Raw genomic sequence first — 55,838 nt, 5'->3', positions numbered from 1 at the left:
CCCGCGGCCAGACGTTCACGTATTCGAAATTGTAGTGTTTGCCTTCGAAGACGCTCGGACCCGGTTGCGTCCAGGCCTGCAGGATCAGGTCATGCGCCTCCTGGAACCGCTCGTGGCTGAAGGCCGGGTTGACGCCCCAGGAGTGGTATTCGGCACCGATGCCGCGCACCATGCCGGCGATCAGGCGGCCGCCGGTAATGTTGTCGACCATCGCGAATTCTTCCGCCACGGTCAGTGGGTTGTTCAAGAGCGGCAGCGCCCGGCCGAGAATGGCGATCTTGACGTTCTTGGTGCGGCGGGCGAGCGCGCCGGCCATGACGCCGGGGATCGGCATCAGGCCATAGGCGTTCGAATGGTGCTCGTTGACGCAGATGCCGTCGAAACCGAGCTGATCGGCATATTCGAGTTCGTCCAGATAACGGTTGTAGAGCTGGTGGCCCTTTTTCGGGTCGTAATAGGTGTTCGGCAGGGTGACCCAGGCGGAATTGTGCTTCTCGTCATAGGACAGATCGAGATCCGCATAGGGCATCAGGTGCATGAAGTAGAATTTCATCGCGTAACCTCCCCGATGAAGCCATTGACCAGTTCGACGAAACGGTCGGCCTTTTCGATCTGCGGCAGATGCCCGCAGTTCTCGATGATCTCGAGCCGCGAATTGGGAATGAGGTCGCGCCAGGCCGGTGCGTAACCGACCGGCATTGCCTTGTCGTCGTCGCCCCAGACGATCAGCGTCGGCACCGACACGCGATGCAGCCACTTGTGGAGGTCCGGGTTGAGAAAACGCGGCTCCCAGGCGAGCTTGGCCGTGGTCAGCTTGTTCCTGAGAAGGATTTCCATCCCTTTCTTCAACGGCGGTGGGGCCGCCAGCATTGCTTCGGCAAACGCCTGGTCGTGGAAGAGGTTGCGGGCGGTCTCCTCCGGGTTCCACATGAAGACGTCGCCCTTGCGCACGCCCTTCACCCGGATGCCGGCCGGCGCCACGACGGTCAGGGTGCCGAGTTTCGTCGCATTGCGGATGGCGATCTCGGCCGCCAGCCATCCGCCGATCGACGTGCCGACGAGGTTGACCTTCTCAAGGCCGAGATGGTCGAGGACGTCCAGATAAAAGAAGGCGAGGTCGGAAATGTTGTCCAGCCATTCGGGACTGTCGGAGGCGCCGAAACCCGGATGTTCCGGCACGATCACCTCATGGGTTTCGGAGAGCTTGTCCATGAAGGGCAGCCAGCGCGAGGCGCCGCTCGCGCCATGCAGGAAGAGCAGCGGCGAACCGGTACCTTTCCGCATGAGCCGGATCTTCGTGCCGGTGACGGTTTCAAAGCTTTCGGTAAAGCTCATCGGTGTTTCACCCTCCCCGGGACCTGACAACCGTTAAAGCAGGCGCTCCTCGGCACCCGCGAATGGCGGCAATCTGTATAACCTTTCGGAGAGCGTCAATATGACTCTGTCAAATTTTGATTGATAATAGCAAATTTCTAACTTGCATCTTTGGAAATTGCATACAAGGTTGGCGGGGTGGGTTGAGCCGCGGGACGGTTGCTCGAAGATCCCCTCATCCGCCTGCCGGCACCTTCTTCCCGCTGGGGAAGAGATATGCCGCACCGCCGCCGCACCCCCTCTCCCTTCGGGAAGAGGGTGGCCGAGCGAAGCGGAGGCAGGGTGAGGGGGCGCTCCGGGCAAGAGCGAGGAGACTTAGGGAGGACAAAAATGCAGGCCGAAAAACTGTTTGATCTCAAAGGCCAGGTGGCGATTGTGACGGGCGCCGCGAGCGGCCTGGGGCTCGCCATCACCAAGACGCTTGCCGCCAACGGTGCCCATGTGGCGCTCATCGATCTCGACGCCGAGGCGCTTGCCGCCGCCTATCGATGGCTGAACGGCCAGGGCTTTTCTACCGAGAGCCATCAGGTCGACGTCTCCGACAGCGCAAGCCTGCGCAACACGATCGACGGCATTGCGCAAAAGCACGGACACCTCGATATCCTCGTTGCCAATGCCGGCATCAGCGGCGGGCCGAATTCCCGCACCGAGGCGGGTGCGATCGAAAATGTCAGCGACGAGCTGTGGAACCGGGTGGTGGACGTGAACCTCACCGCGACCTTCGTCGCTATCCAGTCCGCTTCAAAGCATATGAAGAAGCAGAGGCAAGGCCGCATCGTCGCGATCGCCTCGATCGCCGGCATGCGGGGCGATCCGATGACCGGTTACGCCTATGCGTCCAGCAAAGGCGCCGTTGTCAACCTCGTCAAGCAGGCCTCCTGGGAGCTGGCGCCCTATAACGTGCTCGTCAACGGCATTGCGCCGGGCCCGTTCCGCACCAATATCGCCGGCGGCCGCATCCGCGAGCCGGAGGTGGAAAAGGCCTTCGCCGATACCGTGCCGCTCGGTCGCATCGCCGAGACCGACGAGATCATGGGCCTCGCCCTGCTTTTGGCATCGAAGGCGTCGAGTTTCATGACCGGCGCGGTAATCCCGATCGACGGCGGTACGGTGGCTATTTGAGCCGACGTGAACGTCGGAATTGACAATATCAGGCTCCCTGCTTTATCCCCTTGAAGTGGACGAGGAAGCCGGGTTCGAGAAAAGCCCGAAATTGACGAATGCCAAACGCACTCGTCTAATGAAATCGGAGGAGACGACCATGAACATCGCGACCAATCCAGCCCGTTCGTCCGACGGCTACCAATCCGCGCGTCTCCTGATCGACGGCGTCTGGCTGGAGAATGGCGACCGCAAGACGCAGCCGCTGATCAACCCGGCCACCGAAAAGGCCATCGGCATGGTACCACATGCGACTGCCCAGGATCTCGACCGGGCGCTCGAAGCCGCAAGCCGAGCCTTTCCGCTATGGCGTGCGACCAGCCCGCGCGAACGCGGCCGCATCCTGAAGCGCGCAGCCCAGTTGATGCACGACCGGCAGGAGGAGATCGCCACACTCGCGACGCTCGAAATGGGCAAGCCGATCGCCGAAGCGCGGCTGGAAACCCATTTCGCCACGGAAGAAATGGAGTGGTTCGCCGAGGAAGGCCGCCGCACCTATGGCCGCGTCATTCCCGGCCGCATCGGCGAAACCCGCTTTCAGGTCGTCAAGGAACCGGTCGGCCCGACCGCTGGTTTTTCGGCGTGGAATTTCCCGGTCGGCAATGCCGCCCGCAAGATGGGCTCGGCGCTCGCTGCCGGCTGCACGATGATCTACAAGCCCGGCGAAGAGGCCCCGGCGTCTGCCGCCGCCGTCGCCCAGTGCCTTATCGATGCGGGCGTTCCAGCCGGCGTCATCGCGGTCGTCTACGGCGTGCCCGACTTCATCTCGCGCCACCTGCTCGCCTCGCCGATCATCCGCAAGATCTCGTTTACCGGCTCGGTTCCGGTCGGCCAGCACCTCATTCGGCTTGCCTCGGAAAGCCTGAAGCGCACCACGATGGAACTTGGCGGCCATGCGCCGGTGCTTGTTTTCGATGATGCCGACCAGACCGCGGCGCTCGACATGTCGGTACAGCGCAAATATCGCAACGGCGGCCAGGTCTGCGTTTCGCCGACCCGTTTCTACGTGCAGGACAAGTCCTATGACGCCTTCTGCGCCGGTTTTGCCGAGCGTGCCGCGAAGATCACGGTCGGCGACGGCCTCGATCCGGCGACCGGCATGGGACCGCTGGTCCACGGCCGCCGCCGCGACGCAATCGAGGCGCTGGTGCAGGACGCCACTTCCAAAGGCGCAAAGCTACTCGCTGGCGGCCATCGCATCAACAACGAAGGCTTTTTCTATGCCCCGACCGTTCTCGCCGACGTGCCGGGCGATGCGCGGATCATGAGCGAGGAGCCATTCGGCCCGGTCGCCGTGCTCAACCGCTTCTCGGATTTCGACGATGCGATCACCAAGGCGAACGAACTGCCCTACGGCCTTGCGGCCTATGCCTTCTCCAATTCGCACAAGACCATCGCAAAACTTTCCGACGCGCTGGAAGCGGGCATGGTCGGCATCAATTCCTTCAATATCTCCATGCCGGAAACGCCGTTCGGCGGGGTGAAAGCGAGCGGTCACGGTTCTGAAGTCGGGATCGAGGGCGTCGATGCCTACATGGTCACCAAGACGGTTAGCATTACCTGAGGACGAGTTCCCGGCGGTTTTCAAGAATTTCCAAAAGGATTGCAGCATGAAACACGAAAAACCGACCGGCACCTTCGCCGCCGAAGCTGTCCTGACCCACATGAAGGCCGCCGGCATCGATGTCCTGTTCGCCAACGGCGGCACCGACTTTCCGTCGATCATCGAGGCGTTTGCCCGCCAGCCGGAAACCGGCCTGAAAATGCCGGAAGCCCTGGTCATCCCGCATGAGGGTGTCGCAGTCGGCATGGCGCATGGCTATTACCTGATGACGTCAAAACCGGCCGGCGTCATCGTCCACGTCAATGTCGGGCTTGCCAACTCGGTCATGGGCCTGATCAACGCCCGGTCGGAAAACGTGCCTGTGATGATGTTCTCCGGCCGCACGCCGATCACCGAACATGGCCGCTTCGGCTCGCGTTCCTCGCCGATCCACTGGGGCCAGGAAATGTTCGACCAGGGCGGCATGGTCCGCGAAGTGGTCAAATGGGACTATGAACTGCGGTATCCGGAACAGGCGGGCATCGTCATCGACCGCGCCATGAGCATCGCCATGAGCGAGCCGCGTGGCCCCGTCTATCTGAGCCTGCCGCGCGAGGCGCTGGCCGAAGGTGCGGAAGTCGAGATCAGCCACCGCTCGACGGTCACCCCGACCACCTACGGTCCGGCCGACCCGGAATTGGTCGCCCAGGCTGCCGACCTGCTCGCCAAGGCAAAAAAACCGCTGATCATCACCCAGAGCCCGGAGCTCGCTCCCGATTTCGAGCCGCTCGCCGGCTTCGTCGAGAAGTTCGCGCTGCCGACAATCGAGATGTGGGCAACCCGCCTGGCACTGCCGAGCGACCATCCGATGATGATTGGCCGCGACTCCACCCAGGTCCTGAAGGAAGCCGACGTCGTGGTCGTGATCAATGCCGCGGTGCCGTGGATTTCCGACCATACGGACATAGCCGAAGGCGCCAAGGTCATCGCCGTCGGCCCCGACCCGCAGCATAGCCGCGTACCGATCCGCAGTTTCCCGATCGACATCGCGCTTGCGGGCGGCGTCAACAAGACAATCGCAGCGCTTGCCGCTGCGATGGCCGAGCGCGTGCCTGCATCGGAAACCTTCTCCGAGCGCCGCGAAAAGTGGGCGAAGATCAAGGCGGCCCAGGCCGAGGCGGCCGACAAGCGCGCCGCCATGGGCAACGGTTCGCCGATGACACCGGCCTATGTCAGCCGCTGCATCTCCGATATCCTGGACGACAGGACGACCGTCGTGAACGAACTCGGCATCGACCCGTCGGTGATGAGCTTCAAATATCCGAAATCCTACTTCTCGACCCCGCTGTCCGGCGGTCTCGGCTTCGGCCTCACGGCAGCGCTCGGCGCCCAGCTTGGAGACCGCAGCCGGCAGGTGATCGCCACGATCGGCGACGGGTCCTACATGTTCGCCAATCCCGTCGCCTGCCACCAGACGGCGACTGCGCTGAAACTGCCGCTGCTGACGGTCGTCTTCAACAACGGCATCTGGAACGCCGTGCGCCGCTCGACGCTCTACATGTATCCGGACGGAAGTGCTGCGACCGCCAACACCATGCCGATCACCGCGCTCGATCCGGCCCCGGATTACGCGGCCGTCGCCCGCGCCCACGGCGCCCATGCCGAACGCGTCGAGACCGGCGCCGACCTTCCGGCGGCGCTGCAGCGGGCACTGGCCGCGACCAGGAGTGGCCAGCAGGCCATGATCGAAGTCATGGTTTCATACTAGGAGGCGTCGGTCATGGGGGGAGCCGGGAACGACGCAAGGACGACAGAAACGCTGGAGGAACTCCGCCGGCGTTATCCGATGGTCGGCGATCTCGAAAAACGGGCGAAATGGCGCATTCCGCGGTTCGCCTACGAATTCCTCCAGGGCGGCGCAGGCGACGAGACCGGCCTCAACCGCAACCGGACCGCCCTGCAGGCGGTCGAGGTCGTGCCACGCTACGGCCTGGACGTGTCCACCGTCGACACCTCGGTCGAGCTCTTCGGCCATCGTTATGCCGCCCCGATCGGCATCTCGCCGATCGGCTTCGACGGCATGATGTGGCCGGGCGCCACCGAACAGTTCGCGAAGGCCGCCCAAGCCCACAACATCCCTTACCTGGTCGGCACGCTGGCCTGCGCGACCATCGAAAAGGTCGTGGAATGGGCGCCAGATGTCACCTGGTTCCAGCTCTATCCGATGGCACCGAACAACCACCAATACAGCTTGGAAATGGCTGATCGCGCCCGCATCGCCGGCGCCAAGGTTCTGGTCGCGACGCTCGACGTGCCGGTGCGCGCCAAGCGCCCGCGCGATCTTCGCAACGGCCTCACCATGCCCTTCAAGCTGACGCCGAAGACGATGCTCGCGGCGGCGATGGCTCCCTTCTGGCTGGATGCGATCCGCCGCAAGGGCATGCCGACCTTCGCCAACATGGCCGGTTTCGCCGGCGCGCCGGACCGCGTCACCACCTCCGCCTTCGTGCAGAAACATATCGGCGGCGGCTTTCCCTGGGAGCAGATCGCCCGGTTGCGCGACGGATGGCCGGGGCCGATGATGGTCAAAGGCGTCATGCATCCGGCTGACGCCGAAAAGGCGCTGGAACTCGGCTTGAACGGCGTGGTCGTTTCCAACCACGGCGGCCGTCAGTTCGATGCGGCGCCCGCGACGATCGACGTTCTGCCGGAAATCGCCCGCACCGTGGGCACCCGTGGTACGGTCCTGTTCGACAGCGGCGTCGTCTCCGGCGTCGACATGGCGCGCGCAATTGCCTGCGGCGCCCATTCGTCGTTTGCCGGCCGCGCGTTCATGCTCGGGCTTGCCGCACTCGGAGACCATGGCGCCGCCCATATGGCGCAGGCCTTCATCGAGGAATACCGCATCACGCTCGGCCAGAGCGGGCTTTTGAATACCGACCAGGCCCGTCGCGCGCCCGTGCGCCATCCCGGTGCCTGGACCGCACAGGACTTCCAACCGCACCTCTAATCGACCATGTCTCCGGGGAGGAGAAAGCCATGAAAGTTGCCGACGCCATCGTGGAAATTCTGAAACGCGAGGGGATCGAGGTCATCTGCGGTTACCCCGTGAACCACGTTCTCGAACACGCGGCCATGGGCGATATCCGCCCGATCATCGTGCGCCAGGAGCGCCACGGCCTGCATATGGCCGACGCCATGTCGCGCCTCTCGTCCGGCAAGACGATCGGCGTCTTTGCCATGCAGCTCGGACCGGGCACGGAAAACGCCTATGGCGGCATCGCCCAGGCCTATTCCGAATCCGTGCCGCTGCTGGTACTGCCGATGGGCTACGAGCGCCGCGTCGCGCATGTCGACCCGAACTACAACGCGACCCGCTCGATGCGCGACATCACCAAGTCGGCCGAGCCGATCACCTCGGCCGCCGAGATCCCGAACATTTTTCGACGCGCTTTCTCCAAATTGCGCAATGGCCGCGGCGGTCCGGTTCTGGTCGAGATCCCGAACGACATGTGGCAGGACGAGGTGCCGGAACCGCTGAACTACCGGCCGGTTCTTTCCACCCGCTACGGGCCGGACCCGATCGCGGTGCGCGACGCCGTCGACCTGCTGCTCGCCGCCAAGCGGCCGATCCTTTATGCCGGCCAGGGCATTCACTACGCGCAGGCCTGGCCGCAGCTGAAACAGCTGGCCGAACTGCTAGCGATCCCGGTTTCCACCAGCCTCGAAGGCAAGAGCGCGTTTCCGGAAACCCATCCGCTGTCGGTCGGCGCCGGCGGGGCGGCGATCTCCAAGACGCTGCGCCACTTCCTCGACAGTTCCGACCTGATCTTCGGCATCGGCTGCTCGTTCACCGAGACCGCCTTCGGCGTGCAGATGCCGCTCGACAAGACGGTCATCCACGCGACGCTCGATCCCGACCACGTCAACAAGGACATCGAAGCCAAGGTGGCGCTGGTCGGCGACGCGGCGCTGACGCTCGACGCGGTGCTTGCCGAACTGGAAGCCCGCAAGGTTTCTCCGCGCGACCATGCGGAAATCGCCGCCGAGATCGCCAAGGTGCAGGAGGAATGGCTTTCCGAATGGATGCCGAAGCTCACCTCCGACAGCAAGCCGCTGTCGCCCTATCGCGTGCTCTGGGACCTGCAGCACACGGTCGATATCGAAAACACCATCATCACCCATGACGCCGGCAGCCCGCGCGACCAGCTTTCGCCGTTCTGGAAGTCGGTAAAGCCGCTCACCTATATCGGCTGGGGCAAGACAACCCAGCTCGGTTATGGCCTGGGCCTCGCCATGGGCGCCAAGCTGATGCATCCGGACAAGCTCTGCATCAATGTCTGGGGCGATGCGGCGATCGGTTTTACCGGCATGGATTTCGAAACCGCGGTGCGCGAGCGCCTGCCGATCCTGTCCATCCTGCTCAACAATTTCTCGATGGCGATGGAACTGCCGATCATGAAGGTCTCGACCGAGAAATACCGCTCGACCGACATTTCCGGCGACTACGCCGCCTTTGCCCGCGCGCTCGGCGGTTACGGCGAACGCGTCACCGAGCCGGATCAGATCATTCCGGCGATCAAGCGCGGCATCGAGCAGACGCAAAAGGGCGTGCCGGTCCTCCTCGAATTCATCACCACGCAGGAAATCGCCCGTTCGCGCTACCACCGCATGCTGACGGGTGAGAAAAAATGACCTCCCTGCAATCCACCCTCGACACCCTGAAGCTCCATTTCGGCGACCGGCTTTCGACCACCGAAGCGGTGCGCGAGCATCACGGCCACGACATGTCCCGGCAGCCGACAAGGCTGCCGGATGCGGTGGTCTATGCCGAAAACGAGGACGAGGTGGCGCGCGTCGTCTCGGCCTGTTTCGAGGCGGGCATACCGGTGACGCCGTTCGCGGCAGGCTCGTCGATGGAGGGGCATACGATCCCGCTGAAGGCTGGCATCTCGCTCGACCTCACCCGCATGAACAAGATTGTCGCGGTCAACCACGAGGACTTCGACGTGCAGGTGGAGGCCGGCGTCACCCGCAAGCAGCTCAACGCCCATATCCGCGATACCGGCCTGTTCTTCCCCATCGACCCCGGCGCAGATGCCTCGCTCGGCGGCATGGCCTCGACACGCGCCTCCGGCACCACGGCGGTGCGTTATGGCACGATGCGCGAAAACGTGCTGGCGCTGCGCGTCGTCACCCCGCAAGGAAAAATCATCACCACCGGCCGCCGCACCAAGAAGTCTTCCACCGGCTACGACCTGACCAAGCTCTATGTCGGCGCCGAAGGAACGCTCGGCGTCATCACCGAGGTGACCGTCAGGCTGCACCCGATCCCGGAAACCATCGCCTCTGCCGTCTGCGCCTTCGAGACGATGCGCGGCGCCGTCGAAACCGTCGTCGCGACCATCCAGAGCGGCATCCCGGTCGCCCGGATCGAGTTCCTCGACGAAGTGGCGGTCGAAGCCGCCAACCGGCATGCAGGCCTCACCCTCAGGCTCGCCCCCACCCTCTTCCTCGAATTCCATGGCAGCCCGCGCTGGGTGGAAGAACAGTCGAACACTGTGCGCGAAATCGCCGACGAGTTCGGCGGCTCGGACTTCGAATGGTCGACCCGCACCGAGGACCGCGAACGGTTGTGGAAGGCGCGCCACGAGACGATCTATTCCAACCAGACGCTGCGCCCCGGCTGCAAGGCGTTTACGACGGACGTCTGCGTGCCGATCTCGCGGCTTGCCGAAGCGGTGCTTGCCGCCCGCGAGGATATCGATAATTCCTTGGTCATGGGCAAGATCATCGGCCATGTCGGCGACGGCAATTTCCATGTCGGCTACCTGATCAAGCCGGAAATCCCCGAAGAACTGGCCGAAGCGGAACGCCTCGCCGAACGGCTCTACCAGCGCGCCATGGACATGGGCGGCACGTTCAGCGGCGAGCACGGGATCGGCATTTCCAAGCTGAAATATCTCCGCCGCGAACACGGCGACGCCGTCGACATGATGAACGCCATCAAGGCGGCGATCGATCCGAAGGGCATCATGAACCCCGGCAAGCTCGGCCAGGTGGAATAAACGAAACCGCCGACGTCGGATGATCACCGGCTGAGATCGATGCGACTGGTCACCACCGGTTTGCCGCTCGAAAGATCCTTGTCGACCGTTTGAAGCCGGAGGCGGTCGTCACCGATCTTCTCGATCGTCATGTTGGCAACCCGATCCCCGTTGATCACCCTCGCCCAGCGGACGCCGAGATTGATCGCATTGCCGCGGCGGTTGCCGGAAAGCACCGAAGGCTGGCCGGACGGTCCGAGATACGTGCCGCTATAACCGTTTTCCGAAGCCTGCAGGTCGGCCGATATGCTGCGCCGGATGACCAGCAGGCCGCGGCAGGTTCCCTGCATCGAAAGGGTAGTCGCCCCGGCCGTCGAGGTGAAGCTGCAGGTGACATTGATGGGACTTGCCCCGATGCGGGTCAGAACCGTGCCCTTGCCGCTCCAGTTGCCGGCAAGTGTTTTCAGGAAATCGCTTTCGGCAGCCAAAACGAAGCCCGGCGAAAAAGCGGAGGCGATAAACGCGGCAGAGGCGAGAAATGAGCGCATGGCGACGATCCATCTGAATGCTCGCTTCGAACGCCGGCTGAGCCATTCTGTTCCATCTGGCATCCCGAGCCGCCATCGAGTGGCCCAGCGACGCGCGTAAACCCACTTCGACCTTGCTGCCGCGCAAGAACATGCTACATATGTAGCACTTTCAGGAGCAAACCATGCCGGTCACCACCAAAATCCGACGCCAAGGCGGTGCTGCGGTGATTACCATCCCGCCGGCCCTGTTGAAGCTGATGCATACCGAAGTCGGCGATCAACTGACGCTCGACGTCGCCAATGGTGAGTTGATCGCCCGTCCTGTCGAGAGCGGCCGCAAGCGCTACACCCTCAGCGAATTGCTGAAGGGGAGCGAGGCCATGGCGACGCTGAATGCCGCGGTCGCCGATGCTCAGGAAGGCGATCCTATAGGGCACGAGATCTGATGATCCGCAGCAACGTGCCGAGGCGCGGCGATGTCTACTGGATCGACCCAAACCCCGTCGCCGGCCGGGAAATGAAGAACCGGCATCGTTTCGTTGTCATCACGCCGATCGAGATCAACAGGTTGGGCGTCAGCATGACGGTGCCCATCACCACCGGTGGGGCTTTTATCCGCGATGTCGGTCTTGCGGTGGCGATTTCCGGCCATGACACGACTGGCATCGCCGTTTGCAACCAGGTCCGCAGCTTCGACATTCCCGCCCGCATCCAGCAGAAAACCGCGCAATATATCGAGACGCTGGACGAGGCGACCATGAACGAAATCGTCTCGCGTGTCGTCAGCGCCATCGACCCTGCACCTGAACCCGCCTGATCTCTTCCCTTCATCCTCCCCTGCCCTAACTGCATTTCCGGGCGAGGAAGAAGGAGGAGCGAGTATGATCATCCGGTCTGGAAGCTGCCTTTGCGGAAGCGTGCGGTATTCGGTGAAGGATGCGCCGGTCAGGATCGGGCTTTGCCATTGCGCCGATTGCCGCAAGGAAAGTGGCTCGAGCTTCGTCACGTTCGGCATCTGGCCGCGGCATGGCTTTGAAAGCAAAGGCGAGGTCAAGTATTTCCATGGCCGCGGCTTCTGCCCCGAATGCGGCTCGCGCGTCTTCAACGAGAGCGACGGCGACGAGATCGAGATCCGCGTCGGATCGCTCGACATGGCGCCGACCGATCTCGAGCCGGTCTACGAAATATGGGTGAAGCGAAGGGAGAACTGGCTGAGCCCGCTTCCCGTCCCTCAGTTCGAAGAAGATCGCAATTGACGCATTGTCGTCGGGCGCGGACCCTGTAGAGCCGCCCAGCGGACGGGAGACAGACAAATGTCGGAACTGATCGACAAGGCGATTGTCATCGCGACGCAGGCCCATCAAGGACAGTCGTCGAAAACCGGCGGCCCGTTCATCGACCATGTCAGGCGCGTCGCCGAAAACGTGGCCGGCGAGGACGAAAAACAGATCGCCTGGCTGCATGATGTGGTCGAGAAAGGCCCTGGCTGGACGTTCGAGCGGCTGCGCGAAGAAGGCTTTTCAAAAGCGGTCGTCGATGCCGTGGACGCGATGAGCAAACGCGACGGCGAGGAATATTTCGCCTTCGTCCGCCGCTCGATCGAAAACCCGCTTGCCCGGCCCGTGAAGCGCGCCGACCTCACCGATAATCTTGCCCAGATGCGCCAGATGGGCGGCGACGGTTCGAAATTCGCGGAAGGCCTGCGCATCCTCGACGAGCGATATCCGTCCTGATCCCGGGAACCTTGCGCCATCCCTTGCCGTTCGTTTTTGCGCGGCAGAAGCCGCGATCCGACGACAGGATGGGCTCATGGAACTCAAGAATCAGGTGGCTCTGGTAACCGGGGCAGGTTCGGGCATCGGCAAGGCGGCGGCGATGAAACTTGCTGCGGAAGGCGCAAAGGTCGCCCTGCTCGGCCATACGAGAACCGAGATCGAAAAGACTGCCCGAGAGATCGAGAAGGCCGGCGGAGAAGCGCTGGTGCTCGAAGCCGACGTTTCCGACGAGAGCCGGATGCGCGCAGCGATCGATCGGCTTGCCGGAAAATTCGGGCGGCTCGACATCGTCGTCGCCAATGCCGGCATCAACGGCGTCTGGGCGCCGATCGACGACCTGAAGCCGGAAGAGTTCGACAGGACGATCGCCGTCAACCTGCGCGGCACCTATCTGACGCTGCATCTCACCGTGCCGCATCTGAAGGCACAGGGCGCCGGCTCGATCATCGTCGTCTCCTCGATCAACGGCAACCGCACCTTCACGACACCCGGCGCCACCGCCTATACCGCCACGAAAGCCGCGCAAGTGGCGATGGTGCAGCAGTTGGCGCTGGAACTCGGCAAGCACCACATCCGCGTCAACGCCGTCTGCCCCGGCGAGATCGAAACCAATATCGGCGACAACACCAAGCTCCGCCACGCGCAGGAAACCGCAATCCCGGTGGAATGGCCGGAGGGCCAGGTCCCGATCAGCGACGGCCGGCCGGGAAAAAGCGAGGACGTCGCCGAAGTCATCGCCTTCCTCGCCTCCAACCGCTCCCGGCATGTGACGGGCACCCCGATCTATGTGGACGGCGGCCAAGGGCTGCTAAGGTAGGATTGTTTTCCGCGCCGAAGTTCCCGGATTGCCCTTCCAGGCTGACCGGCGGTTGACCTTATCCTCGAGCGATCGCGCCCTCAGCGCGAAGATATGGGTTGAAATCCGGAGGGAATCCGGCAATTTCCCTGTCTTCAATGGAGGCAACCCCATGTCCAGCACATCCGCGGAAAAAGCGCCGGTCATCATCATCGACCTGCAGACCAATATGTTCGACGGCCTTGTCGAGCCGCCCCTGCACGAGGCGGATCTGCTGACCGAGCGCGCCCGAAAGGTGATCGACTGGGCGCGGCGCGAAGGCCGGGCGATCGCCTTCGTGCGCCATGACGGGCCGGAGGGCGATCCGCTGGCGCCGGGAGAGCCCGGCTGGCCCGTCTGGCCGGCGCTCGGCCAGCGGGACGACGAGCCGACCTTCTCGAAGACCGTCCGGGACTCGTTCAGCAATCCGGAACTCGGCGCCTGGATCGAGAACCAGGGTGCGCCGGAAGTGGTGATCCTCGGCGCCCAGACGGATTTCTGCGTCGCCGGCACGGTGCAGGGGGCGATCGCGGCCGGGCTGAAGGTGACGGTGGTTTCCGACGCCCACAGCACGCTCGATCAGCCGCAGGAGAGCGCCGCCGCCATCATCCGCCGCTACAATGCCCAGTTCGCCGAGGCCGACGTCAATCTGGTGACGACCGAGGCGCTGACCGGTTCGCCAGCCGCCTGACCGGTTCTAGCCCAACTCCAGCCGGCGGGTGATGCCAATCGCCTCCAGAAACACCTCGTCATGGCTGACAACCAGCAGCGCGCCGTCATAGGCGCGCAATCCGGCCTCGACCGCGGCGATGGAATCGATATCCAGATGGTTGGTCGGCTCGTCGAGGATCAGCAGCGACGGCGGCGCCAGTCCGCCAAGCACGCAGGCGAGCCCCGCCCGCAGCATCTGTCCGCCCGACAGCGTGCCGACCACCTGCAGCGCGGCATCGGCGCGGAACATGAACCGGGCGAGCGCCGCGCGGCCGGCATTTTCGTCCGCCTGCGGATTGAGCCGCCGGAAATTGTCGCGGATCGACAGCGCCGGATCGAGCAGGCTCACCCGCTGGTCGAGCATCGCGGATCTGACCGGCACCCGCACCGTGCCCGAGAACGGCAACAGGCTGCCCGAAATCAGCGACAGCAGCGTCGTCTTTCCCGAACCGTTCGGACCGGTGACGGCGATGCGTTCCGGCCCAGTGATCTCGAAGGAGAGGTCACGCAGGACCGGCGTTTCAATCTCGTAACCGGCGGTGACATTGTCGATCCGGAGCACGACCCGGCTCGCCGGCAGGCCGGTCGGCAGCAGCGTCATGGAGAGCGGCTGGAGGATCTCGATCTTTTCACGCGCAACTGAGATGTCGTCGGCCGCCTGGGTTCGCAGCCGCTCGGCAAGCCGGGCGTTGTCGCCGCTGGTGTTTTCCGCCCGCCGCTTCATGCCGCCGGCGACGATGCGCGGCATGTCGCCCTTGGCGGCCTTCTTCTTGCCGGTTCTGTCCTTGCGCGCCTTGCGCTCCGCGGTTTCCTGCGCCACACGGTTGACCTCCGCCATCCGCTTTTCGGCATCAGTGAGATCGTGCTCGGCGGCGGCCAGTTCCAGCACCTTGCGCTCCCGGTATCGGCTCCAGTTGCCGCCATAACGGGTGGCACCGAGCGAGGTCAATTCGACGACCGCATCGACGGTTTCCAGAAGCTCGCGATCATGGCTGACGATGATCGCCCCGCCGCGCCAGCCGGCGAGCAGGTCGATCACCGCCCGGCGGCCGTCTCGGTCGAGATTGTTGGTGGGTTCGTCGAGGATCAGGAAATCCGGCTCGGCGAAGATCAGCGCCGCCAGCCCTGCGCGGGTGCGCTGGCCGCCCGACAGCGTTTCGAGCGGCGTGTTCGCATCCGCATCGAGGCCTGCCCGCGCCAGCGCTTCCGCCATGCGCGCTTCCAGCATCCAGTCGGCATTGGCGAGTTCCTCGGCGGATGCCTCGCCCGCTTCCGCGCGAGCAAGGGTGGCCAGCGCATCGCGCGTGCCAAAGAGGTCGGCGATCGTTTCGCCGGGCGCGACCTGCACGCTCTGGCGCAGCACGCCGAGGCTGCCAGAGACGGAGACCGTGCCGGATGCGGGCGTCAGTTCGCCGGCGATCAGCTTCAAAAGCATCGTCTTGCCGACGCCGTTGCGCCCGACAAGGCCGGCGCGTTCAGGCCCGAAGCTGAGGTTCAGATGGGAAAAAAGCGGCCGGCCGTCAGGCGTGGACCATGAAAGGTTTGCAAGCGTAATGGAAGGCATGGACGGATTCCCGAATGGCAAGGCAAAGCGGCGTTGCGTTTCGGTTGAGGTCCATGGTCCACCGTCCTGTTGGTGCTGCAGATGGCGGTTTTCTAAGCGGAAAATGCGGCGCGTTCAAGGACAGACAAGGACCCCGCAGGATAGCGCGAGGATCCCTTGTCTGTTGACCGGAGGCAACAGGAGATGCCTCACCAACTTTAAAGCACATCCCGCCGGGTATTGTCCTTGCTCGGCATTGACCAATTTGGGTATATCTTTGCGGTGGCAACGCGGGCACGATCCGAGGGGTCATGAACGGAGAATGCATCAACCCGCTGGCTCAGATACGGCCGTCACCACTGGAGAATAGGTGTAGGGTTCCTGCATGGAGATGCTGCGAAGGTGGGCATACCAGTCATCGATCATCCCGGCGATAGTTCCCTTTAGGAGCGACAGATACTCACTGTCGCTGAGCGCCGCAACGTCCTCTTCGGTCATGTTCTCGGGAACATGGGTTCGATCAACCTGATCCTTGGATGTCGAATCTTTCCGGACCTCTACCGCGCTCTGAAAGCGATCAGCTTCCAGCATGAGCGAAAGCAGCAGCTTATTTGCGGACATGTCTGGGCCATCGGCCTCGCCTTCATTGACCGGACTCTCCACTTCGGGCGCGGGAACGACTGGTGCACCATCGGGGCCAAAAGCTGTGACGTCGAATGTCAACTCGGCGAAGAATTTAAGGATGCGGGCGGTCCTATCCTGGGCCAGGGCCATTCCTTCAAGACCTGCCTCCTCGGTGTCGAAGCCGATGGAGGAATAGTCGAAGCCGTCGGCAAGTTCCGCCACGCCGCCTTCATAGATTCGTGCTAGGACAACATCGCCGATCTTGATTTCGAACTTTACTTTGCTGGGGTGATTGCTCGCCGTTGGATCGGCAATTTGCTCCGCTGACGGCGGCGGCAACCCGATGACATCGTCGAGATCGGGAGCGGTCGAGAACTTCCCGAAAGCATCATAGATAAACTCACTGACATCGCTGCTTCCTGCGCCGTCGAGCAAGGTTGCTGGCGAAGATGGGTTCTCCGAAGCCCTGGGTTTCGTGCCCACAGTAGCAGGCGTTTCCGCACCCTGCAGAAGCTTGAGCGCGTATGTATTGGTTACGCCAAGCATCGAACTGCCAATCGTCGTCATCTTACCCCCGTGTCCAGGTTTTCCGGACCAAGCGACGTTGTGATCAAAATGATCGCAACACATCACCAGCGGCGGAGATGCAATTTCCGAGGTTAGCGGGAATGGCTTGCACGTAACTTGCGATAGCAGAATAAGGAAGCCGCATCGCCCCCCTCTTCAGGAATACACCGGCTTCCTATTGTCTTGATAGACGCTCAAGTGCGCTTACGCCCGCTCCTCCCACAATTTTGCAAGCTCCACCACCGTCTTCACCGCCAGTTCCATGTCCTGGCTGCTGACGAATTCCCGCGGGGAATGGAAGGCGTGGCCGCCGGCGAAGAGGTTGGCACAGGGAAGGCCCATGAAGGAGAGGCGCGAGCCGTCCGTGCCGCCGCGGATGCTGCCGCGCACCGGGGTCATCCCGGCCCGGCTGATCGCCTCGACCGCGTAATCGACGATGCCCGGATGCTGGTCGAGCACTACCTTCATGTTGCGGTACTGTTCCTTGATGGTGAAGGTGTAGGTCGAGCCCGGATAGTCGGCGATCACCTGCCTGGTGATCTCCTCGAGCAGGGTCTCCTTGGTCTTCAGGCCCTCCTCGGTGAAATCGCGGATGATGAAGGAGAGGTTCGCCTTTTCCATCACGCCGGTCATGCCGGTCGGATGGATGAAGCCGTCGCGGCCCTTGGTGGTCTCCGGCGTCATGTCCTTCGGCAATCTGGCGACGATGCCGCCGGCGATCTTGATGGCGTTTTCCATCTTGCCGAAGGCGAAGCCCGGATGCATGGCGACGCCCTTGATGGCGATCTCCACCGCATCGGCCGAAAACGTCTCGTCCTCGATCGTGCCGGCCGTCTCGCCATCCAGCGTATAGCCGAAATCGGCACCGAGCTTTGCGAGGTCCACCTTGTCGACGCCGCGGCCGATCTCCTCGTCGGTGGTGAAAAGGATGCGGATCGCGCCGTGCTTGACGTCCGGGTTGTTGATGAAGAATTCGGCCGCCGACATGATTTCGGCAATGCCCGCCTTGTCGTCGGCGCCGAGCAGCGTGGTGCCGTCAGAGGTGATGATGTCGTTGCCGATCTGGTCTTTCAGCACCGGATGTTCGGACACCCGGATCAGCTGGCTTTTGTCGCCGGTGAGCTGGATATCGCCGCCTTGATAGTTCCTGACGATCTGCGGCTTGACGTTGGTGCCGGTGAAATCGGGCGCCGTATCCATATGAGCGCAGAAGCAGATCACCGGCACGTTGTTCTTCGACGTCGTGGCCGGGATCGTCCCGTAGATATAGCCGTGCTCGTCGAGATGCGCATCGGTAATGCCGATCGCCAGCATTTCCTCGACCAGCAGCCGGCCGAGATCCTTCTGCTTCATCGTCGACGGCTGGGAGGGAGACTTGGCATCCGACTGGGTGTCGATGACGACATAACGGAGGAAACGATCGGTAACGCTATCGGCCATGGTTCTCAAATCCAAAATTGCAGAACGGAATAATGGAGTTGTAGCCGGCAGATAGAGGCGCGTGAAGCGGGGAAATGAAGGTTGTGGCTCGGCAATTGCCCCTCATCCGACTGCCTTCCCTTCTCCCCGCAAGCGGGGAGAAGGGAAGGGTGAGGGGTATACGTCAAATATAGCCGAGGACGAACGCTTTTACCTCTGCGCCCCGATATCCGATGCCCCGACCGAAGGCGCGGCATTGCCCCAGCTGTTGCGGACATAGGTGAGCACCGCGGCCACCTGCGCGTCGGTCAGGCGCCAGCCGAGCGAAGGCATGGCGGGTGTCGTTTTCGCCTCAGGCGTATGCACCGCCTGGCTGCCCTGCAACACCAGCCGCGTCAACGTCTCCGCACTCGGCTGCTGCACGATCGAGCTGCCGGCGAGTGCCGGGAAAAGCTGGTTCGCCCCCTTGCCGTCGCCGCCATGGCAGGCCGAACAGGTGTCGTGATAGATCGCCGCCCCCACCTTCATCCGCGCATCGCTTGCCGGGATCGGCTGCGGTTTCTGCGTCGGACCGCCCTCGGTGCTCTTGAGGTAGGTGGCGATCGCGTGCACGTCCGCGTCGGTCATCAGCGAGGTCGAGGCCTGGATCGCCTCCGCCATCGGGCCCGAAGCGATCGTATGCCCGTTGGTGCCGGTCTTCAGGTACCGGACGATCTCCTCCTCGCTCCAGCTGCCAATGCCGACATAGCTGTTGCCGGTGATGTTGGGCGCATACCATCCCTGCAGCGAACCACCCTGCAACGGCTCGCTGGTCTCGTCCGCCCCGAGCGCGGTTTTGGGCGAATGGCAGGTGCCGCAATGGCCAGGCCCCTGGACGATATAGGCGCCGCGGTTCCATTCGGCCGATTTCGACGGATCGGGCTGGAATTCGCCCGGCGTGAAGTTCAGCATGTTCCAGCCCATCATCGACAGCCGGATGTTGAACGGGAACGGCAACTGGTTGGCTTCGACGGGATTGAAGACCGGATCGACGGTCCTGAGATAGGACCAGAGATTGCCGATGTCCCTGTCGGTCATCCTGGTATAGGCCGGATAGGGCATGGCGGGGTAGAGCCGCTTGCCGTCATGGCCGATGCCGGTCTTCAGGGCGCTGCGGAAATCCGCCTCCGTCCAGTTGCCGATGCCGGTCGCCTTGTCGGGGGTGATGTTCGGCGGAATGATCTGGCCGAAGGGCGTTTCGAGCGGCAGCCCGCCGGAGAGCGGTTTTGCCCCCGGCGCGGTGTGACAGGCGGCGCAATCGCCGAGGATCGCCTGGTAACGACCGCGGATGATCTGGTCCGCCTGGTCGGGAGCCTGGGCAAGCGCCAGGCCTGCCGAGAGGGCGGTTGCGGCAAGGGTGAGGGAAAAGACGATCCTGCTCATGCCGACACCAGAGGTTGGCCCGGGTTGCGGAGATATTGCTGGCGGATCGCATCCGCCGTGTGATAGGCGAGCGCCCCCACGGTGCCGGTCGGGTTCTTGCCGGCATTGTGGGCGAAGGCGGAAGCGCCGATGACGAAGACGTTGGCGACGTCCCAGCTCTGCAGGTACTTGTTGACGGCGCTGGTCTTGGGGTCCGTGCCCATGATCGCCCCGCCGGTATTGTGGGTGCTCTGGTAGGGCACCGAATCCCAGCCCTTCTTGCGGCGGGTATTGGTGTATTGCCTGCCGCCGAAGGCCTTGGCGATCTCCTCCATCCGGTCCGAGACCCAGTTCGACATGCGGATGTCGTTATCCGGGAAATCGAAGGTGAAGCGCAAGAGCGGCCGCCCGAACCGGTCCGTATAGGTCGGATCGAGATCCAGATAATTGCCGCGGGTCGGGTAGCTCGACCCTTGCGAGGAAAAGCCGAGCGTCGACTTGTAGGATTTGACAGTCGCCTTCTTCCAGTCGCTGCCCCAGCGCGGCGTGCCGGGCGGGGTCGGACGGGTCTGGATCGGCCGGCCGTTCGAGGGAATGCAGTTGATGCCCGCGCCGCCGACGAAATCGAGCGGCCCATGGTCGAAGGCATCGCCGTTAAAGTCGTCCACCGTCTGGCCGAGCGCGCCGGCAGCGACGAACGGATTGAAGTTCTTGTCGTCGAAGAACACCTGCGCGCCGGCATTGGTCTGGTAGCAGTAGTTCCGCCCGACAGTCCCCTCGCCGGTATTCGGATCGTAGATCTCGCCGATACCGGAGAGCATCATCAGCCGGACATTGTGGAGACCATAGGCGCAGAGCAGCACGATATCGGCCGGTTGGAAGAACTCTTCGCCCGAGGTGTTCACATAAGTGACGCCGCGGGCGTGATTCTTCGAGACGTCGAGATCCACATGCAGAACCTCCGAGTCGGTGCGGACCTCAAAATTCTTCTTTTTCATCAGCACCGGCAGGATGGTCGTCTGGGCCGAGGATTTCGAATAGTTGGCGCAGCCGAAGCGTTCGCAGAAACCGCACATCGTGCATTGGCCCATGGCGATGCCGAGCGGGTTGATATAGTCCTTGGAAAGGTTGGCCGCCGGCGTCGGAAACGGGTGCAGGTTCAAAGACCTGGTCACTTCGGCAAACAGCGTCGGCGCATAGGTCATCTGCAGCGGCGGCAGCGGATAGTCGCGCGAGCGCGGGTCCTCGAAAGGATTGCCGCCCTCCTGGATCCGGCCGTTGATATTGCCGGCCCTGCCGGAAATGCCGGCGAGATATTCGAAGCGGTCGAAGGATTTTTCCATCTCGGCGCCGGTCACGCCCCAGTTCTGCAATTGCAGGTCCTGGATCCGGGTTGCGCCGTAGCGGTCCCTCAGGTGGTCGGCGATCTGGAAGTCGCTGTCCCAGAACCGCCAGGTATGGCCGTTCCAGTGAACACCGGCGCCGCCCACCCCGTTGCCGGGCAGGAAGGAGCCGTAGTCGCGCATCGGCAGCGCCGTCTGCGAAGTGTTGTTGCGCATCGTCATCGCTTCGACGGCCGGCTGCAGGAAGAGGTCACGGCGGATGCCGTAGCGAAGTTCGTCCTGGGCATAACCGATGTTGAAATCGGTGGCCGTATCGCGCCACGGACCGCGTTCGATCGCCACGACGTCGAGCCCGTCCTCGGTCAGTTCATGAGCGAGGATCGCGCCTGTCCAGCCAAGGCCGACAATCACGGCGTCCTTGCGAGGTAGAATAGTAGTCATATTTTTCAGTCCCTACCTGGTCATCCATTCCGTCGAGCCTGCGATCGAAACCGGAGGCAGGGGATAGGGTTGGTTGTGTTTGGAAACGTGGTCGCGGTAATCGTATCGCGCGCCGGGAAAGCCCAGCATCTTCCACGAGGCCATGTCCTTGTTGCCGCCATAGATCGGGTCGGCGAAGAAGCCTTCCATCACGTTGGCGAGCATCAGGTTGAAGAAGGACTTGGCATCCACCTTGTTCGGCAGGGTGATCTTGCCGGCTTCGAGATCCTTCAGCACGGCGTCCTGCTCATCAGGGGCGAGCTCGGCAAAGCGCCGGCCACCCTTGTTTTCGCGGGTGAACGCGTTGAGCGCGGCAATCCCGGATCGGTAGCGCTGGGCCGGCGTGTCAGGCGCCTGGTACCCTTGCGTCGGCAGGCCGGGCATGAACGGGCCCTTTGTGTAGAGCCGGCTCGACGTGCCGTAGGATCCCACCAGCTGCCGGTCGAGATAAAGCACACAGCCGGCATCCTTGCCGCCGAGCGACAGATCGTCCGCCGGCACCAGCCGATCGGCGACCGCTTCCATCGTCTGCGCCTCCTCGAGCGTGAAGAACAGCCAGCCCCCGGGCTTGACCTGTACCGGCGGATCGGCGGAACGCGCCTCCCAGGGAAGGCTTCCGGAAATGCTGCGCGCCATCACCGGTGCGGCGCTGCTGGCGAGAACGGTAAAAGCGACGGAAGAAAGGAATTGGCGCCGCGTGGGGCGCTTAAGACAGTGGGTTTCCATAAGAGACCTCCCCGGAGAGAAAAGGTCGGTGACGCGCCGAAACGACGTGCGCCGATGTGATCGAACCGAACGGTTCAATGAGTGACCTAGAGCAGGTCCGACCCGAGGCAACCCTTCTGGAGCATTAAATCGTCACCGCTGCTGTCCGTCAGGCGTCGCCGCCTGCGAGCGCGCCGCGATGCCCGAGACGGGCAGAGACCGCCCGTGCCGCGACGAGCAGCGGTTCGGCAAAAGCGTTGAGATTCTTCAGCGACAGGCGCTGGACGGGACCGGCGATGGCGACGGCGCCGACCACGTCCGACTGGGCGTCGCGGATGGGTGCGGCGATGGCGCGCATGCCGAGTTCGTTCTCCTCGTCTTCCACTGCGAAACCGAGGCGGCGGACATTGCCGAGCAGTTTCTGCAGCTTGTCGGGATCGGTGACGGTTTTTGGGGTCCTGAGCGGCAGGGTAGCCCCGACAAGGGCAGCGATGCGGTTTTCCGGCTGGAAGGCGAGAATTGCGCGGCCGGCAGCCGTCGAATGATAGGGCGCGCGCATGCCGATTTCCGCGCTGATGCGCACCGCCTGCCGGGACGGCTGGACGCGGACATACATGATCTCCGGCCCGGCCGGCACGCCGAGCAGCACCGTCTCGTCCGTCTCCTGCCTGAGATCCATCAGCAGCGTGCGCGCCTCGGTGGAAAGGTCCATGCGATTGCGCACCAGCGAACCGAGCCCGAAAAGTTCGAGCCCCAGCCGGTAGCGACCGGTGTCGCGATTCTGCTCGAGGAAATCCTCCGCCATCAGCGTCACCACCAGGCGATGCACGGTGCTCTTGGCAATGCCGAGACGGCGGGCGAGCTCGGTGATGCCGATCTCCGCATCGTCACCCTCGAAGGCTTTGAGGATGCGGATCGCCATCGAGACCGAAGAGAGGCGGCCCTTCCGCTGGTCCTCGTCCTGCGCTCCCGTGATCTTCATGTCCCCACCGTCTTCATTTCAGTTGTCGCTCCCACGCAATCGGCCGGCGTGCATCCGGACGCCGTCAACGCGGCAGTGACAAAAGCGCCGTTGACAGCCCGATATCCAAGGGAATATTCTGTTTATGGACCGACGTTCCATATAGAAGAACACGTGACGACGACTGAAGCAAGCGGAAACACCATCGGTGGCCGCGCGGTTTGGTGGCCTGCCAGGAACCGGGCTTACCGAACAACGACTTGAACCGAAAGCGACCGAATTGGACACCCGCAAGACCGTGCCGTTGATCGTCGCATCGGCGCTCATCATGCAGCAGATCGATTCGACTGCGATCGCCACGGCCCTGCCGACGATTGCCGACGCACTCGGCGAGCCGCCGCTGGCGCTGCATTCGACGATCACCGTCTACGTACTCTCGCTGGGTGTCTTCCTGCCCTTGAGCGGCTGGCTCGCCGACCGTTTCGGCGCCCGGCGGGTGTTCTGCCTGGCAATCGCGCTGTTCACCCTCGCCTCGCTGCTCTGCGCCGCCTCGACCACCCTCACCATGCTGATCGCAGCACGCGCGCTGCAGGGTTTCGGCGGCGCGCTGATGCTGCCGACGGCACGGCTGATCCTGGTGCGCTCGGTGCCGCGCGAGGAACTGGTGTCCGCCATGGTGCTGATGAGCATGCCGGCCGTGATCGGCCCCGCGATCGGCCCGCTGCTCGGCGGCTTCATCACCGGCGTCAGCTCTTGGCACTGGATCTTCTGGATCAACCTGCCGGTCGGCATCGTGGCGATCATCCTGACGCTTGCGCTCATCGAAAAAATCCCGCCGACGGAGCGCACCTCCTTCGATTTCCCCGGCTTCATCCTCACCGGTGCCGGGATCGGCGCGGTCATCTTCGGGTTCGATTCCTTCGCCCGCGGCATGAATTCCAGCGCATTGGTCCTGGTTGTGGGCGGCGTTGCCCTGCTTGGCCTCTACATCCGCCATGCACGCAAAACGCAAAATGCCATCCTCGACCTCAAACTCTTTCGATATCCCACGTTCCGATCGAGCGTCACCGGCGGTTCGCTGTTCCGGATCAGCATGGGCGCCCTGCCTTTCATGCTGCCGCTGCTGATGCAGGAGGTTTTCCGCTATACGCCGCTGCAATCGGGCGCCATCACCTTCGTCTCGACGATCGGCGCCTTCGGCATGCGAACCATGACGAGGCGAATCCTGCGTCGTTTCGGCTTCCGCAGCGTGCTCTTCTGGAACGCATTGATCGCCAGCGCCTCGATGGCGCTGCTCGCCACTTTCACGCCCGGCACAGCGCCGATGGTCATGGTGGCCATCATTCTGCTCGGCGGCTTCTTCCGGGCCTTGCAGTTCACATCGCTGAACACGCTGACATTCGCGGAAACCGAAGACTCGGAGATGAGCCACGCGACGTCGCTGTCGCAGATGGCGCAGCGCATCGCCCAGAGTACCGGCGTCGCGATGTCGGCCATGCTCCTGCACTATTTTTCCGGCAGCTCCGAGACGCTGACCAACTTCGCCTTCGCGATGTCCTTCATCATCATCGCAATCATTTCCGCATCCTCGTGTTTCTCATTCTTCCGCCTGTCCGGGACGGCCGGCGACGTGCTCGCGGGCCGCAAGAAGGAAGCGAAGGGGGAAGCTATAGCGGCCGAGCAGGCCGATGCTGCAGAGTAACGATCCAGCTCTTCTGGGGCGTGGCGAATTGAAGCTCGCCGACATTGGCCGGCGAGCCCTCCGTGGCTGCGACCCCGTGTGTGATCGGTTGCAGCCAACGTGAGCAGGCGCGCGCGAACAGGCCATCGGCGGGTCCGTCCATGGCCTATGGTCAAGGACGCGCCTGTGGGCCGCTCACGGCGATGAAGGGTTTTCGCTCTCGGTCCAGTCCAGTCTGAGGGGACTATTGGATCAGCGAGGCGACGTTGCGTGTCGTTGGAGCTTTGGTAGGTTTTGCGTCGACCGGGACGATATCGACGACCTGTGAAAGCAGGAACTGCTTTGGAGAACCACAGATGGTGGCGTAGACGATCCGGTCTAAAATTTTCAGGCTTTCGGACACGAAGGTCCGTTGGTCGCCATTGTCGAGCACCGATACAACGTACATGTTGATCCCACAGAGGTTAGGCGCGCAGTCATTCGCGCACCTGCATTTTTAGCCACCCATGGTTAACGGGAGGTTAAATCTGCCACAGCGCCAGTATGGCTCGATCTCAACCGGCGGTTGGTCAAACTAAAACGCCCTGCCGGCACTCCGGGAGGGCGTTTCTTCATCCGGTCCGAAGCGACGGATCAGTGCGCCGTGTTCACCTGTCCCCCCTTCTTCTTCGCATCGTGGGTGTGGTGGCTGTCGCGTTCGCCGCCGCCGCCCGAGACCCGGCTCTTGGAGCGCAGGTCGTCGTCGGCCGGTGGCTTCTTCACGTCGAGCGGCACACCCTTTTTTGCATCGGGGGCGTTTTCATGGGACGCGCCCGGTCCGCCCTGGCGGATGCTTGCGGGTGTCTTCTGCGATGTCGACATCATGAACTCCCTATCGGTCCTGCTGATAACCCTGGTGGGTCGTGTTGACCTTGGTATTGCCTTGCTGGCCCTGCTTGCCGGGATCGTTCGCCGCCTGGAGCTTGCTGGGTTTAATATCAGACGTATGAGACTGTTCGCCTGAGCCCTTGTGGCTCAGGTTTTCCGGGGGCGTCGGGGGAAGTTTGCTGCTCATGAAGGGTCTCCTTTTCTTGCGGTTTCCCACTGGTCTAACCCGCAGCGAGTCACGATGTTCCATCCGAGGAGTTGTTGCCGCCGGGGTGAGGAACCCCGCCCGCGCTCTCGCGTTCGAACAGGTTTAAGAGGCAGGGAGGTTTCGATGAACGACTTTCAGGATCAGCTTGCCGCAGCGATCAAGCAGGCTGAATTGCCGATAGAACGCAAATGGTGGCACACCGCCACCGTCTATCAGGTCTATCCGCGCAGTTTCTGCGATCTCAACGGCGACGGCGTCGGCGATATCCCCGGCATCACCTCAAAGCTGGACTATCTGAAATCCCTCGGCATCGACGTGATCTGGCTATCGCCGATCTACAAGTCGCCGATGGACGACAACGGCTACGATATTTCCGATTACCAGGACATCGCCCCGGAATTCGGCACGCTTGCCGATTTCGACAGGCTGGTATCGGAGGCGCGGAACCGGGGCATGGGCATCGTCCTCGATCTCGTCGTCAACCACACGTCGGACGAACATCCGTGGTTTCTCGAGAGCCGCAAGGGGCCGGGCAACCCGTTCCGCGATTTCTACATCTGGCGCAAACCGGCCCCGGACGGCGGGCCGCCCAACAGCCTCAAGTCCTCCTTCGGCGGGCCGGCCTGGACGCTCGATCCACTGAGCGGTGAATATTACCTGCACCTGTTCTCGACCCGCCAACCGGATCTCAACTGGGAAAACCCCGCGGTCCGCGCCGAGATCTACAAGATGATGAACTGGTGGCTGGAGCGCGGCATTGCCGGTTTCCGCATGGATGTCATCGATTATATCGGCAAGCAGGTGGACCAGGAAATCGTCCACGACGGTCCGCACCTGCACGACTACCTGCAGGAAATGAACCGCAGAACATTCGGCAATCGCGATATCCTGACCGTCGGCGAGACCTGGAGCGCGACACCCGGTTCGGCTCTCCTCTATTCCGGCCGCAACCGCCACGAACTGTCGATGGTCTTCCAGTTCGAGCATGTGACCCAGCAATGGGATGAGATATTCGGCAAATGGCGGTCGAAACCGTTCGACCTGGTGAAACTGAAATCGGTGCTCGGCAAGTGGCAATACGCGCTGTCGGACGACGGCTGGAATTCGCTCTTCTGGGGCAATCACGACCTGCCGCGCGCTGTCTCCAAATATGGCGATGCGACCGGCTATCCGGCAGAATCGGCCAAAATGCTGGCGACCGTGTTGCACCTGATGAAGGGCACGCCCTTCATATACCAGGGCGAGGAGATCGGCATGACCAATGTGCCGTTCACGACAATCGAGCAGTATCGCGACATCGAAACGCTCAACATGCACCGCCTCCATATCGAAGCCGGCTTGTCGCCCGAGGAATTCATCAAGGGCGCCAACGAAAACGCCCGCGACAACGCCCGCACCCCGATGCAATGGAGCGCCGCGCCCTATGGCGGCTTTTCCACGGGCGTGCCGTGGATCGAGGTCAATCCAAATTATCCGACGATCAATGCCGAGCGCGAAATGACCGACGAAAAGTCGATCTGGAACCATTATCGCAAGCTGATCGCGCTCAGGAAACGTCACCCGGTGATCGTCTATGGGATTTATCAGAGCTGGCTCGACAGCCATCCGGACGTGTTCGTCTACTCGCGAACGCTAGATGGGGAGCGTTTGGTGGTGGTTGCCAATTTCAGGGCCCACGAGGTGTCCGTCGAACTGCCGGGCGAATTGAGGATGCCAGGCGAGTGCCTGATCTCGAACTATGAACCGGTCGACCGGCTGGGTGAAAACCTGATGCTGAAGCCATACGAGGCTTTCGCGGTTTTGGCACCGACGCTTTGAGAAGGCGCGTCACCTTCAGATCTGCCCCTCATCCGGCTGCCGCCTGCGTCCTTCTCCCCGTCAAGACGGGACGAAGGACGCAGGCGGCTAGGTCTCAATCAATGAGATGTCCAAGGGAGGGGCATACGGCGCTTCCTATCCCTTCTCCCCGCGAGCGGGGAGAAGGTGGCGGCAGCCGGATGAGGGGGCATCGCTGCCACTTAAACCGCCTTCACCCGCAGCAGCCGCAACGCATTGATCGTCACCAGCACCGTCGCGCCGGTGTCCGCGAGGATCGCCGGCCACAGGCCGGTGATGCCCAAAATGGTCGTGACCAGGAAGACGGCCTTCAGGCCGAGCGCGATGGTAATGTTCTGGTAGATATTGCGCATCGTCCGCTTCGACAGTTCGATCATGGCGGCGATGTCGCCGACCCGACCGTGCAACGTTGCGGCGTCAGCGGTTTCGAGCGCCACGTCGGTGCCGCCGCCCATCGCGATGCCGACATCGGCGGCGGCAAGTGCGGGCGCGTCGTTGATGCCGTCGCCAACCTTGCCGACCACGAAACCCTGGCTTTTCAGCTCGCCGACGATGCGGCTCTTGTCTTCCGGCATTAGCTCGGCACGCACCTCGATGCCGAGGTCCTTGCCGATCGCGGCCGCGGTGCGGGCATTGTCGCCGGTCAGCATCACGATCCTGATGCCGGCATCGGTTAGCGCCTTCAGGCCCTCCCTGGCGTCGGGACGCGGTTCGTCGCGCATGGCGACGGCACCGGCAAGGAGCCCGCCGACGATCAGCACCGAGACGGTCTTGCCTTCGTCGTTGAGGCCGGTGATCCGCCGGCCGTGCGCCATCGGCAGCGAAACGCGTTCGACTGCGGCCTTCGGCGAACCGAAGAATACCTCCTGGCCTTCGACAATCGCCGTGACGCCCTTGCCGCCGAGCGCCCGGGCATCTGTCGCAGCCGGGATCTCCACCTCGTCATCGGCAGCCTTGGCAAGGATGGCGACGGCGAGCGGATGGCTGGAGCCGGTTTCCAGCGCGGCGGCCAAGCGCAGCACGTCTTCCGCATTGCGGCCGAAGGCGATGACATCGGTCACCTGGGGCTTGCCGGCCGTCAACGTGCCGGTCTTGTCGAGCGCGACGGCGGTGATCTTGCCGAGCGTTTCGAGCACCGCGCCGCCCTTCATCAAGAGGCCGCGGCGGGCACCCGACGACAGCGATGCGGCGATTGCCGCCGGCGTCGAGATGACCAGCGCGCAGGGGCAGCCGATCAAGAGGATCGCCAGGCCTTTGTAGACCCACTCGCTCCAGGACGCACCGACAACGAGCGGCGGCAAGATGGCGACCAGTGCGGCAACGGCGACGACACCCGGCGTGTAATACCGCGAGAACCGGTCGATGAAGCGTTCGGTCGGGGCCTTGCTCTCCTGCGCCTCCTCGACCAGCCGCACCACGCGGGCAATCGTATTGTCCTCGGCAGCTGCCGTGACCCGAACCCGCAGAGCGGCATCGCCGTTGATCGTGCCGGCAAACACCGTATCGTCGATGCCCTTGGCAACCGGCGTGCTTTCGCCCGTCACCGGCGCTTCGTCGATCGCGCTTTCGCCGGCGATGATGACGCCGTCCGCCGAAATGCGGTCGCCGGGACGCACGAGGATGGTCGCGCCAACCGCAAGGCTCTCGGCCGGCACTTCGCGGGTCTGGCCGTTTTCTTCGAGCAGCGCGTTCTTCGGCACCAGCGCCGTCAGGCTCTGGATGCTCTGCCGCGCCTTGCCGGCCGCGACCCCTTCCAGCAATTCGCCGATGAGGAAAAGGAAGACCACGGCGGCGGCCTCTTCCGACGCGTCGATGATGACAGCGCCAACGGCGGCGATCGTCATCAGCATCTCGATCGAAAACGGCGTACCGGCAAGTGCTGCCATGATCGCGCGCCGGGCGATCGGCACGAGGCCGACCAACATCGCGGCGGCGAAGATATAGGTGTCATAGGCGGGAACGAGGTGGCCGAGCCCGTAAGCCGCCGTCAACACGAACCCGACCAGGATGGTCAGGCGGCCCTTTGCCGATTTCCACCACGGCCCGTCCATCGGCCCGTGATCGTGGCCATGCAGGTCTTCGATTTCTTTGGTGGCGTGGTCGTTATGGGAATGATCGTGCCCACCGTCGTGGCTATGTTGGCCGTGACCGGCCTCCCCCTCATCCGACCGCTCCGCGGCCACCTTCTCCCCGCTGGGGAGAAGAAGACTTGCCGCTCCGTCTCCGTCCTCCTCTCCCCTTGGGGAGAGGTCCACCGAGCGAAGCGGAGGTGGGGTGAGGGGGCCGCTCGCTCCGACGTTGGCCGGCGCCCTCTGACCCAGCGCCCTCAGCGTATACCCCAGCCCGACAACCTTCTTCTCGATCGCGCCAAGATCGCCTGTCCCGTCGTGCTTTACCGTCATCGTGCCGGACGCAACCGAAACGGACACGTCCGCGACGCCCGGCATGCGGCGAACCGCGGTGTCGATCTTCGTCGCGCAGCTGGCGCAATCCATGCCGCCAACCTTGTATCGTGCCTGTGTCGTGGCGCTCATCGTCTCTTTCCCGTTTGGACCGAGCCCCGTCTCTACAACCTCTAGCGACTAGAGCTGCAAGGCCTAAAATCAGAAAAAATCACTGGCGAAGCGCATTCTCTTTGCTGTAAGCCATGGTGAAGACAGGGGCGTCCGGCAGAGCCGGGCTGAGAAGCACCCTTAGAACCTGAACCAGATCATGCTGGCGGAGGGAGTCGTCCGGGCGTTCAACATTGCGCCCCGCGCCTGCCCCGCCGAACGAGGCAGACATGCAGACGACAACGCTCCTTGCGGAAACCCCCGGCCAGCTGTTGACGGCGATGCGCGCGAAAAATCCGCTCGTCCAGAACATCACCAATTTCGTAGCGATGAACATCGCAGCCAACGTGATGCTCGCGGCCGGCGCCTCGCCCGCCATGGTACACACCAAGGAAGAAGCCGGCGAATTCGCCCGTATCGCTTCGGCCCTGACGATCAATATCGGCACCCTGTCGCCGGATTTCCTGGCCGGCATGAAGGCCGCGGCCGCCTCCGCCACGGAAGCTGGCAAGCCATGGGTGCTCGATCCCGTCGCCCATTACGCCACCGCCTATCGTCGCGCGGCAGTCGCCCAGCTCATCGAACTGAAGCCCACGGTCATCCGTGGCAATGCGTCGGAAATCATCGCGCTGGCCGGCAGCCAGTCGAGCGGCCATGGCGTCGATAGCGGCGACAGCGTTGCGGCGGCCGAAAGTTCCGCCATCGCCATCACCCAGCGGCAGGCCTGCGTGGTGGCCGTCACCGGCGAGGTGGATTTCGTCACCGACGGCCGGCGTTCGGTCCGCATCCTTGGCGGCTCCGCCCTGATGCCGCGGGTCACCGCGCTCGGCTGCTCGCTCACCTGCCTGGTCGGCGCCTTTGCGGCAAGCACGGACGATCCCTTCGAGGCGACGGTCGCCGCACTCGCCATGTTCGCGGTCGCGGGAGAGGAAGCGGCGTTTACCGCCTCCGGTCCCGGCTTCTTCTCGCCGATCTTCCTCGACCGTCTCGCGGCGCTGACCGGCGAGACGCTCGATGCCAAGGCAAGGATCGTTTCCGCATGAAAAAGACCTTCGATCTTTCCGTCTACCTCGTCCTCGACCCGGATCTCTGCCGCGACATCGGCATGGTCGAGACGGCAAGGCTGGCGGTCGCCGGCGGCGCGACCATCGTCCAGCTCCGCGACAAGCAGGCGGATACAGCTAAGATGATCGAAACCGGCCGGGCTCTGAAGGCGGTGCTGGCAGGCACCGGCGTGCCCCTGATCATCAACGACGACGTGGAGGCAGCGATCGTGATTGGAGCGGAAGGCCTGCATGTCGGCCAGAGCGATATGGTGGCGGCGATGGCGCGCCAGCGCGCCGGCCATGGCATGATCCTCGGCCTCTCGGTCGAAAACGAAGACCTGGCGCGACGGGTGGATCCGTCCATCATCGATTATGTCGGCATCGGTCCCGTCTTTGCGACCGGCACCAAACCCGACCACAAGCAGCCGATCGGTTTCAACGGGCTTGCGCGCATCGTCGCCATGGCGTCGGTTCCGGCAGTGGCGATCGGCGGCGTCAAGGCGGATCATGCCGGCCTCGCACTCGCCGCCGGCGCAAAGGGCATCGCGGTCGTCTCCGCTATCTGCGGCCAGCCCGATCCTGAAGCCGCAGCCCGCAGAATTGCCGCGGAAATCGAAAGGGCGCGCGCATGAGCATCAAGAATGTCCTGTCGATCGCCGGTTCGGACCCTTCCGGCGGCGCCGGCATCCAGGCGGATCTGAAAACCTTTGCGGCCCGCGGCACCTATGGCATGGCGGCGCTGACCGCGCTGACCGCTCAGAATACCCAAGGCGTCACCGGGGTGCATGCGGTGCCCGCCGCCTTCGTCGCAAACCAGATCCGCACCATTTTTCTCGACGTGCGCGTCGACGCGGTGAAGATCGGCATGATCGCCAATGCCGAGATCGCCGAGGCGGTTGCCGACGTGCTGCGCCCCTATCGCGATACCGTGCCGATCGTGCTCGATCCGGTGATGATCGCCAAGGGCGGTTCGCCGCTGCTGGCGCTCGATGCGGTGGACGCCGTCACCTACAAGCTGATGCCGCTTGCCACCGTCGTCACCCCCAACCTGCCGGAAGCAGCAGCCCTGCTTGGCGAGACGATCGCCACGACCCGCGAAGAGATGGCAGCCCAGGCTGAGCGGTTGTTGAAGATCGGTCCCAAGGCCGTCCTGGTGAAGGGCGGTCATCTGGAAGGCGAGGACAGCCCGGACGTATTGGCGGACGCTACCGGCATCCACTGGTTCGAGGGCAAGCGCACCGCGACCAGAAACACCCACGGCACCGGCTGCACGCTGTCCAGCGCAATCGCAGCCGAGCTCGCAAAGGGCGCCTCGCCCGCGCAGGCGGTCGCCGTCGCCAAGACCTATCTCGCCGGCGCAATCGCCGCCGCCGATACCCTCACCGTCGGCACCGGCCACGGACCAGTGTCGCATTTCTTCGCGTGGTGGTGAGGGCGAGACGACTGGTTCTCAGCCCTTCTGCACCGCAATCTTCTCGAAGGCTATTGCGATCTCCTGGCTGCCGTAGGGCTTCTTCAGAAGTACTGCGCCTTCTACTGCCGCTTCGTCCGGAATGCGGTCGTTGCCGGTCGCGAATACAATACCGACATCGGGAGATAGCTTGCGCGCCTGTTGTGCGAACTCGCCGCCGGAAAGACCCGGCAGGCCGAGATCGGTGACCACAACGTCAAAGCTGCGCGCCTCGATCATGGTAATCGCCTCCTCCGCGGTCGAGGCTTCGGAAACCTGGTGCCCCAGTTCGGCCAGCAGATCGGCCGCGCTCATGCGGATCAGGAAATCGTCCTCGACCAGCAGCACGGAATAGCGCGGCAGAACCGGCCGCGGCCCGATCGGCGCGGCGGGCGGCTTGGCTGCAAAAGACGCCCTCACCCGGTTGCGATGCTGCTGGCCGTTCAGCACGTGACGGATCTTTCGCGCCAAGGCCTCGCGGGTATAGGGTTTCGAGAGCAGTTCGACGCCGGGATCGAGCCGGCCGCCGTGCACGATCGAGTTTTCCGTATAACCCGAGGTGAACAGCACGGCGATATCCGGCATCCGCTCGCGCGCGTGCCTGGCAAGCTCGGTGCTCTTCAGCGGCCCGGGCATCACAACATCGGTGAACAGAAGATCGACCGGCACGCCGCTTTCGATGATACTCAGCGCACCCGCAGCGTCCTTCGCCTTCAGCACCGCGTAACCGAGATCGCCGAGCAGCTCGACGACGGTGGCGCGCACCTGCTCGTCATCCTCCGCCACCAGAATGGTTTCCGTGCCGCCGGTCACCGGGCCGAAATCGGCGTCGGTCACCAGATCCTCACTGCGCTGGATGCGCGGGAAGTAGATCTTGACGGTCGTGCCCTGTCCAAGCTCGCTGTAGATCTTGATATGGCCGCCGGATTGCTTGACGAAACCGTAGACCATCGAGAGGCCCAGGCCGGTGCCCTTGCCGATGGGCTTCGTCGAGAAGAACGGCTCGAACACCTGTTCCATCACCTCCGGCGTCATGCCGGTGCCCGTGTCGGTCACCGCCAGCATCACATATTGGCCGGCCGGCACGTCCGCATGCTGGCGCACGTAATTGTCATCGAGGAAAGCGTTGCCCGCCTCGATCGTCAGCTTGCCGCCGCCTTCCATCGCGTCGCGGGCGTTGATCGCGAGGTTGAGGAGCGCATTCTCGATCTGGGTCGGGTCGACCAGCACATTCCAGAGGCCGCCGGAGCGGATCGTCTCGACCTCGATATCCTCGCCGAGCGTCCGGCGCAGCAGCTCTTCCATGCCGGTGAGGAACCGGCCGATATTGACGACCTTCGGCTCCAACGGCTGGCGGCGGCCGAAGGCGAGCAGCTGACTTGCGAGCTTGGAACCACGCTGCACCCCGGCAAGCGCATTCTCCACCCGGCGACCGGCGCGCTCGTTGCTGGCAACGTCCTTGGCGAGAAGCTGAAGATTGCCGGAAATCACCTGCAGCAGGTTGTTGAAGTCATGCGCGACGCCGCCTGTCAGCTGGCCGAGCGCTTCCATCTTCTGGCTCTGGCGCAGCGCCTCCTCCATCTTCATGCGTTCGGAGATCTCGGAGGCGATCTTCTGTTCGAGGCCGGCGTTCAGCACCTGCAGCGCCTCTTCGGCGCGCTGGCGTTCTGCCAGGTCGCGTTCCGCGGCGCGGAAAAGCCGCGCATTGTCGATGGCGATCGCCACCTGGCCGGCAGCTCCCACCACCAGCCGCTCATGCTCCTCACGGAACTGAGCCGGCTCGGCATGGCCGAAGAAAAGGCCGCCGAGCACCTCGCCGGAGCGGGAGATCACCGGAACCGTCAGATAGCTGCGCACCGGCAGATGACCCTTCGGCATGCCGAAATACGGATCATTGCGGCCGTAGCGTGGGTCCGCCATGATATCGTCGGAGCGGATAACGCCCTCGCCGCTGAATGTCGGCGCGAAAACGGCCGTGTTGCGCGGCATCGGAAAATTCGCGAAAGCCGACCGGGGAACGCCGGACAGCGCATAGAGCATGTAGCTCTCGCCGCGGTCGTTGACGACGTTGTAGAAGAAAGCTCCGAGCTGGGCGCCGGTCAGTTCGACGCCGGCGTCGGTGGTCATCTGCACCACCTTTTCGAGGTCGAGTTCGGCGGAAAGTTCGGCCCCGAGCCGGTTCAGCACCTCGAGATGCCGGGTCTCCTTGAGAAGCGCGATCTCAGCCTTCTTCAGATCGGTGACGTCGCTGCCCTGGATGAAGATGCCAGTCGGCTGGCCGGCGTCGTCGACGATCGGCTGATAGACGAAATCCACGAAACGTTCTTCCGGCGGCTGGCCGGGCCGGCGCGCCAGCATCACGCTCACACCCTGGCCGAGATGGGGACGGCCGCTTCTGCGGACCTCATCGAGCAGGTCGGAAAACCCCTGCTCCGCCACTTCCGGCAGGGCTTCGCGGATCGGCCGACCGAGCAGCTCGCGGCCGCCGACAAGGCGCATATAGGCGCCGTTCGCCATTTCGAAAACATGGTCCGGTCCGGTCACCATCGCCATGAAGCCCGGCGCCTGGTCGAACATCAATCTCAGACGCTCGCCCTCGCCCTGCAGCCGCCGCTCCGCCCGCACCTTGGAAGTGTTTTCCACGACGATCGCCACCACGCCGAAAGGTTTTCCGGCCTCGTCGTAGACCGGGGAATAATAGAGGTTCATGAAGGCGGATGCGGGCACGCCGGAGCGGTCGAGGACCATTTCCTGGTCGGAATAGGCAAGCGTGCCGCCGGCGAAACAAACCTTCATGACGTTGTCGTTGAAGTCGGCGACCTCAGGCCAGCCCTCGCGCACCTTGGAGCCGAGGATGCCGGGATGACGCCGTCCGGCAAAATCGGAATAGGCGTCGTTATAGATCATCACCCCGTCCTCGTTCCACAGCGTGACGATCGGGACCGGCGAACGAAGCATGAGGGAAATCGTGGTCTTGAGGCTCTGCGGCCAGGCGGCGATCGACCCAAGCGACGTGCCTGCCCAATCGAAAGCCGCAATAAGACGGGCCATTTCGCCGCTATGGGAAAGAAAGGCTGTCTCGGCAGTCGAATGATTCATCAGCGGGCTTTCGGCGGCGATCGGCTATGCCGTCTTACATGACAACGATCACCTGAGACAGCCTTTTTGACAATCGTCAACTAGGGCATTGCCACGAAAAAGCCATGGGCGCAGACGGCTATTTTCGACGCAGTCCGAAGGCTTCAGGCCAAGTCCGTACAGGCAAAGTCGTCGCCCTTGTAGAGCAGCGGCAGGCCGCGGTTTTTGGCGCAGGCATAAGAGAGACAGTCGGCCAGATTGAGCTGCGCCGGGTGTCCCCTGCCCTTGCCGTAATCCCGGAAAGCCCGGATCGCCAGCTCGCCATCCGCTTCCTCGATTGGGACGATCTGGATTTTCGCCTCTTTGAAGAAAGAGGATAGACCTTGCTCAATGACGATGGGATCCTCATCGAGTTTCGTCGACAGCCTTATGGCGGCCTCAAGTACGACCAAGGCGCTGGTGCAGAGGTTTTCCGCCGCTTCGATCTTGCTTATCCACTGTGGCGCATCCTCCTCCTTGGAAAAGATTGCGACGATGACGGAAGTATCGACGAACACTAATGACCCCACATTTCGTCGATTTCTTCCTTGGTCATGTCCCGTCCCTCGCCACCCTTGATGGCGTGAAGGCGATCGACGATTTTCATCACACGTTCCTGAAAGGGCGCTTCCGCCTGCTCCTCTTTTGAAAGCGTCTCCTCAAGCGCCTCGATCACCGCCTCGGTCATGCTGACGTTACGTTTTTTTGCGAGCCGTTCCGCGAGTTCGCGGGCACGAGGATCACGTATCTGCAGGTTCATGGCAGTCGCTCCGGTCTTTGTCATGACAGATACCACATCCGCCATGACAAAGCGAGCGAGACCCTGTCAGCCGCAGCGCCCTGCCTGGGTCAATGCAGCACTTACGCCGGAAAGCGAGAAGGTGTAGCTGGTCTGCGTGCCGCGCTGGGAGACCGCCTCGAGCGTCATGCTGCTTCCCGATTTCATCGCCGCGATGAGTGCGGCATCGATGCTCTCCTGCTTCGTCCACCCGGAATTGCCCTTCGGCTCCAGGGCGAAGGTCCGGCCGTCGACAGTAACCGTCATCTGCGACCCGCCCTTGAGGTCGTAACCCATGATCGCCTGCGGGTAGAAGCCGGACCCGGAAGGCTTTGGTGCAACCAGGAAAAAGTTGTCGCCGTGATCGACATTGGCGGGCTGCATCTGGGTCGGCGTGGTCAGCACGTAACAGGTCGTACCGCCGTCACCCTTGTAGGAATAGAGACCCCAGGCATCGAATTTTCTCACCATGCTCGGGGTGGGCTGGGCAAGGACGGGTGCTGCGATTGTGGAAAGAGCGAGCGCGGAAAGGGCGAAAAGCTTGATGGACAATCTTGTCTCCATGGTCGGAAATGGCGAGGGAGCCGCGGCGGCGATGACCGCGCGCAGAAGATAGCCCATTCAAAAATCGATCGGTTATCACAAGGTTAATTGCATCGGGCGCAGATCCCGAAACGAGGCACTCGCAGGGCCCGGATGAGGCCAGATCGTGATCCGCGTTACTTTGCGCTTCCCCCGGGTTTCGGGGGAAGCGGTCAAAGGTTAATGCCCCACGGTCACAGCCCGGTCACAATCATGTCAGGCGGCCATAAATGCTGTGCACATTTGCCGTGGGTCGAAAGGTGGCCGCCAGGGGCCACCTCATATCGGCAGATTATTCCGGCTTCGTCGCGCAGATCGCGAAGCGTTCCTGCACCATACGTTCGAGACCGCGCAGGAAGGGCATCTTTCGGGCCTGGGCCCAATGGATGTCGGACAGCTTGCGGTCGACGACGATGTTGGCGAAACCCGCCTTGGTCAGCAGATCGACCACTGCTTCAGCCGGCATCGCGTCGGAGAAATAGACGCGCGAGCGGATGTTCTGGTGACGGGCCGCCATGGCAGGGCTCATGTGGCTCGGCGCAGGCTTGCCGGTGATTCTCGACCAGAACTTCTGCAGGCCCTTGACCCAGGTCTCCTTGCCCATGTTGCCATCGAGGATCAGCACCTTGCCGCCCGGCTTCAGGACGGAGAACCATTCCGCAAAGGCGGCCGACGGATCGACCAGCGTCCACACCAGATGCCGGTTGGTGATGACGTCGTAGCTGTTCTTCGGCTCCATGGTGTTTTCAGCATCGCCGGACACGAAGCGGATATCGGTGCCGCGCTTCGCAGCCTTCGCGCGCGCCTGGCCCAGCATCGCATCCGACCAGTCGAGCCCGGTGACCTTGAAACCCACGTCGTTCATCAGATGCGAAATGACGGCGGTGCCGCATGCGAGGTCCAGAGCGGCGCGGCCGGTGCCATCGCCCAGATGCTTGCGGATCAGCCGCTGCCAGCCCTTGCGTTCTTCCTCCGAGAAGATTTCATGGCCGACGCTCTCGTCAAACGTCGCCGCCCTCTCCGACCAGAAGTCGCGGATTTCATCACGGATGGAATAGTTGGAGTTCATCGAATTCATTATAGGCGCCCCGACAGTCAGACTACTTTGGAAAAGCTCTAAAACATAGAACTTGATTCCAAAAGTCATATTTCATATGCATGCGGACATTATCAGACATCGGGGGAGTTTCCAGATGAATTTCGCGAAAATGCTTGCAACATCGACGGTTGTGCTGGCGAGCCTTCTGCCCTTTTCCGTGCTGGCGCAGTCGTTCACCGTCAAGGACGTGGCCGGCCGCGAAGTGACGCTCGACAAGCCGGTTGAGCGCGTCATTCTGGGGGAAGGCCGGATGCTTTATTCGGTTGCTCCGATCGAAAAGGAAGATCCCTTCGCCAAGATCGTCGGCTGGCGCAACGACCTGTTGACCACCGACAAGGACGGTTACGACACCTATCTCGCGAAATTCCCGAAGGGCAAGGAACTGCCTTTCCTCGGCAATCTGACCGACGGCACGCTTCAGACCGAGACCGTCGTCAAGCTGAACCCGGATGTCATGCTGCTGCCGATCGGCAACAAGAAGGCTGCCGACGAGGTTAAGCTCGAGGAGATGCTGAACAAGATCGGCGTGAAGATCGTCTATATCGACTTCCGCGAGCAGATTCTTGCCAATACCGAACCGAGCCTCAAGGTGCTCGGCAAACTTTTCGGCCACGAGGACCGCGCCGAAGCCGTCGCCTCCTATTGGAAGCAGCAGATGGCGCGGGTGACGGACAAGCTCAAGACCGCCAACCCGAAGAAACCCAATGTCTTCATGTATCGTGCGGCCGGCCTGGTTGAGTGCTGCGGCACGTTCGGTCCGGACAATTTCGGTTTGATGGTGGATTGGGCCGGCGGCCATAACCTCGGTTCGGACTTCCTGCCCGGTTATACGGGCTCGATCAATGCCGAGCAGGTCGTCGCCTCCAATCCGGATGTCATCGTCGTCACCGGTTCCAACTGGAGCCAGACCAAGAACGCCAAGGACTTCGTGAATGTCGGCCCAACCGCCGCCGCAACCGCCGAGAACAGCGGCAAGACATTGAACGCCCTGATGCAGAACGCCGCCTTCACCGGTTCCAAGGCAGTCGCGGGCGGCAATGTGCATGCCATCTGGCACCAGTTCTATACGAGCCCCTACCAGTTCGCCGCCGTCCAGCAGATGGCAAAATGGTTCCATCCCGACCTGTTCGCCGATCTCGATCCGGACGCGACCTTCAAGGAATTCCACGAGAAATTCCTGCCGGTCCCTTATCAGCCGGGTTACTGGCTGGACGCCAAGGCAGCGAAGTAAACCGATATGGCCGAGATCGCCGCATTGCCATTGCCGATCGAAGCTGAAGCGGGGCGGGAGCGCTACCGCGCCCTCGCCCGCCGCAAGCTTCTGATCCTCGCCGCCATGACAGCCGCTCTCTGCCTGTCATTTGCCGTCGATCTCGCCTGGGGGCCGGCCCGCTACAGCCTCGGCGAAGTCGTCGCGGCGCTGATAAACCCCTCGTCCGTCTCGGCCCAGATACGGGCGGTCGTCTGGGATATCCGCATGCCGGTCGCCGTGATGGCAATCGTGGTCGGGGCCGCGCTGTCGGTCGCCGGTGCGCAGATGCAGACGATCCTGGCCAATCCGCTCGCAAGCCCCTTCACGCTCGGCATCTCGGCGGCTGCCAGTTTCGGGGCGGCGCTGGCGATCGTCACCAGCGTCTCCATTCTGCCGGTTGCGGCAACCCTGCTGGTGCCGGTCAACGCCTTCATCATGGCGCTGATCGCCACGCTGTTCATCCATTTTATCTCGCAGATGCGCGGCGTTTCGGTGCAGACGGTCGTCCTGCTCGGTATCGCGCTGGTCTTCACCTTCAACGCGCTGCTCGCCTTCCTGCAATATCTCGCTTCCGAGCAGGCGCTGTCGGCGGTCGTCTTCTGGACCATGGGCAGCCTCACCAAGGCGACCTGGCCGAAGATCGGCATCACCCTTGCCGTCCTGTTGATCGCGCTGCCGCTGTTTGCGCGCCACGCATGGGCGCTGACCGCGATCCGGCTCGGCGAGGACAAGGCAGCGAGCTTCGGCGTCAATGTCCGGCGCATCCGCCTCGAAACCATGCTGATCATCTCGCTGCTCGCCGCAGTCCCGGTCAGCTTCGTCGGCACGATCGGTTTCGTCGGCCTGGTCGGCCCACATATCGCCCGCATGATCCTCGGCGAAGACCAGCGTTTCTTCCTGCCGGGCTCCATCCTGTCGGGAGCGCTGCTTCTGTCGGTCACCTCGATCGTCTCGAAGTCGATCATCCCGGGCGTGGTCTTCCCGATCGGCATCATCACGGCGCTGGTCGGAGTACCGTTCTTCTTCTCGCTCATCCTCTCGAACCGGAGCCGGTCATGGTAGCGATGCAACTGCAATCGGTCGGCGCCTATCACGGCCGCAAGCTGTTCGTAGAAGACGTGACGACGCCAGTCATGAAGGCGGGAGAGCTGATCGCCGTCATCGGCCCCAACGCCGCCGGTAAGTCGACGCTGTTCAAGCGCATCACCGGCCTTCTGAAGGGCCCTGGCAAAATCGTCATCGATGGCGCCAGGAGCAGGAACGCCATCACCTACATGCCGCAGGACACTTCGGCCAATGCGGTGCTGACCGTCTACGAATCCATTCTTCTCGCCCGGAAGCAGGGCCAATCCTGGACCGTCAGCGACAGCGACCTCTCGTTCATCGACGAAATCATGAGGGCGCTCAACATCACCTCCATCGCGTTTCGCGATCTCGGCGCGCTCTCCGGCGGCCAGCGCCAGCTGGTGTCGATCGCCCAGGCGCTCGTGCGCGAACCGGAAATCATGCTGATGGACGAACCGACCAGCGCGCTCGACCTTCACCGCCAGGTCGAGGTGCTGGATTTCATGCGGCGTCGGGCGCGCTCGAAAGGCATGATCGTGATGATTGCCATCCACGACCTCAACCAGGCCCTGCGGTTTGCCGACAAGGTTCTGGTGATCGCCAACGGCCGCATGCGCGCCTGCGGCAACGCGCGCGAAGTCGTTACCGTCGACATGCTGCGCGACGTCTACAAGGTCCACGCCCGCATCGAGAAATGCTCGATGGACCACGACCACGTTATCGTCGACGGGACGGCACACTAGGAATCTCTGAATCTCGCACGCTTGCCTGAAAGCCGTCGCTGGCTGACAGCCGTCGATCCATGCCAAAATCGCAAGATCGGTCGAGCGCGACATATTCGAAAGGGCCTAGCTGGTGTCGCCACGGAGAAAGACACGATGAAGGCGGCACTTCAAAATTACCATGCCCGAATGCAGCGGGTGCTGGACCACATGGACCAGCACCTCGACGATGATCTGGGCCTGGACGCGTTGAGCGGCGTTGCAGCGTTCTCGAAATACCATTTCCACCGGCAGTTCGCGTCCACCTTCGGGGTGTCCGTACATCGCTATGTCCAGCTTGCCCGTTTGAAGCATGCTTCGCACCGGCTGGCTTCGAAGGACGCTCCAAGTGTCACGGACATAGCGATGGATGCCGGTTACGAGGCACCGGACGCTTTCGCCCGCGCCTTTCGGCAACGCTTCGGACAATCGCCTTCGTCGTTCCGAAAATCTCCCGAATGGGAGCCGTGGCTTGCGGCCTTCGGGCCTCTCGACAACGCCAGGAGCAAGCTCATGCAGAAGACTTATACCCATGAAGACGTGACGATCCGCGACGTGGCCCCGACGCCGGTGGCGATCATGGAGCACCGGGGCGACCCGGCGACGATTGGCGATACCATCCAGCGGTTCATCGCCTGGCGAAAGGCCGAGGGCCTATCATCGCCGAAGACCAGCCCAATCTTCAACGTCTTCCGCTCCGAGCGGCGGCCCGCATTGCCGGCCGCATATCGGATGGACCTGTGTGCGGGCATCGATTTCCCGATAGGAGCGAATGACGAAGGGGTGGCTGCGGGTCTTATCCCCGGCGGGCGCTGCGCCGTTCTGCGCGTCGTCGGCAATACCGACAATCTGGAGCCGGCCGCTCTCTACCTCTATCGCGACTGGCTTCCGGCCAGCGGCGAAGAGGCGTAGGACTCGCTCGGTTCAAACGCGGTCATAGGCGCCCAGGAACTCCGCAAAGCCATGAATCATTTCACGATATTTCATGGCGGGCGTGACCGCAAGCATCCAGGGGCGTCCGTAGTCGCAGCGCCCGATGTTGCCATATCCGATGCCATCTCTGGTGCCATATCCGTTGCCACGCAAACGGCTGGTTCGGCGTCCGGCCGGCAGGACCATATGACAGCTCCGGCGAACGGTTCGAAGGACGCCGTAAGCCCTGCACCGATCGGACGCCGCAAGGATTGGATGCGAGGCCCAAAGTACGTCGACAGATTGTAGCTTGCGCGACCGCATCGCTCGCCGCCCGGCTGTCCACGATCTCCAGCCCACTTCCGTCGTCCCGCGGGGTGGACCGCGTCGGGCTAGGTGCGCGCCATCCCTGCGGCAAGGTCGTGCCGGAACTAAACCGGCCGTCATGTTTCCGTTTCCGCCGCCAGACAACCACAACCGTGATAGGTAGACGCGTCTGTTCCCGGCGTAGTGGATCACCCTCGCGTGCGGGCGTGAATACGCATAGCGAGGCCGGCGTCGGCGCGCCGGCACCATCGCTCTAGATGTGGAGCCTCAAGAGGTTGTCTCGGTCGCGCCCGAGGCGACTGATGGGTGTTTTTGATTTTAGACTGCCATGAGGGCGATGCCAATTATACATATGGTTCCAGTTTGGTAGGTGCGCTTTGCGGTGATCTGAGGATGGATATGCACGAGCATATGCCCATTCGCGCAATGCGGTCTGGATGAATCGCTCCGCCTTGCCGTTTATCTTTGGTGTGTAGGGTTTGGTGCGGATGTGCTTGAGCCCGAGCGCCTTGCAGGCTTTTGCGAAATCCTTGGCGACGTAGCACGAGCCGTTGTCGGTCATGACCCGCGTAACCGTAATACCGAAGCTGGCGTAATAGCCAACGGCTGCCTTGAGGAACGCGATGGCGCTGACGGCCTTTTCGTTCGGGAAGATGTCGGTGAAGGCGATGCGGGAGGCGTCGTCGATGCAGACATGGACGTTTTCCCAGCCGATGCCGCGTGAATTGCTCTGGCCGGTCCTGTCGCCGGTGATGCGGTGACCGACCCGATCGAAGCGGCCGAGGCGCTTGATATCGAGATGGATCAAGCCGCCTGGCTCGGCATACTCGTAGCGAACGACCGGTTCGGCTGGAGCAATGTCTTTCATCCGCGACAGTCCGGCCCGCTTGAAACGCGGCTGACGGTGGCGGGTGACACACCTGTCTCCATGGCAATGTGCTCGCCGGTCAGGCGCTGGCGACGAAGGGCGACAATGCGCTCGCTCAAAACCTGATCTGTCTGCTGGGGGCTGTTTTGGGCCGCGACGAGCGATCGGCCATCTTGGGGCGCCCACCCTGTTTGAAGCGTTCAACCCAGCGCGACAGGATCTTGTGCGAAACGGCATAGACGCGGGCGGCTTGCGCTTTCGTGAGCGCGCCGCCGAGAACGGCGACGGCCATCTCCTCTCGACGCAATGGCGTCAGTCGGGCATTCTTATGGATGTTCATTCGGAGCGATCCTGGAAAACTGAGGTGTGGTAACTCCAGTCTCCTAAATCCGCTCCGAATGGACAACCTCCTGAAAGCTCACATCTAGAGGCCGGCACGTCCGGCGGCGCGACTACGGGCATAGATTGATCAGCTTCGAATCGCAATTTCGATCACATCGATCAGACGATTGACATCAACGGGCTTGGGGAGGAACGCCAACGCGCCGCCACCAATCGCGGCACGTTTCGACGTTTCGTCTTGATAGGACGTCATGAAGATGATGGGTGGGGTGGACGGCTCCTTGTTCAGGCGGTCCTGCAGTTCGAGCCCGGTAAGGCCGGGCATGTTGACGTCAAGCAGCATGCAATTGATCGCGGCCCGGTCTTCGTATGCAAGAAAGTCCTCGGCGGAGACGAACAGCCTGCTTTCATAGCCGCAGGACTGAACCAGGCTTTCGAGTGCTTCACGGATCGCAGCATCGTCGTCGACGATCGCGATAATTGGGGAGTGGGGCAAAGGAATAAGCTTTCGTCTCGATTAGCGATGACGAAAGTTATCCCATGAGCTTCTCCTCCGGTATCATACGTCGGTGTGATGCCAGTCAGCGGCGAGCAGCTCGGCCTGCTTGACCAGATCCGTAACCGACTTGGCTTCCATCTTGCGCATTACGTTCCCCCGGTGGATCTTCACCGTGATCTCGCTGATGCCGAGATTGAACGCGATCTGCTTGTTCATCAGCCCCGTGACGACTTCATGCATCACTTCCCGCTCGCGTTCGGTGAGGGTCTTGTACCTGGCCTTGAGCGCCGTCACCGCATCCCAGTGGTTTTTACGTGAAGCGCTGAGCTGGAAGGCAGCGTTGACGGCGTCGATGACGTCCTGATCACGGAAAGGTTTGGTCAGAAAATCGAGAGCTCCGGCTTTCATTGCTCTCACGGTCATGGGGATGTCGCCATAGCCGGTCATGAAAATGATCGGCAGTCGAACACCTGCCTTCGCAAGTTCGGTCTGGAAATCAAGCCCGTTTATCCCCGGCAATCGGACGTCGAGGAGCACGCATCCCAGATCCAAGCTTCTGCTGCTCTTCAGAAACTCCGTCGAATTGGAATAGCTTGCAACGGAAATGGAGACTGATGTGAAGAGATCGGTCAGCGACTCCCGGAATCCTTCGTCGTCCTCAACGACGTGTACCGTCGGAACTGGGTCTTCTGTCTGTGCGCCTTTTTTAGTGTTCATTGCGTTGCCCTGATGGGGATTGTCATCTCGAATACAGCTCCGCCTAGATCATGATTTGTAGCGGTCAGGCTCCCCCCGATCCCCTCCATGATGTGACGGCAGATCGACAGCCCTATCCCCATCCCCGTCGGCTTGGTGGTGAAGAACGGGTCAAACAGTCTGTTCATGATTGCAGGGGAGATGCCCTCGCCGGTATCGCGAACCGTGAGCGAGAGTGCGTCGGGGACCAATTGCCCTAATCTGATGTGAATCACCCGATCTCCACCTGCTTTTCCGGCCAGGGCTTGGATGCCGTTCGATATCAAATTGATCAGAACCTGCTGGATCTCGATCCTGACCGCATTTACGGTCGGAAGGCCCTTCTCCACGTCCGTCACGAGCAGCACGTTTTCGCGAAGAAGGTCGTGGTCCATGAGGGCACGCGTCTCCTCTACAAGCTCATCGATACGGACGTCTTGAAGAATTCGCTTATCCGGTTTCAGGATGGTGCGAGCGTTGAGGATTATGTCGCTGGCGCGCTGGCCGTCACGGATCATGCGCTCCGCAGAGTGCCTGGCGGCCTCCAGATCGGGCGGATTCTTGTCCAGCCAACGGAGTAGCGTCTGAGCGTTCATGACGATCGCGCCGAGAGGTTGGTTTAACTCGTGAGCCAGGGAGGCGGACAACGCTCCTACAGTCGCCGCGCGGGCGGCGGTGGCAAGCTCCGCTTGTGCATCTCTGAGGGCCCGCTGCGTATTCTCGCGCTGGGTGATGTCAAACATGCCGACGGCGATCCTCTTGAAGGCTGACGGGTCACTGGGGAAACGAAGGCTTAAAAGGACATCGCGCGCCGTTCCATCCCGAGAAGTTATTCGAAACTTCCCCTCGTACCTGTCGCGGTCGCAAAAAACGCAATCCAGCATATCCAGGATCGATTCGGTCTCCGTCGATAGGTATGGGTAGAGAGACATTGGAAGCGCCTCGTCGGGTGACAGGCCGAGTAATTCGCGCGCCGCGCCGTTTGCATCAATCGTCCGGATCAGAGACATCGCCTCGACCACGATGTCCGGATTCTCCGCTGCGTAGGCCCGAAAGTCGGATACCCCGCGGGAGCGAAGGGAGTGAAGGAATTCCCGCACGAGCGAGTAGTCCCGCTCCCAAAGCGCCACGCGGCTCTGTTCGAAAATCGAACGGTACCTGGTCTCACTTTCGAAAAGTGCCTGGTTTGCTCTCATCAGCCGTTCATGCGCCAGGTCGGTGCGTTGGATCAGCATTGAGGTTATGGTCAGAGCGGACAGCGCGACAACCAGCCTGAGCAGGCTCGGGACATCGACATCGTCGCTGTGGGCAACAACATAGGCGACGAGAGCAAGCGCGCCGCATCCAACAGTGAAGACAATGGTCCCGCGGCGGGTCAGTATCGGAGCAGCCAGGAGGAGTGCGACTACGTACAGAACGGCGATCGCGCTCTCGATGGTCGTGAAGGCGTCGATATAGAACACCGCTGCAACCAGCACAGCAGCCGGTGCGATCGCCGCAAACGTTCTTGTCATTTCGTGGTCGGAAATTTCCGCTCTCAGCCAGTCGCTCGACGTCACTACTTACCCCTGGTTCTTCGCGATCGCTTGCAGGGCGCAACGGTGGTCGAGGTTCCGGCATAGCCGTGCCCATTCCATTGCATCCCCGTGGAGTCGCATTCGGCCGTAGCACGGCACGCAATCAGCGGATTTTATGATCCGACCATATTCACGCAGTCGAAGACGGACTCGTCTTCAAACACTACCGTAGCAAACAGGCTTGCGGGCAATGCGATCAAGGAGGCAATATGCCAGAGTCCCCAACCGGTTAAGGCCTACCTGACACTATCATCAGGTAGGCCTTTGTGATGGAGGGGTTGCGGTGGATGGGATTTAGTTGGGACGAACGGCCCCCTCGTAATAGTCGCCTTCATTCAGGTTCGACGAGGTGCTGTCGCGCTGTTCAGTCTTGTGGTGCTGCGTGCCGATGCTGCCGGTTGAAGTGTGGTCGACGGAAACGCTGCTTTCGCGATTGACGCCTTCGTAGTAATCCCCTTCGTCCGCCAGGGCGGTTCCGGCGACAGTTACGGTCAAAGCGAGAACGGTGATTGTGCTGAGGAGGCTCTTGATCATGATGTGGTTCCTTTTCGAAGGTTTCGGGTTCATCCAGACCTCTTGTCTGGTGAGGTAAAGGTACGGCCGACGAACCCTTCTTCGGTATTGAACGCGTGTATGCGGTGACCACACGTCGGTATGACACCGCTAATCATCCTGGTCATCGAGCTGCATGACATGAACTCTGTCCGATGGGTCACATAGCGGATTGCAGCCGTGACAAATTCTCCAAGGACGCTGCGAACGAACGAAGGGCAGGCGCCGACTGCTTAGAGGGGAAAACCCGCGTGGCATCCGGGCGACGGCGAAAAGCGGTGGGAGCGGCTCAACGGTTCGTGAATCTTGGGAGGCAATCGAAAGGCTTGGTCGGCCCTTCGAGCGCAAGTCACAGTTTCGGCGAGGAGCAGGTGAGGCTTGAAATCGGTCGACCAACCTTGATGGGTTTGGTTCGCCTCCTGGAGGATCGTCGCAGCAAAAAGGCCCTCTCGAAAGCAATCGAGAGGGCCTTTGATGGTAGAAGTTGCGGGATCAGTTCGAGCGGCTTGCGCCTTGATAATAATCTCCTTGGTCGACGAAGTTCGGCCAGTTGTTGTCGCGGCCTCCGCCGTTGCGGGTGAAGCCATGCTGGCTCTTGTGAACTGTGATGCTGGAGGTGGTGCGGGGATCGATCGATGCGCCGACGCTTCTGGTCACTCCCTCATAGTAGTCCCCTTCATCTGCCATAGCCTGGCCGAACAGAGCCATTGAAATGATGATCGTGGCGGATATGCTAAGGAGGTACTTGGTCATTTCAGGTTCCTTTCTCTAGGTTGCTTGAACCGGTTCGTCCGGTGAGAGAAAGGTACTTCAGAGCGTGGGTCTCATTGTATCGGCCACCAGTATCGACATGCCATACGGTAGTATGATCTTGCTACGACCTGAGTTCATCGGGGCGGCCGCCGAGACCGAATAACAACGACGTCTAGCGCGCCGCATCTGTTCACGCATGTAGAAGCGGCGTGTCCCTGCTCGCGCAGGATATCTGTGCCGCGGGAGAACCCCTGCGAACGAAACAACGCGCCAACATTCCAATGAGCCGAGGCCACCGCGTCCGGAGATACGATGGCACACTGCGAGGCGCCGACAAAGGCGACCCTAGCGCGGGTGTCGGTGAATCCCTCCCGACGACCTACATCGTCGGCGAATTCGTCGAACGCCGACGAGAATGCGCACCGGGTCGAGCCGTTTCCTTCTGTCAAGAACCATTGATGCCCCAATGCGCATCGCTCGGGAGCTTCTGGCCATCGTCATCAATAAGGTGTCGATCATTGCTGGGGATGTCAGACAGAGGACGCTCGACCCGTCGCCGGGGAGCGCCCTCATCCATCCCGGACGACCGCGCGACGGAGGGTTGTCGCTGCGGCGGTCATCGATACGGGGTGTGACCGATAGCTGAGCATGGCATACGACCAATGCAAGCAATCGGAGGCCGTGCTCGGCGAATGGCAGCTATGCGTTGCCTGGCAATGGTCCGATCACCATATGAAGGATGGAATGACTTCTAAGAAGGAAGGCCATGCTCCTTTGCTACATCACCGATCAGCGACCGGAGCCAACGGTGCGCCGGGTCGCTGCGGTAGCGGACATGCCAGGCCAGTTCCACCGGGAATGTGCCGAGGTCGACGGGAGCCGGTAGAACTTTCAGCCTTTCGTCCCGCGCGAGACGCTGGCAGATCAAGCGCGGCAGCGTCGCGCAGTAGTCGCTGACGGCGACCATTTCCGGAACGGCCAGAAAATGCGTCACCGATACGGCGACGTCACGCTTAAGTCCCTTCTGCTGCAGCGCCTGGAACAGGCCGACCCGCATCCTGCCGGGCGGGAGAACGTTGACGTGCCTCATACGCTCGTACTGCTCCTGAGACAGGCTGTCGCCGATCTCCGGATGATCCTTCCGCACCACACAGGCCAACCCATCGTCCATCAGATGCTGGACAACCATGTTGTCCGGAGGATCGACGATCCTGCCGAGCACCATTTCCGTTGCTCCTGAAACCGCGCCCGTTTCGACCAAATCATTCCCGAAGGGCGTGAGGCGCAGCCTGATCCCCGGCGCAAGCTCCCGCAGCCGCGCGACAATCACCGGCATCAGGACGAATTCGACATAACTGTTGGGAGCCAGGGTGAACTGCCGGGTTGCGACAGCAGGATCGAATTCCTGCTGACCGCCGATCGCCTCGTCGAGGCTCGAAAGCGCAGCCCGGACAACGGGCGCAAGTTCCTCAGCCATTTGTGTCGGCTTCATGCCGTAGCGCTCGCGGATAAACAGCGGATCGCGTAGCGTTTCTCGAAGGCGGTTGAGGGCATTAGACAAAGCCGGCTGGGTCATCCCAAGCCGCTCGGCGGCGCGGGTGACGTTGCGCTCGTCCATCAGGGTCAGGAAGACCGGCAGGAGGTTGAGATCGTACTTCATCCAGTCATATTGCTGAGCGTATATCTGAAATCAAGAAGATAAATTTCCGGAATGGTTGGTGGGAAGGCATGATCACTTCATCCAAACAGTCGGACAGATCGAAAGGATCAAGCACATGAACATCCTGATGGTTCTCACCTCGCATGACCAGCTCGGCAACACCGGCCGCAAGACCGGTTTCTGGCTGGAAGAATTCGCCGCCCCCTATTACGCCTTCCTCGAGGCCGGCGCCCGCATCACCGTCGCATCGCCAAAGGGCGGGCAGCCGCCGCTCGACCCGAAGAGCGACGAGCCGAGCTTCCAGACCGAGCAGACGCGCCGCTTCCATGCCGACCCGGCTGCCCAGGCCGTGCTGGCGTCGACGGTGACTCTCACTTCGATCTCGCCTGAGGACTATGACGCCGTCTTCTATCCCGGCGGCCATGGTCCGCTGTGGGACCTGGCGGAAGACAAGGATTCGATTACCCTCATCGAATCCTTGTACCGGTCCGGCAAGCCTGTCGCCTTCGTCTGCCACGCGCCGGGCGTCCTGCGCCACGTCAAGGCCGTCGACGGAACGTCGCTGGTCCAGAGCAAGCAGGTCGCCGGCTTCAAGAATACGGAAGAAGACGGTGTCGGCCTGACCAACGTCGTGCCGTTCCTGGTCGAGGACATGCTGAAGCAGAACGGCGGCCTTTATTCGAGCGGCCCTGACTGGTCGTCCTATGCGGTTCAGGACGGTCTGCTGATCACCGGCCAGAACCCCGGCTCGTCGGTCGAGACTGCCGGCATCCTGATCCGCGCGCTTCGGGCAACCAAGGCCGCTTAACGATCTACAGTCCAAGGGACCATTTCGCCTGCATCACGCCGCCTGGTGACCAACAACGTCCTCGACCTGAGCTGGTCTGTCTGTAATGGCCAAAGGCCTTTGTCGATAGCCTTCCGGAGCTCACCAAAGGCGCCTGTCGAGCTGGGCGGCGATCATCGGCACAGCCGCCGCGCCAGCCGCTCCGAGCCGCAGACGTTGCACCAGCTTTCCCAGGATGAAGGTCGTCGCCATCGCAGCCGCGATCCTCATCCATGGGTGCGTGTCTTTGGCTGCGCGAGGGACGTCGTCCGTCTGCCCACGGATGGTCGCAAGCCGTACTCGCAGATCGATTACCTCCTTGCGAAGCCATGCGATCTCGCGCTTCGCAGCATCGAGATCGACGGCCTGTGGATCGCCGTCTCCATAGTCTTCGGTAGGAGCTCCTTCGGCGAGCTCCACCAGATGCTCCTCGACTTCGTTACGTGTGCCGAGGCCCTTCATGCGAATGTCGGTCATCATCTCCCCCTCAACGCGAGTTCTTCGGCTTGTGGTCGCCGCGGTCGCCCTCGCCCGGCTTAGCGTCGTTCTTCGCGTCATGGCGGCGGTCGGCCGATAGCGAACGGCCGACGTCGACGGATTCGTTGAAGCGCCCGTGGCCGTCGCGCCGGACGTAGCGCTTGTCGGAGCCGGTATCGATCAGTTCACGCTTGGTCATCGGATGTCTCCTTCTGTTTTGCCGAAGAAAACGACCGACAGGCCTAAAGGATGCATGCCACTGGAATCTCCTCAACAGCATGCCCTGCGCTCCATCGTTGACTTGGAAGACCGCCGATCCCATCTGTGCGCCATGCCGAAGAACGAGAAGAACAACGTAGAGCTGCTCAGGACATGGACGCTTTCGCCCGCGGCCACTCTCGGTTCATCCGTGCGCGCGAAAGGCATACTGCAGGAGATCCAGGCTCGGCTCCCCGCAGTCTCGAAGAAGGCGCTCGTTCTTGGCGGCAGCGAACTCACCCTTTCGATGCCGGCCAGCGACAACGCAGCGTTCAGGGCGTTGTCAGCGGTGGTCGCGAAGACGGTGGAGGAAGCTGCAAGCCTGCCAGTCATCCCCCGCGAGATCCAGGACATTCTGGGCATGAAGACAAGCGAGCGGCATCGCTGGCTCGCGGACGGCCGTCTGCCTAGCGCCGGCACGAGAACGGTAAGGCTGGCCGGGCGCGCCCGCAGGATCACGTTCCACGTGTTCGATCCAAAAGTGGTGGAAGACCTTCTCGACCGAGGAGCCATCGAAGAGTGGCGGGTGGAGGACGCTGAGGCGAAAGCGGAGAAGCGAAGGAAGGCCGCGTATCAGGCGAAGCTGACGCGGTCGAAGAAGGCCAACAAGCGATCGAAGAAGGTAGAGCGTGGCCTCGACGATACCGCGTCAACGCTAAGCGGCTGGGAGGAGTTCGATATTGACGGGCTGTTGCGCTGAGGACGGTAACGTCAGCACTCGGCGCCAAGCGGACGTCGAAATCGGCGTTGCAGAACGGCTGTTTTGCGCCCCATGTCGGTCATTGGGCCGGATTCATCGCTGCCTGGAAGCGGACATGCCGACAACTACACATGAAGTCCCGGTTGCGCCAAGAGCAGTCCACTCCGCAGCGATTTGATGTCGCCGGCAGACATGTCGAATTGCCAATTTTTGCGTCCAATTCTGCGACGAAGTTCCCATCGTTTTCGTGCGGCGATCAGCAATCCGGCGCAAAAAAAGATTGCACTCTGGGGGAACAAGCGGCGTCATTTGCCGACCTTCATGCGTTCTTAAATTGCCGTTTATCTTGGCCGGTTCCCGCCCTGGCGTCCTCTCCCCGGATCAACGCCACCCAATTTGCGAATGAGCCGATCACCTTGGCTAGGAAGTCGCGGGTCTCAGGCGACTTTATCCGGTTCTGGTCGTCGAACATGACTGCGACTTCCGGCAGGTAGGCTTCCGGTTGCTGCATAACCGGCATGTTTAGAAAGACGAGACTCTGGCGCATATGGTGGTTCGCCCCGAACCCACCGAGCTTGTAGGGCGAGACGCTGACGACAGCCGTCGGCAGACCGTCCCAGACGCTTTGGAAAGGCGGTCGCGAGCCGACATCGATTGCGTTCTTCAATCCACCGGGGACCGAGCGGTTGTATTCCGGCGTTGCGATCAGCACCGCGTCCGAACGGCGTATCTCGTCACTCTGGAGGCAGACTGAGAGTTCTCGATTCTCGACGTGCCTGAAAATCCGCACGTGCAACGCCTATATTTCCGCAGAACCTATTGAGGATACTAAAAATGTGCACCGACACCGAAGGCGCAGTTCTTGCGGGTGACTGCTTCTGGGGGATGTAGGATCTGATTCGCCGCTATCCTGGCGTGATCTCAACGCGCGTGGGCTACACCGGTGGTGATGTGCCCAATGCCGCCTATCGCAATCATGGCAACCACGCCGAGGCTATCGAGATTGTATTCGACCCGACCAGGATCAGCTATCGCGACTTTCTGGAATTTTTCTTCCAGATCCATGATCCGACGACGCTCGATCGCCAGAGCAACGACGTCGGCGCCAGCTATCGTTCCGCAATCTTCTGCGTGAATGATGAGCAGAAGCGCGTCGGGGAAGACACGATAGCCGACGTGAATGCCTCCGGGCTTTGGCCGGGCAAAGTCGTGACCGAGGCGACGCCGGCCAGCGTTTTCTGGGAAGCCGAGCCGGAGCATCAGGACTATCTCGAGCGGTATCCTGACGGTTACACCTGCCATTTCCCACGGCCGAACTGGAAGCTGCCGAAGCGCGCGGAGATGCAACGCGCGGGATAATCGCCAAACGCCGTCGTCGGCTACCGCGGGCCACACCACCACTATTTGTTAAGCCCTTGCCACGAACACGCCCGGCACAACGATGCTCGCGACAGCGGGGCTTTGTTCATTGTGACGCCCGCGAATCGTCCGTGGGATCAACGTAGTCCAGTCCCAATGGGCCGATCGCGATTACCTGAGTCACATAGTCACCCGACTTGGCTCAGTGGAAGTGCGCCTGGCCGCCGGGAAGGACGATCAGGGTGCCCGGCGCAAAGGCCTCGAGCTTGTCCTCGTCAAAGACGTCGCCACGGCCGATATAGAAGACACCTGAAATCACAGTGTAGAGGCGGTCCTCCGGGTGGCGGTGCGGCGCTATGCGGGTTCCCGCCGGCAACGTGACCCGGACCGCGTACGGACCCGGCCGGGTCGGGTCTCCTACCAGAACTGCTACGCGGGCAGCCGGCGGGTAGCCGGCGAACGGCTTCCACACCAAGTCCTCAGGCCGGATGGCCAAGAAGTGCTCCTCGCCGGGCTGATGTGGGCGACGACGATGACGGGGCGTCGAGTGCTAGGGACATGGCGAACCTCACTGTCTGCGGTCGGACGGGATGTCGCGCGGCGCGCGGAACGCGTCGCATCGATGCAATAGGCCAGATGGCGTAGGCGATCATAGGCACCACCACGGTCGGACTGTTGCAGCCTTAGGCGGATATGAGCAGCCCTAAGCGCCGCTTGCGATTGGACGATGGTATCGCTCTGGCCGGCCGGCTGGAATGCACTGGGATCGGAAGACCGTTTGGGTGGCGAGCAGACCGTCGCAGCCGTCTATCTGGCGACTGCGGCAGGGGTACTATCGCCAGAGCACCCACGGTCGGAAATCCACCCCCATGTTCGGCGGGCATACCATGGTATCGCCGATACCATCGTCTACTGGAGACCTCGGAGCCCTGGAGGCACGTTGGAGGAATTCCGCATATCCCCTCCAAGGAGGCTCCAAATGGACGCGAAGACCACGGCTACGCAAATCCGCATGAACCGCCAGTCTCCGACCTACTGGCGCGTTATCATCGACAATCCTCCTCTCAACGTCATGGGGCCGGAGATGGTCCGGCAGTTCCAGGACCTGATAGACAGCATCGAGGCCGATGACGATCTCAGGGTGGTCGTTTTCGATAGCGCCGTTGACGGCTTCTTTCTCAATCACTCCGACTTCATGGCGCGCCTCGAGGACCTGACCTCGATGCCGCCCGGTCCTACGGGTTTGCCGCCGTGGCCGGATTTCCTCGTTCGCCTGACCCGCGCACCCGTTGCATCAATCGCGCTCATCCGCGGCCGTGCGACGGGTAACGGCAGCGAGCTATTGCTCTCCTGCGATATGGCCTTCGCCAGCAAGGCGAATACGGTCATCTCGCAGTGGGAAGTTGGTGTGGGCATGGTCGCCGGCGGTGGCCCGATGGCCCGGTTGCCTAACCTTATCGGTCGAAATCGCGCCATGGAGGTGTTGCTGAGCTCGCACGACATCTCCGCCGACCAAGCCGAAGCTTACGGCTATATCAATCGCGCTCTCCCAGACACTGAGCTCGACGCCCACGTGGACGCGCTCGCGACCCGCATCTCCAGGTTCGACAAGTGGGCCATTGCCCAAACCAAGCGCCTGGTAAACACCAGCCTGCCGCCCGACGTCGAACTCGGCGCCGGATGGGAGGCCTGTATCGCTTCGCTAGGACGGCCCGCGGCTCAGACCGGCATCAAAGCCCTGACCGCGAAGGGCTTCCAAAGGCCCGGTGATGTCGAGATCCGGCTCGGATTCCACCTCGGCGAGCTAGCCCGACAGGCGGCTCCATGAACCATCCAGAAGAAGAAAGATCAACCCGTCGGGTGACATAGGTCAAGTTGCGGCATCCCCGCTTCTCACCCCTACGCTCGGCATATTATGACTGCACTCCACTCCCAAAGGATGTTCAGATGAAAATCTTGCTCACAGGCCTGGCAATCATCGCGGCCACGTTCGGCAGCGCACAAGCGCAATCCGACAAACCCACCATCGTTTTGGTTCACGGCGCCTTCGCCGACTCTTCGAGTTGGAACGGTGTTGTTGAGATTCTTGAGAAGGATGGATTTTCCGTCGTGGCGGCAGCCAATCCGTTGCGAGGCGTCAGGAGTGACGGAGACTATGTCGCCGGCGTGCTTTCCTCGATAGCAATGCCAGTGGTTCTCGTCGGCCATTCCTATGGCGGGTCGGTGATCAGCGATGCGGCCGATGGTCATCCCAGTGTGAAGGCGCTGGTCTATGTCGCCGCATTTGCCCCGGAGGTGGCTGAAACCGCCGCGCAACTTGCAGGAAAGTTTCCAGGCAGCACGCTGGGTCCGACACTCGCTGCTCCTGTCGCATTGTCAGGCGGTGGAAAGGATCTCTATATCCAGCAGGACAAGTTCCACGATCAATTCGCGGCCGACGTTCCCGTCACGCAAGCCAGACTGATGGCCGCAACGCAGCGGCCGATCGCGGAAGCCGCCCTCAACGAAGCCCAAGCCAAGGCTGCCTGGAAGAACATCCCAAGCTGGTTCATCGTAAGCGCTGTTGTCTCCGCACCTTGACCACCCCTGAACGAACTTACTCCTCCGCTGACAACTGAGCGTGTGGGTCGTGGTACCGTCGCCTGTCATTGTCTTTGGGAGGCCGAAATGTGCAAGAGAG

The 55,838-nt window shown here is 62.2% G+C and carries 54 protein-coding genes, 3 pseudogenes and 1 riboswitch (1 of these 58 running past the window's edge); of the genes and pseudogenes, 26 read left to right on the top strand and 31 right to left on the bottom strand.

The features are described 5' to 3' along the window. Both C5J26_RS23205 and C5J26_RS23200 read right to left on the bottom strand, forming a co-directional pair. On the bottom strand, nt 1-553 hold the start of the coding sequence (locus C5J26_RS23205) for an LLM class flavin-dependent oxidoreductase (RefSeq protein WP_105403933.1). The gene continues 608 nt to the left of window position 1, outside the view; 553 of the gene's 1,161 nt are visible here — the first part of the coding sequence; the start codon lies at nt 551-553; the stop codon falls past the left edge of the window. Then, nucleotides 550-1,335, bottom strand: a complete 786-nt coding sequence (locus C5J26_RS23200; protein ID WP_105403932.1) for an alpha/beta fold hydrolase — start codon at nt 1,333-1,335, stop codon at nt 550-552. The genes C5J26_RS23205 and C5J26_RS23200 overlap by 4 nt, the downstream gene beginning before the upstream one ends. A gap of 369 nt (nt 1,336-1,704) precedes the next feature. Here C5J26_RS23200 and C5J26_RS23195 point away from each other — a divergent pair, with 369 nt between their 5' ends. From C5J26_RS23195 to C5J26_RS23170, 6 genes are all read left to right on the top strand, one after another. Then, a complete protein-coding gene (locus C5J26_RS23195; protein WP_105403931.1) occupies nt 1,705-2,496 on the top strand; it encodes an SDR family NAD(P)-dependent oxidoreductase in 792 nt (263 codons plus the stop codon). Nucleotides 2,497-2,635: 139 nt separating this feature from the next. Further along, a complete protein-coding gene (locus C5J26_RS23190; RefSeq protein ID WP_105403930.1) occupies nt 2,636-4,099 on the top strand; it encodes an NAD-dependent succinate-semialdehyde dehydrogenase in 1,464 nt (487 codons plus the stop codon). A 46-nt stretch (nt 4,100-4,145) separates the two neighbouring features. Continuing rightward, complete coding sequence (locus C5J26_RS23185; protein WP_105403929.1) at nt 4,146-5,846, top strand: thiamine pyrophosphate-requiring protein; 1,701 nt, start codon at nt 4,146-4,148, stop codon at nt 5,844-5,846. A gap of 12 nt (nt 5,847-5,858) precedes the next feature. Continuing rightward, a complete protein-coding gene (locus C5J26_RS23180) occupies nt 5,859-7,088 on the top strand; it encodes an alpha-hydroxy acid oxidase (RefSeq protein WP_105403928.1) in 1,230 nt (409 codons plus the stop codon). Then, nucleotides 6,977-8,773: a thiamine pyrophosphate-requiring protein gene (locus C5J26_RS23175; protein WP_371681946.1), complete on the top strand. Its 1,797-nt coding sequence runs from the start codon at nt 6,977-6,979 to the stop codon at nt 8,771-8,773. Before C5J26_RS23180 ends, C5J26_RS23175 begins: the two co-directional genes overlap by 112 nt. Then, nucleotides 8,770-10,146, top strand: a complete 1,377-nt coding sequence (locus C5J26_RS23170) for an FAD-binding oxidoreductase (RefSeq protein WP_105403926.1) — start codon at nt 8,770-8,772, stop codon at nt 10,144-10,146. The genes C5J26_RS23175 and C5J26_RS23170 overlap by 4 nt, the downstream gene beginning before the upstream one ends. 23 nt (nt 10,147-10,169) lie before the next feature. Here C5J26_RS23170 and C5J26_RS23165 read toward each other — a convergent pair whose 3' ends face one another. Beyond that, the gene (locus tag C5J26_RS23165; RefSeq protein ID WP_105404034.1) at nt 10,170-10,673 is read right to left on the bottom strand and encodes a hypothetical protein; all 504 of its coding nucleotides are present in this window, start codon (nt 10,671-10,673) and stop codon (nt 10,170-10,172) included. Nucleotides 10,674-10,837: 164 nt separating this feature from the next. Between C5J26_RS23165 and C5J26_RS23160 the strand changes: the two genes are divergently transcribed. The 6 genes from C5J26_RS23160 (at nt 10,838) to C5J26_RS23135 (ending at nt 13,956) form a co-directional block, all read left to right on the top strand. Beyond that, nucleotides 10,838-11,101, top strand: a complete 264-nt coding sequence (locus tag C5J26_RS23160; protein ID WP_105403925.1) for an AbrB/MazE/SpoVT family DNA-binding domain-containing protein — start codon at nt 10,838-10,840, stop codon at nt 11,099-11,101. After that, on the top strand, nt 11,101-11,472 hold the full coding sequence (locus C5J26_RS23155) for a type II toxin-antitoxin system PemK/MazF family toxin (RefSeq protein ID WP_172724091.1): 372 nt from the start codon (nt 11,101-11,103) through the stop codon (nt 11,470-11,472). The genes C5J26_RS23160 and C5J26_RS23155 overlap by 1 nt, the downstream gene beginning before the upstream one ends. A 64-nt stretch (nt 11,473-11,536) precedes the next feature. Further along, entirely contained in the window at nt 11,537-11,911 is a 375-nt protein-coding gene (locus tag C5J26_RS23150) for a GFA family protein (protein WP_105403923.1), read from the top strand. A 57-nt stretch (nt 11,912-11,968) separates the two neighbouring features. Further along, a complete protein-coding gene (locus C5J26_RS23145; RefSeq protein WP_105403922.1) occupies nt 11,969-12,388 on the top strand; it encodes an HD domain-containing protein in 420 nt (139 codons plus the stop codon). A 76-nt stretch (nt 12,389-12,464) separates the two neighbouring features. After that, on the top strand, nt 12,465-13,247 hold the full coding sequence (locus C5J26_RS23140) for an SDR family NAD(P)-dependent oxidoreductase (protein WP_105403921.1): 783 nt from the start codon (nt 12,465-12,467) through the stop codon (nt 13,245-13,247). A gap of 151 nt (nt 13,248-13,398) precedes the next feature. Further along, nucleotides 13,399-13,956, top strand: a complete 558-nt coding sequence (locus C5J26_RS23135; protein ID WP_105403920.1) for an isochorismatase family protein — start codon at nt 13,399-13,401, stop codon at nt 13,954-13,956. Between the two features lie 6 nt (nt 13,957-13,962). Here the strand turns inward: C5J26_RS23135 and C5J26_RS23130 are convergent, their stop codons facing one another. The 7 genes from C5J26_RS23130 to C5J26_RS23100 form a co-directional block, all read right to left on the bottom strand. Continuing rightward, the gene (locus tag C5J26_RS23130) at nt 13,963-15,540 is read right to left on the bottom strand and encodes an ABC-F family ATP-binding cassette domain-containing protein (RefSeq protein ID WP_105403919.1); all 1,578 of its coding nucleotides are present in this window, start codon (nt 15,538-15,540) and stop codon (nt 13,963-13,965) included. Between the two features lie 306 nt (nt 15,541-15,846). Further along, nucleotides 15,847-16,710 carry a hypothetical protein gene (locus tag C5J26_RS23125; RefSeq protein WP_105403918.1) on the bottom strand — a complete coding sequence of 288 codons (864 nt, stop codon included), beginning with the start codon at nt 16,708-16,710 and terminating at the stop codon, nt 15,847-15,849. A gap of 204 nt (nt 16,711-16,914) precedes the next feature. Then, on the bottom strand, nt 16,915-18,150 hold the full coding sequence (gene pepT, locus C5J26_RS23120; protein ID WP_105403917.1) for a peptidase T: 1,236 nt from the start codon (nt 18,148-18,150) through the stop codon (nt 16,915-16,917). A 189-nt stretch (nt 18,151-18,339) separates the two neighbouring features. Then, on the bottom strand, nt 18,340-19,551 hold the full coding sequence (locus C5J26_RS23115) for a cytochrome c (protein WP_105403916.1): 1,212 nt from the start codon (nt 19,549-19,551) through the stop codon (nt 18,340-18,342). Continuing rightward, entirely contained in the window at nt 19,548-21,314 is a 1,767-nt protein-coding gene (locus tag C5J26_RS23110; protein WP_105403915.1) for a GMC family oxidoreductase, read from the bottom strand. The genes C5J26_RS23115 and C5J26_RS23110 overlap by 4 nt, the downstream gene beginning before the upstream one ends. A 12-nt stretch (nt 21,315-21,326) precedes the next feature. After that, nucleotides 21,327-22,079 (bottom strand): gluconate 2-dehydrogenase subunit 3 family protein, encoded by a 753-nt coding sequence (locus C5J26_RS23105; RefSeq protein ID WP_105403914.1) that lies wholly within the window; start codon nt 22,077-22,079, stop codon nt 21,327-21,329. A gap of 148 nt (nt 22,080-22,227) precedes the next feature. Continuing rightward, entirely contained in the window at nt 22,228-23,040 is an 813-nt protein-coding gene (locus C5J26_RS23100; RefSeq protein ID WP_105403913.1) for an IclR family transcriptional regulator, read from the bottom strand. 187 nt (nt 23,041-23,227) lie between these two features. Here C5J26_RS23100 and C5J26_RS23095 point away from each other — a divergent pair, with 187 nt between their 5' ends. After that, nucleotides 23,228-24,721, top strand: coding sequence for a DHA2 family efflux MFS transporter permease subunit (locus tag C5J26_RS23095; protein ID WP_105403912.1), 1,494 nt, complete (start codon nt 23,228-23,230; stop codon nt 24,719-24,721). Between the two features lie 223 nt (nt 24,722-24,944). On the opposite strand, the gene C5J26_RS23090 is transcribed toward C5J26_RS23095, so the two are convergent. The 3 genes from C5J26_RS23090 to C5J26_RS23080 all read right to left on the bottom strand — a co-directional run bounded on the left by C5J26_RS23090 (nt 24,945) and on the right by C5J26_RS23080 (nt 25,754). After that, nucleotides 24,945-25,148: a hypothetical protein gene (locus C5J26_RS23090; RefSeq protein WP_105403911.1), complete on the bottom strand. Its 204-nt coding sequence runs from the start codon at nt 25,146-25,148 to the stop codon at nt 24,945-24,947. A gap of 185 nt (nt 25,149-25,333) precedes the next feature. Then, a complete protein-coding gene (locus C5J26_RS23085; protein ID WP_046666226.1) occupies nt 25,334-25,561 on the bottom strand; it encodes a hypothetical protein in 228 nt (75 codons plus the stop codon). Between the two features lie 10 nt (nt 25,562-25,571). Continuing rightward, a complete protein-coding gene (locus C5J26_RS23080; RefSeq protein WP_105403910.1) occupies nt 25,572-25,754 on the bottom strand; it encodes a hypothetical protein in 183 nt (60 codons plus the stop codon). 144 nt (nt 25,755-25,898) lie between these two features. Between C5J26_RS23080 and C5J26_RS23075 the strand changes: the two genes are divergently transcribed. Beyond that, nucleotides 25,899-27,593, top strand: coding sequence for an alpha-glucosidase (locus C5J26_RS23075; RefSeq protein WP_105403909.1), 1,695 nt, complete (start codon nt 25,899-25,901; stop codon nt 27,591-27,593). A gap of 200 nt (nt 27,594-27,793) precedes the next feature. On the opposite strand, the gene C5J26_RS23070 is transcribed toward C5J26_RS23075, so the two are convergent. Continuing rightward, nucleotides 27,794-30,145, bottom strand: coding sequence for a heavy metal translocating P-type ATPase (locus C5J26_RS23070; protein WP_105403908.1), 2,352 nt, complete (start codon nt 30,143-30,145; stop codon nt 27,794-27,796). Nucleotides 30,146-30,259: 114 nt separating this feature from the next. Further along, a riboswitch (TPP riboswitch) is annotated at nt 30,260-30,355 on the top strand. 38 nt (nt 30,356-30,393) lie between these two features. Here C5J26_RS23070 and thiM point away from each other — a divergent pair. The 3 genes from thiM to thiD are packed head-to-tail and all read left to right on the top strand — an operon-like array spanning nt 30,394 to nt 32,641. Beyond that, nucleotides 30,394-31,206, top strand: coding sequence for a hydroxyethylthiazole kinase (gene thiM, locus C5J26_RS23065; RefSeq protein ID WP_105403907.1), 813 nt, complete (start codon nt 30,394-30,396; stop codon nt 31,204-31,206). Continuing rightward, entirely contained in the window at nt 31,203-31,841 is a 639-nt protein-coding gene (thiE, locus tag C5J26_RS23060) for a thiamine phosphate synthase (RefSeq protein ID WP_105403906.1), read from the top strand. Before thiM ends, thiE begins: the two co-directional genes overlap by 4 nt. Beyond that, a complete protein-coding gene (gene thiD / locus C5J26_RS23055) occupies nt 31,838-32,641 on the top strand; it encodes a bifunctional hydroxymethylpyrimidine kinase/phosphomethylpyrimidine kinase (RefSeq protein WP_105403905.1) in 804 nt (267 codons plus the stop codon). The genes thiE and thiD overlap by 4 nt, the downstream gene beginning before the upstream one ends. An 18-nt stretch (nt 32,642-32,659) precedes the next feature. On the opposite strand, the gene C5J26_RS23050 is transcribed toward thiD, so the two are convergent. From C5J26_RS23050 to C5J26_RS23030, 5 genes are all read right to left on the bottom strand, one after another. Then, nucleotides 32,660-35,758 (bottom strand): response regulator, encoded by a 3,099-nt coding sequence (locus tag C5J26_RS23050; protein WP_245441250.1) that lies wholly within the window; start codon nt 35,756-35,758, stop codon nt 32,660-32,662. Between the two features lie 143 nt (nt 35,759-35,901). Then, the gene (locus C5J26_RS23045; RefSeq protein ID WP_105403904.1) at nt 35,902-36,294 is read right to left on the bottom strand and encodes a type II toxin-antitoxin system VapC family toxin; all 393 of its coding nucleotides are present in this window, start codon (nt 36,292-36,294) and stop codon (nt 35,902-35,904) included. After that, nucleotides 36,294-36,560: a type II toxin-antitoxin system VapB family antitoxin gene (locus C5J26_RS23040; protein ID WP_245437482.1), complete on the bottom strand. Its 267-nt coding sequence runs from the start codon at nt 36,558-36,560 to the stop codon at nt 36,294-36,296. Before C5J26_RS23040 ends, C5J26_RS23045 begins: the two co-directional genes overlap by 1 nt. A gap of 42 nt (nt 36,561-36,602) precedes the next feature. Beyond that, nucleotides 36,603-37,118 (bottom strand): invasion associated locus B family protein, encoded by a 516-nt coding sequence (locus tag C5J26_RS23035; protein ID WP_105404031.1) that lies wholly within the window; start codon nt 37,116-37,118, stop codon nt 36,603-36,605. Between the two features lie 310 nt (nt 37,119-37,428). Then, nucleotides 37,429-38,214: a methyltransferase domain-containing protein gene (locus C5J26_RS23030; protein ID WP_105403903.1), complete on the bottom strand. Its 786-nt coding sequence runs from the start codon at nt 38,212-38,214 to the stop codon at nt 37,429-37,431. A 115-nt stretch (nt 38,215-38,329) separates the two neighbouring features. Here C5J26_RS23030 and C5J26_RS23025 point away from each other — a divergent pair, with 115 nt between their 5' ends. The 4 genes and pseudogenes from C5J26_RS23025 to C5J26_RS23010 form a co-directional block, all read left to right on the top strand. Continuing rightward, on the top strand, nt 38,330-39,466 hold the full coding sequence (locus C5J26_RS23025; protein WP_105403902.1) for an ABC transporter substrate-binding protein: 1,137 nt from the start codon (nt 38,330-38,332) through the stop codon (nt 39,464-39,466). Between the two features lie 6 nt (nt 39,467-39,472). Beyond that, nucleotides 39,473-40,549 carry an iron ABC transporter permease gene (locus C5J26_RS23020; protein ID WP_105403901.1) on the top strand — a complete coding sequence of 359 codons (1,077 nt, stop codon included), beginning with the start codon at nt 39,473-39,475 and terminating at the stop codon, nt 40,547-40,549. Continuing rightward, on the top strand, nt 40,543-41,295 hold the full coding sequence (locus tag C5J26_RS23015; protein WP_105403900.1) for an ABC transporter ATP-binding protein: 753 nt from the start codon (nt 40,543-40,545) through the stop codon (nt 41,293-41,295). The genes C5J26_RS23020 and C5J26_RS23015 overlap by 7 nt, the downstream gene beginning before the upstream one ends. 135 nt (nt 41,296-41,430) lie before the next feature. Beyond that, a pseudogene (locus C5J26_RS23010) lies at nt 41,431-42,222 on the top strand (GyrI-like domain-containing protein); the annotation flags it as partial. A 15-nt stretch (nt 42,223-42,237) separates the two neighbouring features. On the opposite strand, the gene C5J26_RS23005 reads toward C5J26_RS23010, so the two are convergent. The 8 genes and pseudogenes from C5J26_RS23005 to C5J26_RS22970 all read right to left on the bottom strand — a co-directional run bounded on the left by C5J26_RS23005 (nt 42,238) and on the right by C5J26_RS22970 (nt 49,538). Next, complete coding sequence (locus C5J26_RS23005; protein WP_105403898.1) at nt 42,238-42,432, bottom strand: hypothetical protein; 195 nt, start codon at nt 42,430-42,432, stop codon at nt 42,238-42,240. Between the two features lie 373 nt (nt 42,433-42,805). Next, nucleotides 42,806-43,760, bottom strand: a pseudogene (locus tag C5J26_RS23000) (IS481 family transposase). Nucleotides 43,761-43,889: 129 nt separating this feature from the next. Then, complete coding sequence (locus tag C5J26_RS22995) at nt 43,890-44,258, bottom strand: response regulator transcription factor (protein WP_105403897.1); 369 nt, start codon at nt 44,256-44,258, stop codon at nt 43,890-43,892. 63 nt (nt 44,259-44,321) lie between these two features. Next, nucleotides 44,322-44,978 (bottom strand): response regulator transcription factor, encoded by a 657-nt coding sequence (locus C5J26_RS22990; RefSeq protein WP_105403896.1) that lies wholly within the window; start codon nt 44,976-44,978, stop codon nt 44,322-44,324. Further along, complete coding sequence (locus C5J26_RS22985) at nt 44,975-46,555, bottom strand: sensor histidine kinase (RefSeq protein ID WP_245441249.1); 1,581 nt, start codon at nt 46,553-46,555, stop codon at nt 44,975-44,977. Before C5J26_RS22985 ends, C5J26_RS22990 begins: the two co-directional genes overlap by 4 nt. Nucleotides 46,556-46,867: 312 nt before the next feature. Continuing rightward, nucleotides 46,868-47,107: a hypothetical protein gene (locus C5J26_RS22980; protein WP_105403894.1), complete on the bottom strand. Its 240-nt coding sequence runs from the start codon at nt 47,105-47,107 to the stop codon at nt 46,868-46,870. A gap of 510 nt (nt 47,108-47,617) precedes the next feature. Beyond that, nucleotides 47,618-47,878 (bottom strand): hypothetical protein, encoded by a 261-nt coding sequence (locus C5J26_RS22975; protein WP_105403893.1) that lies wholly within the window; start codon nt 47,876-47,878, stop codon nt 47,618-47,620. A gap of 751 nt (nt 47,879-48,629) precedes the next feature. Continuing rightward, nucleotides 48,630-49,538 (bottom strand): LysR substrate-binding domain-containing protein, encoded by a 909-nt coding sequence (locus C5J26_RS22970; protein WP_105403892.1) that lies wholly within the window; start codon nt 49,536-49,538, stop codon nt 48,630-48,632. A gap of 115 nt (nt 49,539-49,653) precedes the next feature. Between C5J26_RS22970 and C5J26_RS22965 the strand changes: the two genes are divergently transcribed. Next, complete coding sequence (locus C5J26_RS22965; RefSeq protein WP_105404030.1) at nt 49,654-50,346, top strand: type 1 glutamine amidotransferase domain-containing protein; 693 nt, start codon at nt 49,654-49,656, stop codon at nt 50,344-50,346. A gap of 120 nt (nt 50,347-50,466) precedes the next feature. On the opposite strand, the gene C5J26_RS22960 is transcribed toward C5J26_RS22965, so the two are convergent. Beyond that, nucleotides 50,467-50,844 (bottom strand): hypothetical protein, encoded by a 378-nt coding sequence (locus C5J26_RS22960; RefSeq protein ID WP_105403891.1) that lies wholly within the window; start codon nt 50,842-50,844, stop codon nt 50,467-50,469. A 7-nt stretch (nt 50,845-50,851) separates the two neighbouring features. After that, nucleotides 50,852-51,040, bottom strand: a complete 189-nt coding sequence (locus C5J26_RS22955; protein WP_105403890.1) for a hypothetical protein — start codon at nt 51,038-51,040, stop codon at nt 50,852-50,854. Nucleotides 51,041-51,172: 132 nt separating this feature from the next. Between C5J26_RS22955 and C5J26_RS22950 the strand changes: the two genes are divergently transcribed. Beyond that, the gene (locus tag C5J26_RS22950; RefSeq protein WP_105403889.1) at nt 51,173-51,799 is read left to right on the top strand and encodes a hypothetical protein; all 627 of its coding nucleotides are present in this window, start codon (nt 51,173-51,175) and stop codon (nt 51,797-51,799) included. Nucleotides 51,800-52,118: 319 nt separating this feature from the next. Here C5J26_RS22950 and C5J26_RS22945 read toward each other — a convergent pair whose 3' ends face one another. Further along, nucleotides 52,119-52,589 (bottom strand): NADPH-dependent FMN reductase, encoded by a 471-nt coding sequence (locus C5J26_RS22945; RefSeq protein ID WP_305778805.1) that lies wholly within the window; start codon nt 52,587-52,589, stop codon nt 52,119-52,121. 104 nt (nt 52,590-52,693) lie between these two features. Here C5J26_RS22945 and msrA point away from each other — a divergent pair, with 104 nt between their 5' ends. After that, complete coding sequence (gene msrA / locus C5J26_RS22940) at nt 52,694-53,158, top strand: peptide-methionine (S)-S-oxide reductase MsrA (RefSeq protein ID WP_245441258.1); 465 nt, start codon at nt 52,694-52,696, stop codon at nt 53,156-53,158. A gap of 202 nt (nt 53,159-53,360) precedes the next feature. Here the strand turns inward: msrA and C5J26_RS22935 are convergent, their stop codons facing one another. Beyond that, a complete protein-coding gene (locus tag C5J26_RS22935) occupies nt 53,361-53,654 on the bottom strand; it encodes a cupin domain-containing protein (protein WP_245441248.1) in 294 nt (97 codons plus the stop codon). A 483-nt stretch (nt 53,655-54,137) separates the two neighbouring features. On the opposite strand from C5J26_RS22935, the gene C5J26_RS22930 reads away from it, so the two are divergent. Continuing rightward, nucleotides 54,138-54,986, top strand: coding sequence for an enoyl-CoA hydratase/isomerase family protein (locus C5J26_RS22930; protein WP_105403887.1), 849 nt, complete (start codon nt 54,138-54,140; stop codon nt 54,984-54,986). A gap of 119 nt (nt 54,987-55,105) precedes the next feature. Next, nucleotides 55,106-55,711, top strand: a pseudogene (locus C5J26_RS22925) (alpha/beta fold hydrolase); the annotation flags it as partial. Nucleotides 55,712-55,838 lie beyond the last annotated feature (127 nt).

It is taken from the genome of Neorhizobium sp. T7_12, assembly GCF_002968535.1.
Classification (GTDB): Bacteria; Pseudomonadota; Alphaproteobacteria; order Rhizobiales; family Rhizobiaceae; genus Neorhizobium; species Neorhizobium tomejilense.
The sequence above is the reverse complement of the archived record's forward strand: the minus strand, read 5'-3'. Positions and strand labels throughout refer to the sequence as shown.

What these genes read in the sequence shown, in the direction of transcription:
- C5J26_RS23200 (WP_105403932.1), bottom strand. Translation starts at nt 1,335, where the DNA reads ATGAGCTTTACCGAAAGCTTTGAAACCGTCACCGGCACGAAGATCCGG.
- C5J26_RS23195 (WP_105403931.1), top strand. Translation starts at nt 1,705, where the DNA reads ATGCAGGCCGAAAAACTGTTTGATCTCAAAGGCCAGGTGGCGATTGTG.
- C5J26_RS23190 (WP_105403930.1), top strand. Translation starts at nt 2,636, where the DNA reads ATGAACATCGCGACCAATCCAGCCCGTTCGTCCGACGGCTACCAATCC.
- C5J26_RS23185 (WP_105403929.1), top strand. Translation starts at nt 4,146, where the DNA reads ATGAAACACGAAAAACCGACCGGCACCTTCGCCGCCGAAGCTGTCCTG.
- C5J26_RS23180 (WP_105403928.1), top strand. Translation starts at nt 5,859, where the DNA reads ATGGGGGGAGCCGGGAACGACGCAAGGACGACAGAAACGCTGGAGGAA.
- C5J26_RS23170 (WP_105403926.1), top strand. Translation starts at nt 8,770, where the DNA reads ATGACCTCCCTGCAATCCACCCTCGACACCCTGAAGCTCCATTTCGGC.
- C5J26_RS23165 (WP_105404034.1), bottom strand. Translation starts at nt 10,673, where the DNA reads ATGCGCTCATTTCTCGCCTCTGCCGCGTTTATCGCCTCCGCTTTTTCG.
- C5J26_RS23160 (WP_105403925.1), top strand. Translation starts at nt 10,838, where the DNA reads ATGCCGGTCACCACCAAAATCCGACGCCAAGGCGGTGCTGCGGTGATT.
- C5J26_RS23155 (WP_172724091.1), top strand. Translation starts at nt 11,101, where the DNA reads ATGATCCGCAGCAACGTGCCGAGGCGCGGCGATGTCTACTGGATCGAC.
- C5J26_RS23150 (WP_105403923.1), top strand. Translation starts at nt 11,537, where the DNA reads ATGATCATCCGGTCTGGAAGCTGCCTTTGCGGAAGCGTGCGGTATTCG.
- C5J26_RS23145 (WP_105403922.1), top strand. Translation starts at nt 11,969, where the DNA reads ATGTCGGAACTGATCGACAAGGCGATTGTCATCGCGACGCAGGCCCAT.
- C5J26_RS23140 (WP_105403921.1), top strand. Translation starts at nt 12,465, where the DNA reads ATGGAACTCAAGAATCAGGTGGCTCTGGTAACCGGGGCAGGTTCGGGC.
- C5J26_RS23135 (WP_105403920.1), top strand. Translation starts at nt 13,399, where the DNA reads ATGTCCAGCACATCCGCGGAAAAAGCGCCGGTCATCATCATCGACCTG.
- C5J26_RS23130 (WP_105403919.1), bottom strand. Translation starts at nt 15,540, where the DNA reads ATGCCTTCCATTACGCTTGCAAACCTTTCATGGTCCACGCCTGACGGC.
- C5J26_RS23125 (WP_105403918.1), bottom strand. Translation starts at nt 16,710, where the DNA reads ATGACGACGATTGGCAGTTCGATGCTTGGCGTAACCAATACATACGCG.
- pepT (WP_105403917.1), bottom strand. Translation starts at nt 18,150, where the DNA reads ATGGCCGATAGCGTTACCGATCGTTTCCTCCGTTATGTCGTCATCGAC.
- C5J26_RS23115 (WP_105403916.1), bottom strand. Translation starts at nt 19,551, where the DNA reads ATGAGCAGGATCGTCTTTTCCCTCACCCTTGCCGCAACCGCCCTCTCG.
- C5J26_RS23110 (WP_105403915.1), bottom strand. Translation starts at nt 21,314, where the DNA reads ATGACTACTATTCTACCTCGCAAGGACGCCGTGATTGTCGGCCTTGGC.
- C5J26_RS23105 (WP_105403914.1), bottom strand. Translation starts at nt 22,079, where the DNA reads ATGGAAACCCACTGTCTTAAGCGCCCCACGCGGCGCCAATTCCTTTCT.
- C5J26_RS23100 (WP_105403913.1), bottom strand. Translation starts at nt 23,040, where the DNA reads ATGAAGATCACGGGAGCGCAGGACGAGGACCAGCGGAAGGGCCGCCTC.
- C5J26_RS23090 (WP_105403911.1), bottom strand. Translation starts at nt 25,148, where the DNA reads ATGTACGTTGTATCGGTGCTCGACAATGGCGACCAACGGACCTTCGTG.
- C5J26_RS23085 (WP_046666226.1), bottom strand. Translation starts at nt 25,561, where the DNA reads ATGTCGACATCGCAGAAGACACCCGCAAGCATCCGCCAGGGCGGACCG.
- C5J26_RS23080 (WP_105403910.1), bottom strand. Translation starts at nt 25,754, where the DNA reads ATGAGCAGCAAACTTCCCCCGACGCCCCCGGAAAACCTGAGCCACAAG.
- C5J26_RS23075 (WP_105403909.1), top strand. Translation starts at nt 25,899, where the DNA reads ATGAACGACTTTCAGGATCAGCTTGCCGCAGCGATCAAGCAGGCTGAA.
- C5J26_RS23070 (WP_105403908.1), bottom strand. Translation starts at nt 30,145, where the DNA reads ATGAGCGCCACGACACAGGCACGATACAAGGTTGGCGGCATGGATTGC.
- thiM (WP_105403907.1), top strand. Translation starts at nt 30,394, where the DNA reads ATGCAGACGACAACGCTCCTTGCGGAAACCCCCGGCCAGCTGTTGACG.
- thiE (WP_105403906.1), top strand. Translation starts at nt 31,203, where the DNA reads ATGAAAAAGACCTTCGATCTTTCCGTCTACCTCGTCCTCGACCCGGAT.
- thiD (WP_105403905.1), top strand. Translation starts at nt 31,838, where the DNA reads ATGAGCATCAAGAATGTCCTGTCGATCGCCGGTTCGGACCCTTCCGGC.
- C5J26_RS23050 (WP_245441250.1), bottom strand. Translation starts at nt 35,758, where the DNA reads ATGAATCATTCGACTGCCGAGACAGCCTTTCTTTCCCATAGCGGCGAA.
- C5J26_RS23040 (WP_245437482.1), bottom strand. Translation starts at nt 36,560, where the DNA reads ATGACAAAGACCGGAGCGACTGCCATGAACCTGCAGATACGTGATCCT.
- C5J26_RS23035 (WP_105404031.1), bottom strand. Translation starts at nt 37,118, where the DNA reads ATGGAGACAAGATTGTCCATCAAGCTTTTCGCCCTTTCCGCGCTCGCT.
- C5J26_RS23030 (WP_105403903.1), bottom strand. Translation starts at nt 38,214, where the DNA reads ATGAATTCGATGAACTCCAACTATTCCATCCGTGATGAAATCCGCGAC.
- C5J26_RS23025 (WP_105403902.1), top strand. Translation starts at nt 38,330, where the DNA reads ATGAATTTCGCGAAAATGCTTGCAACATCGACGGTTGTGCTGGCGAGC.
- C5J26_RS23020 (WP_105403901.1), top strand. Translation starts at nt 39,473, where the DNA reads ATGGCCGAGATCGCCGCATTGCCATTGCCGATCGAAGCTGAAGCGGGG.
- C5J26_RS23015 (WP_105403900.1), top strand. Translation starts at nt 40,543, where the DNA reads ATGGTAGCGATGCAACTGCAATCGGTCGGCGCCTATCACGGCCGCAAG.
- C5J26_RS23005 (WP_105403898.1), bottom strand. Translation starts at nt 42,432, where the DNA reads ATGGTCCTGCCGGCCGGACGCCGAACCAGCCGTTTGCGTGGCAACGGA.
- C5J26_RS22990 (WP_105403896.1), bottom strand. Translation starts at nt 44,978, where the DNA reads ATGAACACTAAAAAAGGCGCACAGACAGAAGACCCAGTTCCGACGGTA.
- C5J26_RS22980 (WP_105403894.1), bottom strand. Translation starts at nt 47,107, where the DNA reads ATGATCAAGAGCCTCCTCAGCACAATCACCGTTCTCGCTTTGACCGTA.
- C5J26_RS22975 (WP_105403893.1), bottom strand. Translation starts at nt 47,878, where the DNA reads ATGACCAAGTACCTCCTTAGCATATCCGCCACGATCATCATTTCAATG.
- C5J26_RS22970 (WP_105403892.1), bottom strand. Translation starts at nt 49,538, where the DNA reads ATGAAGTACGATCTCAACCTCCTGCCGGTCTTCCTGACCCTGATGGAC.
- C5J26_RS22965 (WP_105404030.1), top strand. Translation starts at nt 49,654, where the DNA reads ATGAACATCCTGATGGTTCTCACCTCGCATGACCAGCTCGGCAACACC.
- C5J26_RS22960 (WP_105403891.1), bottom strand. Translation starts at nt 50,844, where the DNA reads ATGATGACCGACATTCGCATGAAGGGCCTCGGCACACGTAACGAAGTC.
- C5J26_RS22955 (WP_105403890.1), bottom strand. Translation starts at nt 51,040, where the DNA reads ATGACCAAGCGTGAACTGATCGATACCGGCTCCGACAAGCGCTACGTC.
- C5J26_RS22950 (WP_105403889.1), top strand. Translation starts at nt 51,173, where the DNA reads ATGCCGAAGAACGAGAAGAACAACGTAGAGCTGCTCAGGACATGGACG.
- C5J26_RS22930 (WP_105403887.1), top strand. Translation starts at nt 54,138, where the DNA reads ATGGACGCGAAGACCACGGCTACGCAAATCCGCATGAACCGCCAGTCT.